A 55650-nucleotide genomic window follows, 5' to 3' on the forward strand; every position below is an offset into this window, starting at 1 on the left:
CCGACGAGCTACGGGCACGACTGCCCGGTCCGGGCGAAGATTTCGCGTATTCCGCCGACGAGCGCGCCACGGGCGTACTCTCCGTCGCGGTGGCTGTTCCCAACAGGGCTGGCCGTGCGAGTGAATCCATCGCCCTGACGAGTCCCGTTGAGACGGCCACTGAAGCCGAGCTTAAGGCCAGCGTCCCGGAACTGCGACGTGCCGCTGCGCGCTTGTCGGAGCTCCTGATGGGCTCGGTTTATTAGCTATCGGGGATTCGTCCACCGAAAGCAATTTATGCGTGCAGTCGCGGCCAGAGGGACTACGACGGCGGTGGGCCACAGCGTGCGTGGCCCACCTCGTGTTGGGGATGTGCGGGTTGGGTGTTCCTATTTGAGTCCTGATCTGACGAATGCGTCCACGACGTAGCGCTGCAGGAAAATGTAGATCAGGAAGATTGGCAGGCACGCCAAGGCCGAGGCGGCCATGACGGCGCCCCAGTTGTTTCCTTCGGCGCCGAGGAAGCCACGGATTCCTACTTGGATCAGGGCATCGGATTTTTGCATAATCAGGGACGGCCAGAGGTATTCGTTCCATGCGCTGATGAACAGCATGATGCCCAGTGCTGCCAGCGCAGGCCGGAGGTTCGGGATCACCACTTCCCAGAGGGTCCGCCATGATGAGCGGCCGTCCATCTGGCTGGCGTCGAGCAGGTCCTTGGGGAAGGCTTCAAGGTGTTGCCGGAGCATCATCACGGCGAAGGCCGAACACAGCTGGGGGAGTACTACTCCGGTGATGGTGTTCAGCAGCCCCATTTGAGAGACCAGCAGGTAATTGGGAATCATTGTGACCTGGAACGGGACCAGCCATGATCCGACGAAGAGCAGGTACAAGGCCTTCTTGCCCACAAAGTTCCAGCGGGCGAAGCCGTAGGAGGCAAGGATTGCCACGAGCAGTTGGCACACCGCCAGAACAAGTGCCATGCCGAAGGTGTTTGCCATCATCCCAACAATAGGAAGCGTCTCCACCACGTACTCAAAGTTCTCCAGGCTGAACGGGACCGGGAAAGGATTGGTTGATAGCGAATCCGCCGCGGGGCGGAATGCGGTGACGAACATCCAGTAGACGGGGAAAATCGAAGCCGCCGCCAGCACCAGAAGCAGTGCATGGCTGGGGGCCGCAGACCAGGCCACCCACCGGGGGATGTTCCGCGCCTTGGAGCCATCTGCGCGAGCCGTCACAGACGCCGCGGTCAAGGGATCGGGTTGGGCCGGTGGGGCAATCGCAACGAAGGTCATAGGGATCCCTTCCTAGTTGTCGTAAAAGCTGAGGCGTTCGGAAAGCTCCACAAAGAGAAGGGCAATCAGCCCGAACCCCGCGAAGAAGAGCATTCCGGCGGCTGATGAGAGACCGGCGTCGAAATTCCTGAAACCGAACTGGTACAGCAGGTAGTAAATGTTCGTGGAGGAGTTACCCGGGCCGCCCTGGGTCACGAGGTCAATGATCGGATAGGTCCATTGCGCGGAAAGCAGGATGGTCATCAAGGCCAGGAAGACCAAGCTGGGTGAGAGCAGTGGAATGATGATCCGCCACGTGATCTGGCGGCTGTTGGCGCCGTCGATGGAAGCGGCCGCGGCGTAGTCGGGGCTGATACCAGCCAGCCCTGCAGAGACCACCAGAACGCCGAATCCCAGCATCTGCCAGCCAACAATGACGATCACGGACATCATGGACCCATCAGGATCGCGGAACACATTGCCCATCGGGACGCCGAGGGCTGCCGCGATGGCAGGGATGGTTCCGCCTTCGGGAGCAAAAAGCCATCGCCAGATGGCGCTGGTGGCCACCGGAGTGATGAGGAAAGGCACGAAGATCAAGGCCTGATAGGCGGTGCGTGCCTTGCCCTGCACTTTGCGGGAGAGCAGGGCAAACACCAGCGGCAATGCAACGGAGATCCCCAGGAACGCCAGGATGTACAGGCCCGTGTTCAGCAGGGCTTGGTGCAATTCAGGCAGGCTCAGCACCTTCGCGTACTTCTCGACGCCGACGAATTGTTTGGGACGTGTGGGAATCAGGTTCCAGTCATGGAAGGAAAGGTTAAGGGTCTGTCCCAAAGGCCAGTACGTCCACACAAGGAGAAGGACGACGGCCGGAAGGACATAGAGATAAGGGTTCCAAGCGCGGCCGGTGCGGTGCATGACCCGACCGGCCGACGCGCCGGCAGCGACGGGCGCTGCCGGCGGGGCGGTTTCTACAAACATGGTGCGTGTCTTCCTCTAGTGGGCAGGACTAGCGGGCCGTCCCGGCAAAATTGGCATCTGCCGGTGCGGGTTCGACGTCGGGCACATAGTCTGCGCGCATGGCCGCGGTTGCATCTTCCAAGCTCATCTTCTGATAGGCGGCCATCTGCTCGGCGGAAACGCTGTACACCGTGGAAAATTCGCCGATCGGAACCACGGAGTTCAGCACCCGGTCCTGGTAGAGGTGGACAAGGTTGAACGCCTGGGCGCCGTTCTGTCCGCGCATGGTGTCGCGGGGAACGTTGAGATCCTGGGTGTAACAGGTAGCTGATGCAACCGAGACGGGGACGCCGGCGAAGGTGGAGAAAGTGGAGTAGTGCAGGTGACCGGCCAGGATACCTCGGACGTCCGTGCCTTCGATGACCTTCTCGAAGCGGCTCTGCTCACGAAGTTCCACCATGGCCATGATTTCCAGAGGGCTGGGAACCGGCGGGTGGTGCAGGGCGATGAGCGTGCCGTGCGGTGCCGGGGTGGCCAGAACGTTGGCCAGCCACTCGAGTTGTTCGTCGGAGATCTCGCCATGGTGCAGTCCCGGGACGGTGGAGTCCAAGGCGATGATCCTCAGCCCGTTCACGTCGTGGACCATGTCCACGGATTCCTGGCCTGCATCGGAGCCAAGCAGCCCGGCCCGGAACGCTGCGCGTTCGTCGTGGTTGCCCATGACCCAGATGATTTTGGCTCCGAGCTCCTCGGCAACCGGTTCAACGATGTTGCGCAGGCGGATGTAAGCGTCGGGGCGGCCGGTGTCGGCGAGGTCGCCGGTGAAAACCATCGCTTCTGGTTTGACCTGTGCTTTGACGAAGTCACGGAAAAGTTGGCGGAGGTTCTCGTCGCTGTCAACGCTGCCGTGCAAAAGGTCGTTGTCGGCGACGAAGTGGGTGTCGCTGATATGCAGGATGAAATGCTCGGGGCCGGGTGCTGAGCTTCGTTAGTCATGGTGTTCTCCTAGGTATCAGTTGGTGGTGGGGACGGTCAGGACATCGGTAAGGCGTTGGAGATCGGCCTCAGTGAAACCGTGAGTGGTGAGCAGGCCCCTCGCGCTGCCGTAATTGTCTTCAACGAGGTCGATCGTGGTGCCCAGGACTGCCGCCGGACTGGCGGAGATGATCTCGTGAAGGCGCTCGCCGACGGCACCCAGGCCCGGGTGGCTTTGGACGGCGGCCACCATTTTCTCGCTCCATTCGCCCGCAAGGTTGGTCTCGGTGGCTTCGTAGTCGCGGATTACCAAGTTCCGGTCGACGCCTGCTGCGAGCATGGCCAGGGCGATCACCACACCGGTCCGGTCTTTACCTGCTGTGCAGTGCACCAGGACAGGGGCAGTTCCGGAGTCGGCGATCAGTCTCACAGCGTCTGCAAGGCGTTGGGCGTGCAGGCTGATCATCAGTGCGTAGATGTTCTGGAGCGTGATCGATTCGGCAGCCCCCGGGACTTTGCCGGCGTCGAAGATCGGATGGTGTCGAACTTCGATGGGAAGCCCGTCCAGGCGGCTGGGGGAGTGGTCCAACTCGGTCTGGTCCCGCAGGTCGATGACCATGCCGATGCCCAATTGTGCCAGCTGGTTGCGACCGGCGTCGGTCAGTGCATGCAGGCCGTCAGAGCGGAAGAGTTTGCCGTCGCGGATGGTTCGGCCTGCTGCCGTGGGGTAGCCGCCGGTGCTGCGGAAGTTGTAGGTGCCTTCAACGTTGAGCGGCTCGTTGGCTGTTGCGGGGATCAATTCCCCGGACATGGTGGTCACAGTATGTCTTTCTGTATGTGGTTAGCGGGGGAGCAGGTCCTGGGCGCGGCGCGCGGCTTCGGACATAGTGGATTTGGGGTCCTTGCCGTAGTAGACGACGTCCTCGATGGCGGTGGCCAGAATGTCGTCGACCTGGACATAGCTGTTGCCGGGGTAGGAAACCCAGGGCTGGAGACGATCGAGTTGGGCAAGGTTCGGGGCCAGCAGGGGGTTCTTCTGTGCCCAGTCGTACAAGACCCCGCCTTTCTCGGTGAGGGATGGGCGCAGCGGCAGGTAGCCGATCTTGCTGGAAATCTCTTCGTACGCGTGATCGCTGGTCATGAACTTGATCAGTTCCCAGGACGCGCGTTGCTTGGCGGGGTCCTGGCTCAGGATGAAGAGGGCAGAACCGGAGTTCGTGGGAACGGAGGGCTTGTCCCCGAAGCCGGGCATTCCGGCTGCCTTGAGTTGCCAGCCTGTCTTGGCGGCGCTGGACATGAACATGCCTTGCATCGCCGAGGTGGTGAGCTGGAGAGCTGTCTCTCCCTTGGCGAAGCCTTCGTACATGCTGCTTGAGTCACTGTTCCGGAGGACGCCGGCCTTGTTCAACTCGGCCAGCTTCTCCACCGTGTCTACTGCGGCGTCTGCGCCGAAGCCGATGGTCTTCCGGTCAGCTGAGAGCACCTCGGCGCCGTTGGATTTGAAGACACCTTGCATGCACCAGTTGCCGCCCTTGACGGAGCAGGAAATGTCCAGCGAGGGCTTGCCGGTCTTGGCGGTGACCGCTTTGGCCACTGCCAGCACCTTGTCCCAGGTGGAGAGATCGGTGTCGGCAGGGAGTCCCGCTGCCTCAAGCTGGGCTGCGTTGTAGAACAGGACGGGGGTGGAGAAAACGTAGGGGATGCCGTAGGTCTTGCCGTTCCAGTCGGCGAGTGTCTTTGCGTTCTCGTGGAAGGGGTTTTCACCGTTCAGGTGCGTGTCCACGGCTTCCTTTCCCACGAGGTCACTGATCGGCTGGGCACCCAGTTGGGTGGCGGCGAAGTCGAGGGTATCGAAGGTGAGCTGGGCGACGTCGGGTGCCTTCCCGGCAAGCAGCTGTGTCTGGACGCTGCTGACAGTGTTGGATCCGACAGCCCCGCCGCCTTGGGGAGCTTGAGCGGTGACGTGGATGTTGGGGTGTGCCTTTTCGAAGTCTGCGACGAGACCCTTGACAGTGTCCGTCCAGACGCCCGCTTGGGCGAGGTTGTAACTCTCGAAGGTGATTTCTACTTGCTGGTCGTTTGTGAGTTCGGGGATTTTGGCGGCGACGGAGCTGGCCTGGGTTGTACCGCCGCAGGCACTGACGGTCAGTGCGGCTGTGCCGGCCACGATGGCGAGGGCAAGGGAACGGAGGGTTAGCACGGGTTTCCTTCTGGTGTTGGGGAGGACGGGTCGGGATAGTGCTTAGGGATTCAGGGGACTGATGCCGGAATGGGCGCGGGCTGCCACTCCAGTCGGCGGCCGCTTGCTCGGTCGAAGAGATGCAGGCGGTCGGCCTCGGCGCTGAGGATCACGGCGCTGCCGTGCTCCCAGTGTTCGTCGCGTGGTGCCCGCACTGCCACGCGCTTGGAGCCGACGCGACAGTAAATGATCTGCTCGCTGCCGAGGTTTTCGGATAGTTCGACGACGCCGCGGAGCGCGGCTCCGGCGGTCGGCGCAGCAGCGGCAGAGGCGGGTGCATTGATGGTGAGGTGTTCGGGGCGAATGCCGAGGACAATGTCCTGTTGGGGTGTGTCGCCGGGCCAGAGGACCGCCTCAATGGATGGGCCCATCACGGTGACGAAACCGCCACTGGTGCCCAATCCGGCGTCGAGCAGGTTGGTGGCGGGGGACCCGAGAAAACCGGCGGCGAAAATGGAAGCCGGTTTGTCGTAGAGCTCTTCCGGGGTACCCAGCTGTTCCAATTCCCCGCCGTTGAGCAGGGCGATCTTGGTGGCCATGGTCATGGCTTCCACTTGGTCGTGGGTCACGTAGATGAACGTGGCACCCAGGCGCCGGTGGAGCCCTGCCAATTCCTGACGGGTGGCCGTCCGGAGTTTAGCGTCAAGGTTTGATAGGGGCTCGTCCATGAGGAAGGCCTTCGGTTCCCGGACCAAGGCGCGGGCCACCGCTACCCGCTGGCGTTGTCCACCAGAGAGCTCGCGGGGCTTGCGGTCCAGCAGATGGCCGATCTCCACCATCTCAGCAACGGATGCGACGCGCTCCTTGATGAGCTGCTTGTCGGTCCGCCGCACAGTCAAGGGAAAGGCGAGGTTCTTGGCCACGCTCAGGTGCGGGTACAGGGCGTAGCTTTGGAAAACCATCGCCAGGTCACGCTTCTTCGACGGGACGGTGGTGATGTCCCGCCCATCCAGCTCAAGCGTCCCCGACGTCGGGTCCAACAGTCCTGCGATCAGGCGCAGCAGGGTGGTCTTGCCGCAACCGCTAGGGCCGAGCAGGACCAGGAATTCACCGTCTTCGACAGTGAGCGAAATATTCTTTACAGCCGTCACGTCCTTGAAAGAACGTGAGAGCTGGTTGAGCACTAGTTGGCCCACAGGCACCTCCGGGAAACTGAATTTCCTCAATCGATTTGTTGAGGAAACGTTCTACCCTTGAAGAGTGGGGGCCGCAGATTAACGAGTGGTGCTCATTTCGTAAACAGCGCTGGAGGCAAACAGAAACTTCTGCCTCCTTACACGGCGGGCGGCTCCGGTTCCTCGCCGATAATGTGAAGGACCTCCTCGAAGACGGCTGACCGTGCCTGATCGACCGCCGGGGAGTCGCCCGTGACGCCGGCGTGAAGCGCGGAGAGGACCAGCATCTGAACGATGTTTCCGATGGGGAGCTGGTCCTGCCAGTAATGGAATTCCGCGCCAGCCACGAGCGCGTGCGTGGAGATTTCGGCCAGGGTCGAGCGTGCATAACTTGTCACCCCGATGACAGTGGCTCCCTTCTCCAAAGCGATGCGTGCTCCGCCCAGGGTGAAGCCATTCAGGCCGCTGTCGCTGATCGCGATGCAGACATCATCCGGACCCAGCAACTTCGCTGTGATGTGTTGGGAGACGACGTCGTCCGGCGCCTCGCAAATCACCCCACTTCCCAGGAAGCGCAGAGCCAGGGACTTGGCTGGGGCAAGTGAAGCGCCATTGGCCACCACGAGCAGCCGCTTGGCTGACCGGACAGCATCGACGGCGGCCCCGAAGGACTCGAAGTCCAGCGAAGCCAGTGCGCCACGGACATCGTGCGCGGCACGCGAGAAGATACCCGAAATGAGATGTTCGGGAGTTCCCGGCGTCCCCGTGGCTCCCCAACCTTCCTGGTCCGCATTGTCGCGGGCAGCAGCGCCCAGGTCCCGCAACAGGACCTGCCGCAGGTGCTGAAAACCGTCGAACCCCATGCGCTTGCAGGCCCGCACGATCGTGGCCGGCGACGTACCGGTTGCGGCCACGAGGTCGGCCACGGACATTGTCGCGACAGATTCGGGGGAGTCGAGGCAGAACTGGGCAACCCGCTGCTCGCTGGGTACCAACGAAGGAAAGATCGACATGATGTGGGCTCGGGAGCCGCCCAGCGGCGGCTCCGCCTTGTACGGGTTCATCCGGCTTTCATATCAGATTCATTTGAACAACGTGGTACACCGTGGTGAGTGGAGGTTGCAACGAGGTGCTGCGTCGCCGCATGATCTGCTGCGTATTTGGGCGTTTTCTTGTCAGCGGCCTTACTACCAAGGGCCTGCGAGACAATAATCAACTGGCCGCATTTCCCAGGCCCAGAAGTGTTCGTGGTCATCGCGTTGTGGCACGAAATGTTTGGCGGCTTCTGCGGGTTTTTGGTGGGGGGGGTAGGGCAAGGCTCCAAGGTACTTCTCCAGCTGGCGCAGCGTGCGGACAGTGCGGGCTGGCCTCGGCCGTGCCGTATGTACTGGAATTGCGGGTCTTAAGTACGCTTCCGGAATCGACGTTCTCGATACTCATGTGTCTGGCACCGGTGGCAGCTGCCGAAGTGGGCCCAACCCGAGCGCGGGTATCCCGGATGCTCAGGCTGGGCCGACAAGCGTTTCTGGCTAATTCTCGTGGCGGTGGAACATCACGAACCACTGTCCCTCTTGGCAGACCTCGTCTTTCTGGTTCTTGACCTGAACGTCGAAAGTAACGATGCCCCGGTCCGTTTTGGATTTCGAGGCCCGGACCTCAGCGACGGTTTGTTCGACACGAATGGTGTCACCAATGCGCACAGCGCCGACGAGCTTCCAGTTCATGGCAGGTTCTCGCGTGCCGTCAGATCCGGATAGATGGCGAGCTCTTGGGGACCAGCCCCAGGTTGCGTTTTGCGGCTACACTCCCTGGGTCCATCCGGATACCGGCCACGTCCACTGATCCGGAATCGGCAGGGATCAGACCGGCAACCATGTTGATGATGGTGGTCTTTCCGGCACCGTTCGGGCCAAGGAAGCCGTAAGTCTCACTGGGGCGGATGGCGAAAGAGACGTCCTCGACGGCGGTTAGGTCACCGAATTTCTTGACGAGCCGGTCTGCTGACAAGACTGTTCCGGTGCGAGGCGGTGCCACCTGATTCTTCAAGGGCGCACCGCGCTATTCCAAGCCGGCCCGTGTTGCGTCGTTGAGTGGAGTTTGAAGCGACATCGGTGCTGAAAGGTCGAATCGTCTCCCGGTTACCGAGGCTGGAACAATTCTGAAGAGGTGGTCCTGACCCACTCCCTGCCACGGGAAAAGGGCGCGCCTGATCTCATCAAGTCGAGGGCCTTCGGACCCTGCGTCCTCAACTGTGCCTTTCACAACCACACTCCACGCAATTCCGAATTCGGCACTGACGGAGTCGGCCTCGATGGCTACCACGGCGTCATCCTCCATGGCCCACTGTTTGGTTCCCGGTCCGGTCCTGAAAACCACAGTGTTGTTATCCACCGCGAAGTTCACGGGAAAGATGTCAGGGTGGCCGTCGACGATCACAGAAAGCCGCCCAACGTTGGCCTCGCCAAGGAGCCTCCAACAATCGTCCGATTCAAGTACTTCTGCCTCAGGCACTATGTTTTCGTCGGTCATGGGAAGATCCTACGGCCGGTTCCCGGCCCTCAACAGGGCCCAAAGGCCCGAGTAGTTCCGGAAAGCTTGCCGTCCGCTCCGGGGAGGCGACACCCAGCAAAAGCAAGAGCAATCCTACTTCCGCCAAGCCAGCACTAAAGTAGACCGCTTGCAATGCACTGAACGGGATCAGTGCCATTTGAACGAATATCCACACGAGGATGGAATATCCCGCCGTGGCGGCCGCCATGGATGCCAATCCACGTCGACGGAGGAGCAGGACGAAGGCCACCGTGTGCGTGCCCCCTACGATGACGGCCAGCAGAAGCCCCGGGACCAGGTAGCTGCTGAACGGCGACCCGCCCAGGTATTCCACCGGTAGCTGGACTTCGGGCGGCAAACCGCTCTTGTCCACCCCCGGCCATGACCCCCAGACCCATGACCAAGCCGCCGGCAATCGATGTCACCGCTACCAACGCTTGCACGGTCAGAAGCATCACTCGAATCATCATTCCTCCTAAATGATGGTGTGTCGAAAACGTTTGTCAGCAGCCACTGCCACGGAAGCAACTACACCGACACGCCGACGTCGTCGTTAGCGCTCCTCGAACCCCCTGCGGCTCCGCTGCGATCAACAGTGTCAGCCCCGCGGCGAGCACCGCCATGGCTGCCAAACCACGACGGCGACCGCTCGCCGTCGTGCGCTTCTTCGCGGCTTCAAGGCTACTGCTGTTGTGTGGCCGTCGTTCACGGCTGGTTGGCCGTCCCGTCAGAGGGCGGGGGCTGCAGTGAGTCGGGGTCGGCGGAACCTTGGTCAAGGCGGAACGGCGGATATTCGTCGCGGAGGAGGGCCCCGTAGATGAGCACGCGGTAGACCCATCGGTTGATGCCCATGATGAAGGCGAACAGGGGGCGCGGATAGCTGCCGGTGAACAACAGGATTATCAGGGCGATGAGGACCAGCAGACCCAGCAAGGACAGTCCTCCGCCGCGATCGTTGATCACGCCGGCGGGTCCGTCCTGGGTTCTCCAAGCCCACGTCGCCGTCCCCGTGAATGCTGCCACGATCAACAAGTGCGGTATGAGCAATAACCAGGACTTTACAAGAACCAGGCCCCGCGACAGGCGCGGCGGATAGTCCACCTCAACGTTCGCCGGATAGTCCGTGCGGGAGAGACTGAACGGCGGATATTGATCGGTCCCGCCCACGCCGTAAGCGTAGAAGGCCACGCGCCAGTTCCATCGGAGGACGCCCACATTGAAATGGAAGAGGGACAGCGGGTAGCGGCCCGTGAAGAGGATGGCGAACCAGGCAATGATGCTGGTGACAGCGAACGCGAACCAGAGAAACAACAGCACGAAGAAATGGGGGATGGCGAGGAACCATTTCACCAGCCACATCCAGGGCGACAGAGCGGGGTCCAGTTGGCCGGTGAAATGAAGCGGTGAACTCATGGCCCTTGCCGGTGCGGGGCCTTGCGCTGCCGCGGATGTCGAAGGGGGCTGCCCGGGCGATCCTCCGGCACGGCCCAGACCTACGGCCCCCAGCACCAGCAGAGGCACGCCGATAAGGATGGCCAGCACGCCGGCGAACAGCAGGCCCATTGCGGCGGGCTTGATGAGGTCTGAACGGAAACCGGCTTGCAGATCTGCGGAGACCCCGCCGCTGGCGTCAGCGTTCATCACCACAACCGTCCAATTGCCGGGGGCGATGTTCCACGTGAGCTCCTGCTCACCAGGGCCGGAGGCTGATGCTGCCCAGAACTGCTGGGTCCCGGGCGCTGCGGGGGGCGTTGATCCTGGAACATCCCTGTAGACAGGCCGGAAGGGTTGGAATTTCACTTCACGCAGCTCGGTGTGATGTACGCCGGCGAGGTACCCGTCCACCTCGTTTTGGGGTGCAATGCCGATGAAAACTTCACGGCCGGCCTCCGTCGCAGTGGCCCGGAGCCTGAGGGTTCCGACGTCGAAGGGAAGCCTTTCGGGGGTGCCCTCGCCCACAGCATCGAGTTGGGGGGAGACCAATGCGCGGGACGAAACCGTGTACCGCTCTGTTGGGGAGGTGAAGAAGGCTCCGTCGTCTTGGGAAGAGGCTAGCCATGCCGCTGCCGCACCCGCCGCTGCCATAGTGACGCCGAGCAAGGAAAGAACTATGCCCACAACAAGAAGGACGATATGACCTGGCTTTTTCATGGCTAGAGTTCTTTCCGGTTGAAGATCAGGGAAGCAACCCCGAGGGCTGCGGCAGCGGCAATCGTGGCTGCGATCCCGGGTACGCCTGCCGGCCCGAAGGTCGCGATGGTGACGAACCACGTGGTGAGGGTCCCCAAGGCAAACACGACCGTGATTAACATGGCGTGCATGGATGGCTTGATGATGATGGTGAACAGGACGATTTGTGAGAGGTTCTTTTTCCACTGCCCCCAGATCCGCCACGTCCGGAAGATTTTCTGGCCTTCCTTGGACGTCAGGACTGAGAAAGTGCTCACTGGTTCCCCTTTCCGACAAGCTCCAGGAAGACCTCTTCATGACCCGATTCAGCGTTTTCCATGCGGATGAGACCCGTATCCTGCCTGCTGATCGGGAGGGGAATTTCCCGCTGCGCGGTTGCTGTATCCGAGACCCGGACTTCTTCGCCTCGCGGTCGGGACTGGACTGATATCGCCCAGTTCTGTTGTCCGAGGACTCCGGCAAGGGCTTCCGCACCCTCGCACGCGGGGTGATCCGGAAAGTAGCTTATGCCGTCACGGATCGACGGCGTGCTCGTCGTCGCGTCTTCGCCGAGAAGCCGCAATGAACCCGAACTCGCCCGGGAAAGTCCGCTCATGACACGGAGCAATGTGGTTTCGCCAGCTCCGTTCAACCTTAGGAAACCGAAGACGGAACCCGCTGGCACCCTCAGGTTCATGGCGTTGAGCACATGATAGTTCCCGTATGTCTTGATCAGCGCCACCGCCTCGATTACAGCAGGCGCGCCGGCCGCCGGTCGCCCTGGAGCTGAGGGGACGGACATCTGCCCGGTGGTCATCTCATTGACCCTTTTCGGGGGAGTGGACCACCAGAACCGGGCAGTGCGCGTGCGCGACGCAGGCCGAACTGACCGAACCAAGGAGGAGTCCGCCAAATCCACCGTGACCGCGCCGGCCTACTACAAGTAGTGACGCATGTTTGCTGCCTTCAACAAGCCCTGCCCGGGGCGAACGTTGAACGAGGCGGGAACTGACGTTCCTGGGCTTGTCAGTACCGAAAGCCTCGGCCACTGCCTTGTCGAGTCGCTCCTCGGCATCATGGGCAAAGCCGTCTACACCCATGGCCAGGTATCCCTCATATCCCAGTGGCATCTCCCAGCACCCCCACGCCTCAAGTGGTGCGTCGAGCGCCATGGCAATGCGCTGTCCTTGCCGAAGTGCCTCCACCGATGCTTCGGACCCGTCCACGCCGACAATGATCTTGCTCGGATCAAGCCACCCGGCCATCACGCACTCCTCCGGGTTCCATAGGCTTTGGCATTTGCCAGGAGTTCTTCAGCCCACGCAGCTGCGCGGGAGGTCTCTCCGTCAAGCAGGGGGCCCTCGGTTCCTTTCACGTAGAAAGCCTTGGGTTTGGCAACAATGCTGGCTCCGGCGTCTTTCAAGGTTTTCGTGATCTTCTTGGCCGCATCACCGTGGATGAACAACTTGACCCTTGTATCAAAGCCGGCAGCAACCACTCCGGACAGCCCACGGCTGCCGAGGCGGGACAGGGCCTCCATTGTCTTCTGTGTGGGACGCCAACCATTGATGGGGCTTCCCACCACCAGCAGGTCACCGACGGAGATATCTTCGGATCGGAGTTGTCCGACGGGCAACACTTTCGCGTTGAGCGAGCTGAGGCCCTGTGCAATGGCCTCAGCGATCGACTTCGTGTTGCCGAAGCCGGAATCATAAACGACGAGTGCTTTCATGACTGTTCCTTCTTGTTCTCGTGGGCGTTTGTCCGGGAACGCGGCTTCCCGCGAAGAGGGCGGTCACCTATAAAAACGGTTGCCAAGTACGTTCCTCCGCCCATGATGAGGAAACCCAGCACACCCAGTGCCAGACTGCCCAACGGGAAACTCACCAGCAGCAATCCGAGCCCGGCAAGAGCAGCGAGGCCGCCTCGCTTTATGCCCTTCCAGCGGCGCCGATTCATCTCGTCGAAGCTCATCAGTGCTGCCAGCCTGGGGTCCTCCTCCAGGAGCGCCTGTGAAATCTTCTCCAGTTCGAGCCGTTCGAACTCCGAAAGAGCCATGGTGTGCCTCCTGCCTTCCCTCCCAGCATGTGTGGTGCCGGAATCAGGAAACAGGGCCGAAAGTCACTAAGCATTGCCGGGCAATAGGAGGCATTCCTGAACGTTTCGGGCGAGAACGCGCGCCTGGACGCTTGCCGGCATAGCTTTGCATCGCTTTTCACTGATCGCGCTATCAGCTACCGGTGCACCCGCGGCTCTTGACAGGGTTTCTTGCCACCCGCTGGGGGTTGGATGCGGTCGATCTCGCGCTTGAGCATAAGTGGGGCATCATGCTCTGCCTGAACGGCACCGACATCACCGATGTGCCCCTGGCATCGGCTTTGGGGAATCTGTTGACCGTTCTTCCGGAGGCTCGCTTTAAGGAAGCAGAAGCGGGACTTCCGGCCCTTACGAAGGATCTCTGTTTGCGGGCATGCTCATGGAAGGCATGGGGGATCGATGATGCCGTGATCAGCAAGTGCAGAAGGGGCGGGCCCATGAACGGGATCTTTGAGCTTTTTACGGACGGCCAGGCCAATGTCCGGTTCCGGCTGGTGGACTCCGAGGGGCGGGAACTCGCAGTCTCGTGCTCATACGTAGACAAGGACTCCGCGGTGCAGGGCATCTCCCATGTCCGTGAGTGTGCAGGGATGGGCTTGGTCCAGGACCATTGTTCGCCTATGACGCCAGCCGACACGAAACCTGCAGGCAGCCGGGTTCCTGCGAATGGGCGGATGAGCAGGGCTGCCGAATGAAGATCGAACACATTTCTGAGAATCCGGATCCGGTCGGACGTCAACGCCCCTCTGAGGCGGTTGAGCCAGCGACGGGCAATCAGGGCCGGCAACCGCAACGCGGAAGGGTCCGTTCAATCCCACAGAATCCGTTGGTTCAGCAGTTGTTCCGGCTGGGAAAACGCCGCGAGGACGCGGAAGCGAAGCTTGAGAAACGGTTCGCTAAAAGAAAGAAGACCTAAAGCCCAGAGCACGCTGACCCGTCATGAAATCCTCAACACAGCAGCTCCAGTGATTCTGTCATTCGCGAGGTCGTCCAATGCCTGGTCAGCTGCTGCGAAGGCATATGCCGTGGTGGTGGGAATCAATGGCATGTCCGCTGCGAGCGCAAGCAATTCCGTTCCGTCACCCCTCGTGTTGGCGGTGACGCTGCGGACTTGCTTCTCGTAGAAGAGCTCGTCGGCATAGCTCATCGAGGGGATGTCGGAGAGATGGATGCCGGCAACCGCCAGAGTTCCGCCCCTGTCCAACGCCCTCATCGCGATTGGAACCAGGTCACCGACCGGTGCGAAGAGAATGGCTGAGTCCAGCTTCACGGGGGGAGCGTCGAATGCACCGCCGACGTATTCTGCCCCCAGGTTCCGGGCCAAAACCTGCGCCTCCTCCGATCGTGTCATGACGAAGACCGACGCGCCTGAATGGATTGCGATTTGCGCGGTCAGGTGGGCTGAGCCTCCGAACCCGTAGATGCCCAAGCGGCCGCCGGGGGGAAGGGCAGCCCGCTTCAGGGCGCGGTAGCCAATTATTCCGGAGCAAAGGAGCGGCGCCGCCTCCTCATCGCTGAATTGGGGAGGAATAGCGTAGGCAAAGTCCTCTCTGACTGTCATCATTTCCGCAAAGCCGCCGTCACGGTCCCAGCCCGTGAAAACCGGTCTGCTGCACAGGTTTTCGGCGCCGCGCTGACAATAGCGGCAAGTACCGCATGTGCTGCCGAGCCATGCGACACCCACCCTGTCGCCGGCTTCAAACCTACCCGTGCCAGCGCCTGATTCCACGACGATTCCCACAGCTTCATGACCTGGAACAATCCAGGAATGGCGCGGAGGGAGGTCACCTTCAGCCAGATGCAGGTCCGTGCGGCAGACTCCACACACGTTGACTTTGACCAGCAATTCGCCCTTGTCAGGTATCGGCACGTGCTTGGTCCCTTGCTCTAGCGGATGAGTCGAAGTGCTTCCTGGCCTTCCCACCCACCACGCCTTCATCATGTTTGCCATGCAATGAGCGTGATGGAGATGTGATCCGGCAGCAAGAGTCAAAGGTCCTGCAGGAAAGGGGGTGGGAAGCCTGCTCATCTCAAACGAGGTTCGGTCCGAAGGCAACGGACACCGGGGTCTCCACTGTGACCTTCGGCCCTGTTCGATGCTGTCTGTTCACGGCATTCTGACAGGAAGGAAAGTCACAAGCGCCAGGAGGACAAAGATGAGCAAGGACGGATCACCAGGGAAGATTGTTGTAGGGGTGGATGGTTCGGAGCCGTCCATCGAGGCGCTCCGCGAAGCCCAACGTTTGGCAGTCGCCTTGGGGGCAACCGTTGAGGCAATTGCGTATTGGGATTTTCCGCCGGTCTATGAGGGTTATGTGGCCGTGGGGATTACGGGATTTGAGGAGGCTGCAGGGCAAGTCCTGAAGGAGTCAGTCGAAAAGGCCTTCGGGATTGACGTGCCGGACAACGTCATTTCCCATCTGGAACAAGGCCATCCTCGGCAAGGACTGATCAAAGCCAGCCGCGGAGCAGGGATGGTAGTGGTGGGCAGGCGTGGCCACGGCGGATTCGGCGGTCTATTGATGGGATCGGTCAGCTCGGCCTGCGTCGCACACGCCCATTGCCCCGTTCTTGTAGTGCACACCCCCGAAAAGGAAGCATGAAAATGAGTGTGCCCAGCCAAGAACCTGCACGCATCGATGGTGCCCGACACGTCAGCGAAGAACTCAGTGAGGTGCAATGCTGGGAGAGGCTGCGTGAGCACGACACAGGTCGGATTGGATTCGTCCACCATGGCAGGGTGATGATTTTGCCTGTCAACTACCTGGTTCACGATCATGCCATCTACTTCCGCACCTCCCTCGGAGGTTTGATTGGTGCGCCGGTGGCCCGCATGCAGACATCTTTCCAGATCGACGATGCCAGGGCTGATCGAAGCGAAGGGTGGTCGGTGCTGGTCAGCGGGTCCTCGTCCCATGTTGTTGACCGGGAGTCACTCACGCGCCTCTGGGGTCACATGACGGCAGAACCGTGGGCCGGTGGGGACAGAAGCCTCTTCATCTGCATCCAGCCCACCATCATTACAGGCAAGCACGTTTACCTCGCCTAGTCGGCAAGCAGAAAGTGCGGGCTTGCCGGGAGAACCGGTGAGCCCGCACTTTCATACCCAGCCAAGGGTACAGCCGTTGCTTTCAGTCGGAGTGCTTGACCGGGCTGATCCGCGTGATAATCGTTGGACAGGGCAATTTGGTGAGAACCGCGTGCGCTGTCGAGCCCAGCAGCAGGCGTTTGAAGCTGCCCCGTCCGCGGCTGCCGACCACCAGCAATTGTGCAGTGGCCCCGGCCGCGAGCAGTGCTTCGGCGGCCCGTGTGTGGGTATCGAGGACCTGGTGCACTACCAAATCCGGGTACTTATCTGCTAAGCCAGCAACAGTCTCGGCCAAGACCACCCGTTCTTCTTCCGTGATGACCTCGAAGTAGTTGGTGTGGGGTACATTGCGGGTTACCCATGGTTCTGGTGTGAGGAAGGCATGGAGGACAGTCAGCTCTTGGCCCTGGCGGTCGGCCTCTGCCGCGGCAAAAGCGACGGCCTGTGTGGACTCTTCGGAACCATCCACGCCGACTACAATCCCTTTGCGGTTTGTCATGTCGTGCTCACCGATGACTGCTACGGGACAACGCGCAACGGCTGCAATCTGTAAAGCGCGATCGGTCAGGGAACCGCCAGCCCAACCATGGCCGGAACCAATGACTACCATGGCGGCCTTTTTGGACCTTTTGCCCAATGCGTAGCCGGCCCCACCCGAGACGAGGTCGGTGGTGACATTGACGGTGGGCTCTATTTTGGCAGCCCGGTCCTTCGCAGCCGCAAGAAAGTTGACGCCGGACTCCCGGATCCACTCGTTGTACCCCACAGAATCGTACGCCCAGCGGTCATCCACAGCATGGACAAGCTGTACCGGCAGCTTGAAGCTGGCCGCTCGATGCATGGCCCACCGCATGGCGGCCTCGCTGCTGGGGGAATCGTTGACACCGACGACAATTGCTTCATTCATGGCTGGGCCCGTTCTTCGTTGATGGGTTCCCCGGACGTCAGCCGGGGCTTGTTGCCAGTTTGTACCGGGTTCACGGGTCGGGTTAGGGCCGGAAGTCCTTATTCCGGTCTGTCGATCGAGATGGTCTCTTGGTACTCCGGGACGCGTGCCTTCCAACCCAATTCGTGCTTGATGCGGAGGCGAAGCGCGTCAGATGCTTCCGGCTCGCCATGGGTGATGTACGTCATCCGTGGCGCCTGTGGGGCTGACCGCATCCAGCGGATAATGGCGTCCGAATCGGCGTGTGCACTAAAGCCTTCCAGCTGGACCACCTCCGCCTTGATCCTGACGTCCTGCCCATAGATCCTCAGTTCTCGTGCACCAGCCGCCAGCGCTGCGCCCCTGGTGCCGGCGGCCTGGTAACCACTGAGGACAATCGCGTTGTTGGGGTCGTTGCCGTAAGCCGTAAGGTGATGCAGTATCCGGCCACCCGTCAGCATCCCGCTGGCGGAGATAATGATCATGGGTCCACCCCTGAGGTTGAGGAGCTTTGAATCGTCTGCCGTTCGGGTCATGGTCGCCACGTGATACATGTCCTTGAATTCTTCCGGACGCAGGCGGTGCTCGTCCGGGTGCTGCTGGTACATGTAGGAGGCATCAATTGCCATGGGGCTGTTGAGATACATGGGAATATCCGGAATGAGGCCTTTTCGGCGCAGGCGCGCCAGCTGCAACATGAGTGTTTCCGCCCGGCCGACGGCGAATGCCGCGATCAGAATGACTCCGCCCCTCTTGGCCACGCGGGAAACCACCCCGCCCAGTTCCACTTCAGGACCAACGGCTGGATGCGTCCTGTTGCCGTAGGTGGACTCCGTCACCAACACGTCGACAACTTCCATCTCCCGGGGAGGGTACATGAGAGGGTCATCGTCGCGGCCCAAGTCGCCGGTAAAGTGAACCGAATTTCCACCAACCCGGATCTGTAGCTGAGCTGCTCCCAGGATATGACCGGCCGGGACGAACGTGGCCTCGACGCCGCTGCCGAGGTCCAGGGCCTCGTCGAACTCAACGGGGCGGAAACTATTGAGCGACTTCACTGCATCTGCCGCCGTATACAGGGGCAAGGCAGGAGTGTGGATGGACGATCCACGGTGGTCGGCGTACCTGGCCTCTTCTTCCTGCAGGTGTCCGCTGTCTGGCAGCAGGAGTTTGCACAGTTCGGTGGTCCCGTGGGTGGCATAGACGGGACCCCTGAAACCATCCCCCACGAGCCTGGGAACATAGCCTGTATGGTCCAAATGGGCATGCGTCAGCAGGACTGCGTCAATGGATGCAGGGGAGACAGGAAAGGGCTGCCTGTTCCGCAGGCGCAGCCGTTTGTAGCCTTGGAACAGCCCGCAGTCGACCAGGATTCGTGTTCCGTGGAAGTCCACCAGGTAGCGGGAGCCGGTAACGGTGTCCGTGGCGCCAAGAAAGCGGAGCGTAGCGGGGTCTTTACTGGCCATGGCGATGCTCCATCCTTAGGAGAGGGTACGGCTTCATCGGGTGAACCAAGGCCTGGCCGTTGAGGGCTGTTCACTGCCATGAAGCCATTGGCGCCGCGCGGTGACGCGGCGCCAAGCAGTGCTTTGGCGTTTATGGCGTAGACGCCACATGGTGATGCCTGTATTCCTCAGTGCTTGGCCGGATCGCCAGGGCTGTCACCACCAAGGCCACCGCCCCTGGGATCCAAGCACTCCATGCTGCGCCCGTTGCGGAGGTGAAGCCACCCACCCAAGGAGCCAGGAGGAGGGCTACTGCCACGATTGCCTGGGCCCACTCAGCGACCGGCATTCCGGGCATCGCCAGGTTCACTACTCCTCCAATGACCAGCAAGAGTCCCAACGTAACCATGATCGCCGTCGACGACCCGGCTTGTGTGGTCCACAGAACAGACAGAGCTGCATATGCGCCGGCGCCGATCACGGTGTAGTCCTGCCAACGCGTCCATTTCTTCATGGGGATCGATACTCCTTCATTTGTTCGATGCCGGGGCCGCCCACCTTCTGCGAGCGGTTTCGGGTCTCCCGTTCTTCCAGCGTCGGTACAAAGGCACGTTCCCAACAGGGCCTAAAGTCACACGCACCGGCAGGGTCCTTGGGCCCTTGTGGCAGTGCCGGCCGTCAGCAAGAATTTGGCAGAGTCGCCAACACAAGCTCTCGACATCGCGGCCATCAGCCGCCGGACAGGAGAATCATGGATCGCCCAGAAACAGCCGGCCAAGGCACCGGCGTTTCCCGCGGAGAACCAATCCGCGTTTTCATCCTCGATGACCATGAGTTGGTTCGCAGAGGCCTCCAGGAACTTTTGGAAGGTGAAGGTTTCGTGGTAGTGGGCATGTCCGGTTCGGCGGAAGAAGCGACGCGCCGGATTCCCGCATTGCGTCCCGATGTCGCTGTTCTGGATGCACGGTTGCCCGACGGCACCGGAATCGAGGTCTGCCGGGACGTTCGCTCCGTTGACCCGGGTTTGAATTGCCTGATCCTCACCAGTTACGACGACGAACAGGCACTTCGCGGGGCTGTCCTTGCCGGTGCCGCCGGGTACGTCCTGAAGGAAATCGGAGGAATGGACCTGCTGGGTGCCCTGCGCAAGGCAGCCAAAGGCGAGTCGTTGTTCGATGAGGCCGTCAAGACAAGGATCATCCAGGGCCTCACGGAGCCGAAGAAGCAGGATCCCCGAGTCTCATCCCTCACACCGCAGGAGCGCAAGGTCCTGGAGTTCGTTGGACAAGGCATGACCAACCGCCAGATTGGCGAGGAAATGCTCCTGGCAGAGAAGACGGTGAAAAACTACGTCTCGTCCCTGCTGGCCAAACTAGGGTTTGAACGCCGAACCCAGGCGGCGGTCTTTATGGCCCATTCGCCCGGAGAGGACGCTGGAAACCTGCGCTGAGGGATCAGCCCAACGGGATCGACCATACCAGCGACGTACCCTTGCCTGGTGCGCTGGTGATAGTGCAGGTGCCCTTCATTTCTGCTGCCCGGTGTGCCATGTTGGTTAGCCCGTTCCCCGGGGCGGGATCCTTGAATCCGCATCCATCGTCCACCACTTCAAGGGTCAGCCGGCCTTCGTGCAGAGCCACGGAAACATTGATGGACTGGGCTGCTGAGTGGCGCGCCGCATTGCTGAGGCTCTCTGAGACAACAGCCAGCAGGTGTTTGATCATGGTTTCGTCCGTCAGAGAATCAACGGGGCCGGCCACCGTCAGATGGGGCGCGAAGGGCAAGGATTTGGCACCCGCTTGAATCGATTGGAGGATGCGGCCGCTCAACGGTTCCCGTTCGTGGGTGCTGGCTTGAAGGGAGTAGATGGTGTTTCGGAGATCGCGGATGCTGGTGTCCAGTTCTTCGGTGACGGAGTCGATCCTGTTCAGGGCAGATTCGCCCGTCGTAAAACGGCGGAGGCTCTGGATACTCAACCCTGCCGCGAAAAGCCGTTGAATCACCAGGTCGTGGAGATCCCGGGCGATCCTGTCCCGGTCCGAGAACACCATCACTTGTTCACGGAGCCTGTGGATACGTTCCAGTGCCAAAGCTAGTGCCACGTGTGAGCCGAAGACCGCCCCCATCTCCACATCCGTCTTGGAAAAATTTCCTTTGTCTGGATCACGGGCCAGGACCAAGAGGCCATGATGGGCTCCTTGGGCGCTGAGGTCGATGATCAGGAGCTTCGCTGGCCCTGCAGTTCCCGCAATACCGAGGAGTTCCCTGGAATCATCCAGGCAAACGGGCTTCCCATTTCGTTCGACTCCTCGAATTTCAGGGGCCTCCATGGGCAATGACATGCCAGCGAACTCAGCGCCGGGTTCCCCTGCCGTACCCGCCACTACATACGGCCCTCCCGGTGAAGAGGGGACAAGAATCAAGGCGAGACGGGATGCGGACTCCTGCAAAGCCCTTCCAGCGATCAGGTCCAGTGCCGAGTCCTCAGCCTGCTCCGTCTGGCCGCCGCCGAGCATTCTTCCAGTGACGTCCATGCAGGCCTCGAGCCAGGATGCCCGACGTCTGGCGTCTTCATACAGCCGGGCGTTCTCAATTGCCACGCCAGCCGCCGCAGCCAAAGCCACGGCAAGGTCCTCATCCTCCGGGGTGAAGTCCCCACCACCATCCTTTTCGGTTAGGTAGAGGTTCCCGAACACCACGTCCCTGACCCGCACGGGAACTCCGAGGAACGACTTCATGGGCGGGTGGTGTGGGGGAAATCCATAGGCTTTAGGGTGTTGGCCCAGATCGTGAAGGCGAAGTGGCGCAGGCTCGGTGATGAGCAGGCCGAGTACACCGTGCCCCGTCGGGAGGGGGCCGATGCGTTTGGCGAGCTCGCCGTCTATCCCCACGGTGATGAAATGACTGAGCGCGTTGTCCTCGCCAATGACGCCCAACGCACCGTAGCGTGCCCCAAGCAGCTGGCAGGCAGAGGTCACCACGCGGTCCAGCACCGCTTCCAGACTCAGGTCTTCCGCTACGGCGACAACTGCTTCGAGTAGACCCCGCGTTCGTTCCTGTGCCTGCAAAAGCTCCCCGGCGCGCCCAACGAAGTCCTTCAACAGGTCATCAATCGGGATCCGCACTTCAGGTTTCGGCTGGCGGGGCTCAGGAGGTTCGGATTCGTTCACCAATGCCTTTCGAAGAATGCATGAAATCCTGCGTTGGGGCCGGAAGGCTCCTTGCTGCCAGACTACTCCGGCGCTTGTTAACCGGCTACCGCGCCGGGCGCGTGCGGGCCTTTGTGCCTGTTGTCCCGGCGTGACCAGGCCTACGGTCTAAGCATGACGAATAAACCTACGGTTCCGGAAGCTGAGATCCTGGACAACAAGCAGTCTTGGGAGCTGCTGCGCAGTGTCTCAGTGGGACGCCTCGCAGTCTGGGCGCAGGACCATCCCGACATCTTTCCCGTCAATTACAAAGCAGACCACGGCACGCTGGTCTTCCGCACTGGCGAAGGGAGTAAGCTCCACGCTGCCCTCAGCGCCACACCGGTAGCGCTGGAAGCCGACGGAGTAGACCCAACGTCGGGAATCGCGTGGAGTGTTGTGGTCAAAGGCGGGGCAGAGAGCATCAAGCTGACCCAGGAGGTGCTGGACACCGTCGGTCTGCTGCTTTTCCCGTGGCAGGCCGGGCGGAAGGACCATTTTGTCCGGATCGTTCCCACCTCGTTGACCGGGCGCCGCTTCAAAGTGACACCGCCGCTGACGTGGTGGAGTCCGCTCGACGACGCCACCAGGGCGGGTTTGGAATGAAAACACAGCCAAGTGCCGCCGTCGAACGGCTCGCCCCGGACGAATGCTGGGACCTGTTGGCACAGACCAACGTTGGCCGTCTGGCCGTCCTGGTGGACGGACATCCCGATATCTTTCCAGTGAACTATGTGCTGGATGGTGACAGCATTGTGTTTCGAACCGGTGCGGGCACCAAGTTTTGGAGCACACTGAGAACCCCTTGCGCCCTGGAAAGTGATGGCTACTTCAGCGGAAAGGCATGGAGCGTGGTTGTCCGAGGGCAGACACACCTGATACTCGACCGTCAGGAAAGAGCCGACGTCGACGCCTTGGGACTGGATCCCTGGCAACCAGGCGCCAAGGACTGCTATCTGAGGCTAACTCCGAATGCTGTCACGGGGCGGCGGTTCAAAACCACCCGGCCAGACCTCTGGGGGACCCCCTTGAACGACGCCCGCCTGGGCGACTTCCACTAGTACCCACGCCCGGTGTGTCAGCCTGGCATAACAAGGACGGAACAACACCATGAAGGCGCTCGTCTACGGTGGCCCCGGCGAAAAGTCCTGGACGGATGTTCCGGATCCCGTCATTCTTCAGGCCACCGACGCAATCGTGCGCATCGACACCACCACCATTTGCGGTACAGATCTGCACATCCTCAAAGGAGACGTCCCTGCGGTCCAGCCAGGACGCATCCTCGGGCACGAAGGGGTGGGAACCGTCACCGATGTTGGGAGTTCGGTCAGCTCACTCCGCCGGGGCGACCGAGTGATCATCTCGTGTATCAAGTCATGTGGGCATTGCGGCAATTGCAGGAAGGGCCTGTTCTCCCACTGCCTCGGTGACGAAGGACAAGCGGGAACCGGCTGGATTTTCGGCCACCTCATCGACGGTACGCAGGCCGAATTCGTCCGGGTTCCCTATGCAGAAAACTCCTTGCACAAACTGCCCCACGGCGTCACCGACGACGAAGCCGTGATGCTCTCCGACATCCTGCCCACGGCCTTCGAAATCGGAGTCCAGGCCGGGCACGTGGCCCCGGGTGACGTCGTGGCCATTGTGGGGGCAGGGCCCATCGGCCTCGCAGCCATGGCAACAGCCGGGCTCCACGGTGCAGCCACGGTAGTGGCCATAGATCCCGACGAGGGCCGGCTCGCCAAGTCCCGTGACTTCGGAGCCACGCACACGGTCAACCCCACCAAGCCCGAATGGATTGCGGAAGTTCTCACCCTCACCGACGGGGCTGGGGTGGACGTGTCCATGGAAGCAGTGGGAATACCGGAGACCTTTGACATGGCCTTACGCCTGGTCCGCCCCGGCGGGCACGTGGCCAACATCGGTGTCCACGGCAAGCCAGTCCGACTGCCCCTCCAGGATCTGTGGATTCAAAACATCAACATCAGCATGGGACTGGTCAACACCAACACCACCCCGATGCTGCTTCGCCTGGTGGCACAACACAAGCTCCCCGCTGATAAGTTCGCTACCCATCATTTCGGCCTGGAACAAATCATTGATGCCTATGACACGTTCTCGCGCGCGGCGGAAACAGGTGCCCTGAAAGTTGTTCTCAACCGCACCCCTCACGACTGATCAGCGGACATGACACGGCACCTGCTGCACTCGGCCTTGCGCTTTCCGTTAGTGACAGCAACCTTTGTGGTGCTCGTCGCCGTCGCGGTCCTGACAGTCATCGGACTGATACCGGCGGCCCAAGGGCTGGCGAGCATCTTCGCCCTCAGTGTTGCCCTCTACCGGGCAGGCACCATGATCAAAGGGCTCCTGCACGGACGCTGGGGCATTGATCTCCTGGCCGTGATGGCCATTTGCTCGACAGTTGCGGTGGGGGAATACCTGGCATCCCTCATAGTGGTTCTGATGCTGACAGGCGGCGAGGCGCTGGAACAATTTGCCCAAGGCCGCGCCACCAGGGAGCTCCGTGCGCTCCTGGACCGGTCCCCGCGCAACGCGCACCGCGAACGGCCCGGAATGCCCGTGGAGGATATCCTGGTGGATGCCGTGGTTCCGGGAGACGTGCTGCTGGTCAGGCCGTCAGAGTTGGTTCCGGTGGACGGTACCTTGCTGTCCGACGTCGGAATCTTTGATGAGTCAGCGCTGACAGGCGAAAGCCTGCCTGCAGAGCGAACCAAGGGCGACTTGCTGCTCAGCGGCACTGTCAACGGGGCCGATGCCGTGCGTATGAAGGCCACGGCCACCGCAGCGGATTCGCAGTACAGCCAAATAGTTGCCTTGGTTCAGGAAGCCGCGGCAAGCCGTGCGCCGACGGTACGGCTTGCCGACAAATATGCTGTGCCGTTCACTCTGGTCGCCTTGGTGCTGGCCGGCGCTGCGTGGTTCTTCAGCCAGGATCCACGACGGTTCGCTGAGGTTCTGGTGGTAGCCACCCCGTGCCCTTTGCTGATTGCTGCACCCGTCGCGTTCCTCGCGGGGACCAGCAGGGCCGCACATGCCGGCATCATCATCAAAAACGCGGGGACGCTTGAGCAACTCAGTAGAGTCAAGACCGCCGTCTTCGACAAGACAGGGACCCTCACACAAGGCAACCCCTCCTTGGCTGGAATCCGGGTGGCCCCAGCCTCACATCTGTCCGAAGACGCCCTGCTGCAGTTGGCCGCCTCCGCCGAGCAGTATTCCACGCACGTCCTGGCTGCTTCAGTCATGGCAGAAGCCCGAGCGCGCAGCCTGGTACTTATACCGGCAACGGGCGCGAGTGAACATGCAACCAACGGTGTCACGGCCGACTGCGGAAGCCACCACGTAGTGGTCGGAAAACCCGCTTACGTCGGCTCCCTGGTGAGCGGCTTCGACAAGACGACACTGCCCGGAGGCCATCTTGGGATCTACGTCGGCGTGGATGGGCGGTTTGCCGGCACTCTGATCATGAGCGATCCATTGCGCCCAAACGCGAAGAACACCCTGACGGAACTTCGGAGGCTCGGGATCGCGGAGACGATGCTCCTGACCGGAGACGCTGCGACGACAGCCCGACACATCGCTACGGAAGCGGGCATCAGCAACGTCATGGCCGAATGCCTGCCGGCTGACAAAGTCAATGCTGTCGCGGCCCTTCCGCTCAGGCCCGTGATGATGGTGGGCGACGGCGTCAACGACGCTCCCGTACTGGCAGCGGCCGACGTCGGTATCGCCATGGGTGCCAAAGGTGCCACTGCGGCCAGCGAGTCCGCGGACGTGGTGATTATGGTTGACGACTTGTCCAAGGCCGCCGTCGCTGTAGGCATCGGGCAGCGTACGCTTCGAATCGCCCGGACCAGCATTTGGACCGGGATACTGCTGAGCCTCGGTCTGATGGTGATGGCAACGTTTGGCATGATTCCGGCCGTCGCCGGGGCGCTGCTCCAGGAGCTGGTGGATCTTGCCACCATTCTCAATGCCCTCCGGGCTTTGGGTCCCGGACGGACTGTTGTGCCCGCACGCTCTGGGGAGGTCCGTGAGGTCAGTACCGCTCCGGCTCGTCACCAAGTTCAAAGTGGCGGCCATGGACCCGGGTGGGAGTGATCTCCACGTAGGTGTATTTACGCGTCGGAATCCAAGGCTTCAGGGGAAGCTTGTCCGCTTCGTCGATCTCCGACTGCGACTCGATCACCCTGGCAGTCCCCTTAAGGACAACACTCCAGGCTTCGGCGTCGACGATCTCCTCAACTTCGAAGGCAACCTTCTCATTGACGGTCAGTTCGGCGAGCTTTGTTCCGGGATTCGTCCTCAGCAGCAGCCGCTGGTTGTGGGCGATGAAATTAAGTGGGTAGATGTCCGGTTCACCCAGGACGCTGACAGCCAAGCGACCATGCTGGTTACGTTCCAGGACCTTCCATGAGTCGGCTTCGGTGAGGACGGTTCCGGGGCGTTCGTCGGTTTCCATGGTCTGTGTCTCCTGCGTGGGGTGGTGGCTGCTGGCGGATCGCCACGTCGCCGTTGGTTCGATGCTCCCGAGCCTATGGCTGGCTTCCTGCCCCCAACAGAGTCCAAGGTCCCGTGGGCGAAAGCAGCCATCATGACCTTCGACTCTGGCATTGAGGGTCTGCGGGGTGGAACCTGTGAAGCATCGGATGATCGGCCCGAAAGGTTACATCATGGTCCAAGGCGTATATGTTTTGTCCGTCGCGCCCGAAGCCGGGAAGTCACTCGTGGTCTTGGGGCTGGCTGACGCGTTGCACCGCAGAACAGGCCGCCTGGGATTCTACCGCCCAATCGTGAACGGAACAGATCCGGCCGACGACCCGCTGCTTCGGATGCTTCACCGGCTGTACAAGATGGAGTCATTCCGCTGCAAGGGCGGAATGACTTTGGCGGATGCCCGGTCGGCACTATCGGCAGGCCGCGAGGACGAGGTTGTTTCCCGGGCGCTCGAGGAGTACGGACGCATCGCCGAAGAATGTGACGTGGTTGTGGTGGACGGTTCGGACCTGAGGAGCCCGGAACCCGGGAGGGAATTCGACCTGAACGCTCAATTGGCCAACAATCTAGGCCTGCCGGTGCTCGCTGTCATCGGGGCCCAGGGCTTGAGTCCTCGGGAGACCGCACAGGCTGTGGCGGACGCGTCACGGCAACTGGAAGCAGCCAGAAGCACGGTGTTGTCGGTGGTGGTCAACCGCGCCGAGCCGACAGCCATCGACACAGTCCGGGGCGCTGTTCGGACAACTACTGGAAGGCCCCCAAGCTATGTGATTCCCGAGGTCGCTGAAATATCGGCGCCCACTGCGGCTGATGTGGCGATGTCGTTGTCCCTTGAACGGATCTCGGGCAGCGCAGAGCTGGACCGGAACGTGGGCAGCACGAAAGTGGCTGCGATGAACGTAGAGAACTTCCTTCGGCTGCTCGAGCCCGGAAACCTGGTGATTGTTCCCGGGGATCGCACAGACATCGTCATGGCTTGCACGGCCTCGGCCTTGTCACCGGACCTGCCCACACCGTCCGGAGTCATCCTGACCGATGGCCTGGTCCCTGCCAGCTACGTGCTGCCATTTGTGGCACATGCGCCATTCCCCGTCTTCGCTGAAACTGCGGATACCTACACTACAGCTCAACGGGTCTCGCACGTCCGCAGCGAGATCCACACCGGAGAAAGCCGCCGGGTGGCCGCCGCTCTGGGCATCTGGGCTCGCTCCATTGACGAAAAGGAGCTGCTGGAACGTCTGGCGCTCCCGCGTCCGGCGACCATGACGCCGCTGCGCTTCCTCAATGACCTCGTGGAACGCGCCCGCCAGCAGAAGAAACGTATCGTTCTGGCTGAGGGCACAGATAGCCGGGTGTTGCGTGCGGCGGAGATTCTGCGCCGCCGGGATGTGTGCCACGTGACGCTTCTTGGGAACCCCTCGGCGGTCCGGGAGCTTGCCGAAGCCGAAGGTATCGAGGTGGGTGGCATCACCATCGTCGACCCCGCCCATTCGCCATTACGTGAGCGATTCGCGATGGAATATCAGCGCTTGCGTGCCCACAAAGGCGTGATCTTGGAACGGGCCAGGGAAGTCATGCTCGATGGCGCCTACTTTGGCACCATGATGGTCCACCTGGGGGAGGCCGACGGGATGGTCTCCGGAGCGGCGCACACCACGGCCAACACGATTCGGCCGGCGTTGGAATTCATGAAGAGCCAGCATGGCAACGGACTGGTGTCCTCGGTGTTCTTTATGCTGTTTCCTGACCGCGTGCTGGTGTACGGGGATTGCGCCGTGGTGCCGGATCCAACGGACCGGCAACTGGCGGACATTGCGCTCGCATCGGCGACGACGGCGGCGCAGTTCGGCGTAGAGCCCAGGGTGGCTATGTTGTCGTACTCTACTGGCGTATCCGGCGCCGGAACGGCCGTGGACAAGGTCAAGCGTGCCACGGACATGGTGGCGGCGGCCCGGCCGGACCTTGCGGTGGACGGGCCTATACAGTACGACGCCGCGGTGGATGCAGTTATCGCGAGTTCAAAGTTGCCGTCATCTGCTGTCGCGGGAAGGGCGACAGTCTTCGTCTTCCCTGACCTGAACACAGGCAACAACACCTATAAGGCCGTGGAGCAGTCTTCCGGTGCTGTCGCCGTCGGGCCCATCCTTCAGGGGCTCCGCAAACCCATCAACGACCTGTCCAGGGGATCGACGATCGAAGACATCATTAACACTGTCGCCATCACCGCTGTCCAAGCGCAGGGGTACAGCTAGCCCTGGTCGTCCTGAGTTACCACAAGGACGGGGCAAAGCGCGTGGGCCGAGCAAGCCCGGCTGACGGATCCCAGGGGCTGATTGAGGAAACCACCGGAGCCCCGCCTCCCCACCACAAGTAGTTGTGCCCCATGGCCTTCTTCGACAAGAACCTTTGCCGGTTCGCCGAACTTGACCGTCACTGTTAGATCCTTGGGGCGGTCTGCACCGAAGGCTCGTGCCAAGGCCTCATCGACCAGCCGCTTGGCGGTATCTTCCAACTCCGAGGTGAACCGGGTCAATTCGGGCTCAAAGCGGGATGCCATGAAGTAGTCGGACATTCCAATACAGGTGATCACCTCCAGGGGGCCTCCCAACGCAGCTGCCGTGCGACCGGCCATCTGCAGGGTGTTGGAGGAATATTCGGATCCATCGACACCGACAACGATCCGATCAGAGCGCGGGTGTGTATTCATGGGACCAGCCTGCTCTTCCGTCTGGCGGCGCCACTAGGGTCGAAGGGCACGGATCCGGCAAGCTGCCTTAATGGGGGAGGGCCCCTCCGTGGCGCAGCCGTTTGTAGAGCCAGTCCGCGCCCAGCACGCCGGGAACCGCCAGGAGGGCAGTGGCAAAGCCAGGGAAGGGAGGAGGAGCCTGACCCAGGATGCCGGCTACCGGAGGTACGTAGAGGAACAGTGCCAACGCCGCCAGTTCCATCCCTACGGCCCACAGCAGTAACTTGTTGGTAAACCATCCCTGCTTCCACGCGGGAGCGGTAGCACTGCGGCAAGCGAAGGCAGTTGCCAGCTGGCCAAGGACCACCGCCGTAAACGCGGCCCCTGATGCGCCCATCAGCACACCCGGGTCCAGCGGATCCCCACGGCCCCAACCACTGCCAAAGAGAACCACAGAGAAAGCACCCATGGCGAACAACGCCTCCGTGGGACCCATGACAGCAAACACCCTCAGCATGAGTTGCCGATCCAGAAGATGCCGCTTTTCGGGAGGCCGGCTCAACACGCGTTTACCTGGTGGCTCCGCCCCGAGGGCCAAGGCGGGAAGCAGATCGGTCCCGATGTTGGTGGCGAAATGGTCATCCAGGAGCACAAGGTCTGCGGCCTCACGGGCTACATCGGTGCCGCTGAGTCCCATGGCCACGCCGATATCGGCTTGACGTTGAGCGGGACCGTCGTTGACGCCGTCGCCGGCCTGTTCGATCAAAGACTCCACCGGGGAACTGCCCGCGTCTAGGGTCGAAGGGCACAGTCGGAGAGGGACCTTCTGCCCTATGAGCGTGCCGGCGGAGGGGTTAGGCTCAGCCCATGGAGAACACATCGACGGATCAGGACACCAAAGAACTCAGCGTCCACGACTGCTGGAAGTACCTTCAATCGGTGTCCATCGGCAGGATCGCCCTCATCAACGGTGAAGAGCCTGAGATCTTTCCAGTGAACTTTGTGCCGAAATTCGGAACTGTTCTTTTCAGGACCGGGCCTGGGACCAAGCTCGACGCCCTTCGGGAAGGTGCGGTGATTGCGCTGGAAGCCGATGGGTTCAACCGTTACGGGACCGTCGCCTGGAGTGTCGTCCTCAAAGGAAGGCCGGAATTCATTACGCAGCCCGAAGACATTCAGGAAGCCGTGGATGCCGGCTTGTCGCCTTGGCAGCCCGGCGCCAAGGACATCCTGGTCAGGGTCACGCCCACAGCGATCACCGGTCGCCGGTTCGTCATCAGCCCGCCGTCGAAGTGGTGGCCGCCGCTGGACCCCACCGCCTCTGACGTTCACGACGGCGAAACCCAGGAGGTCCCGCACGGCACCGCTGGCTAGGGTCGGGTCAGGATGGTGGGGCATTGCACGTGCAGGAGCACGTGCTGGGCAACAGAGCCCAGCAGCACGCTCAAACCTCCCCGTCCTTTGCAGCCCATGACCAGCAGCTGTGCGTCTCTTGCAGCAGCTATCAGTGCCTCACCGGGGCCACGGGTGGTATCCAGGACTTTCTTCATGACGACGGACGGGAACTCGTAGTTGACCCGCTGGACAGCCGCGCTCAGGACATGCCCGCCGTCAGCAGGCCCAACCTCGGGACCTGTTGCATGGACAATGATCAATTCATCATTCAACCGTTGAGCCTCCCTGGCGCCTTGATCCAGGGCATCGACGGACTCAGCGGATCCGTCAACGCCCACCACTACGCCGGAACGCTTTTGAGGTGCAAACTCCGGGACAACGGCGACGTCGCTCTTGCTGGTAACGGCAACTTGGAAACTGACTGAACCGTATCCCTGCCCCTCCGTGCCGGGTCCGCGGTCTGTGCCCACCGCCACCATCGAGTAGGCCGGTGACAGGGAAGCAATCGTTGCGGCAGGTTCGCCGGACAACCGCTGTGTCGTAATGCCCACGCGGGGAAAGGCCGCAGCCAGCCGTTGCGCTTCGCTAGTGAGCAGGTCCTCAGCGCGGCTTAGCTCCAGTTGACGGTCGTTCGCCCTCGGATAAGCCCACTCCCCGGGGACCACATGGACCAGGGTCAGGCCGAGATCAAGGGAATTCGCGCGTGCCGCAGCCCAGTCAGCCACGGGAGAGCCCACCCTTGAGCCGTCAAGGGCAACCAGGATCTGTTTCTTCACGAACCGACGTTCCCTTCGGATTACCAACGGTGGTGGTCTCCACTATCAGCGGGACGGCCCGTCGTTGCAAGGGCCGGAAGGCCCTCCCACTGAACGGCTCAGTGCATTAGGGTCCAGAGGAGAGGCATTCACTGCAGCCTTCCCCGCGGAAGTGAGAGGAGAACATGCGTGTTCTTGTGCTGAATCCCGGCTCCTCATCGCTGAAATACCACTTGCGCGACACAGCAGCCACCAACCCGGCTGCTGCCGTTCTTGCGTCCGGACAGGTGGACTGGCCTGCTGGGGAGCGTTCAACTCCCGAGCACCTGCAGGCAGCCTTTGAAGAGCTGAATGAAAGCCTGGAGAGCCTCGGATCCACGCACCCGGAGGCTATTGGACACCGAGTCGTCCACGGCGGTCCGCGGTTCAGCACCCCGGTACTTGTCACGGTGGATGTGGTGTCCGCCATTGAAGAACTAAGTCCCTTGGCGCCGCTCCACAACCCGGCCAGTGTCGCCTGCATTGACGTCGCCGGCAAACGATGGCCGGATCTCCCACAGGTGGCCGTCTTCGACACGGCGTTCCATCGCACCATTCCCGACTTCGCCGCCCACTATGCCATTCCCGAGCACGCCTACCGGGCCCATCCCGTGCGGCGCTATGGCTTTCACGGTATCTCGGTGGAGATGGCCTGCTGTGACACAGCAGAACTTCTCGGTACGGCGTCTCTGAATGCGATAGTGGCTCATGTTGGCAACGGCGCGTCCGTCACCGCCGTCAAGAACGGGCTCAGCGTGGACACCTCCATGGGAATGACCCCATTGGAAGGGCTGATCATGGGGACGCGATCGGGAGACCTGGACCCGTCCGTGGTCCTCCTACTGCAGCAAGAAGGCGCAACTGCGGACGAAGTCGACCACATTCTGAATTACCAATCGGGGTTGCTGGCCATTGCAGGATCCGCAGATATGCGGACGGTTGAAAAGGCTGCGGGCAGCGGCGAACCCCAGGCCCGACTTGCCATAGACATGGCCGCCTACCGTCTCGCCAAATACATAGCGGCCTACTCGATGGTGGTTGACCGACCTGACGCTCTGGTGTTCACCGGCGGTGTGGGCGAGAACTCAGCGCTGTTCAGGTCCAAGGTGGTCGACTGGTTGAGGCCACTGGGGCTCGGCCTTGATGAAGGCCTGAATACGGCCAGCCAGGAAGGCATGCGCAAGATCAGCACCATGGAATCCGCAATTCCTGTGCTCGTAGTGCCCAGCGACGAGGAACGCGCTATTGCAGAATCGACGGCGGCCTTGCTCGCCGCGCCCCCTAAGGAAGGTTGATCGCGACATGAGCATCGACGAGAACGCCACATCCAGCGACACTGAGCCGAAAGTCGAAAACTTTGACCTCCTGCACCGGTATTGGTCCGCGGCCAACTATCTGACCGTTGCCCAGATCTACCTGCAGGAGAACCCGCTGCTCCGGGAACCGCTGCAAGCAGCGCACATCAAACCCAGGCTTCTAGGTCACTGGGGCACAAGCCCCGGACTGTCCCTGATCTATGCACACCTCAACCGCCTTATCCGTCGCACGAGTGTGGAAGTTCTGTTCGTGGCCGGTCCCGGCCACGGAGGTCCCGCCGTCGTCGCCAATACCTATCTGGAAGGCAGCTACTCGGAGGTTTATCCGGCCGTTGGCAAAGACCTGAAAGGGCTTCGGAGGCTTGTCCGGCAGTTTTCGACGCCGGGAGGCATCGCCAGCCACGTCGGCCCCGCCACGCCTGGCTCCATTCACGAGGGCGGGGAACTGGGCTATTCCCTGATGCATGCTACCGGTGCGGCTATGGACAATCCGGACCTGATCGTTGCCTGCGTCGTCGGTGATGGGGAGGCCGAAACTGGTCCGCTCGAAGGCTCTTGGAAGGCGCCCTCGTTCATCAACCCGCTCAGGGATGGGGCAGTACTTCCCATCCTCCACCTCAATGGGCATAAGATCTCCGGCCCCACCGTCCTGGGCAGGCGCTCGAACACGGCCGTTGCGTCGCTTTTGGAAGCGCACGGCTGGGATCCCGTGATTGTCTCCGGCGACGATCCCGCCCTTGTCCACCCCGCCCTCGCCTCAGCTCTGGATTCAGCCTACTTATCGATCCGGACCATTCAGTCCCATGCCCGCACAGAGGGAGTCACCGGGCCCGCACGATGGCCGGCCATCATCCTGCGCACCCCCAAAGGATGGACAGGACCGGTGACAGTAGACGGAAAGCCCGTAGAGGGAACCCACCGTTCCCACCAAGTCCCGCTGGCCGGAGTCAGAGAGAATCCGGCGCACCTGGCGCAGCTTGAAGCGTGGATGCGTTCCTACCGGCCAGAAGAGCTCTTCGACGCCGACGGACGCCTTCTCGCCGAGCTCGAACAGCTCGCCCCGACAGGCGATCTGCGCATGGGCGCACTGCCGGGCAGCCGCGGAATGGGAAGCCGCGACCTCGCCATACCCTCGCTCGATCGATACGCCATCGAGACTGTTCCCCGCGGGGGCGTGATGCACCAGAGCACCAAGCCATTGGGCGAGATGCTGCGTGATATCTACATCGATACAACCGACGACCCGAGGTTCCGTCTCTTCTGCCCCGACGAAACCAGCAGCAACAGGCTCAGCGCAGTCTTCGAAGCCACCGACAGATGCCTCCTCGAACCAGCGGCCACCACAGAAGGCGCGCTCGCAGACGATCATGTTTCCGCCAGCGGACGCGTGATGGAAGTCCTGTCCGAACACCTGTGCCAAGGATGGCTGGAAGGATACGTGCTGACAGGCCGGCACGGCCTATTCGCCAGCTATGAGGCGTTTGCGATGGTCAGCGCTTCCATGACCGTTCAGCACGCCAAATGGTTGCAGCATTCACGGGAGCTGGAGTGGCGGCGGCCCGTGCCCAGCTTGAACATCCTGCTGACCTCCACTTGTTGGCGGAACGATCACAACGGTTTCAGCCATCAAGGCCCTGGTCTTATTGACACGGTTCTGTCCCTGTCCAGCAGCGTCATCCGTGTCTACTTCCCACCCGATGCGAACACCCTGCTGGTCACTGCCGAACACATGCTCGAAAGCAAGGACTATGTGAATCTGGTAGTGATCGATAAGCAGGAACATCCGCAGTACCTGACGCTCGAAGAGGCGCGGGCGCATGCAGCCGCCGGTGCATCCATCTGGGATTGGGCTGGACATGAAATACTCGGGACCTCGGCCGGCAAGGTCCCGGACATCGTCCTTGCATGTGCCGGAGATGTTCCCACGCAGGAGACGTTGGCGGCTGCATGGCTCCTCAGGCGGCATGTTCCTGAGATGTCCGTCCGGGTAGTCAATGTCATGGATGCCATGGTCTTGCCGCCGCCAGAGGCGCATCCGCATGGGCTGTCTGGTGAGAAGTTTGAAGAACTCTTCACCGCTGATGTGGATGTCGTGATGGCCTGGCATGGGTACGCGAGGGCACTGCACCAGCTCCTGCATGGTCGCCCGCATCCCGAGCGGTTCCATGTCCGGGGATACAACGAGCAAGGCACCACCACCACACCATTCGACATGGTGGTACTGAACAAGGTCAGCCGATACCACCTGGTGATGGAAGCCCTGCGCCGGACTCGCGGTCAATTCCCGGGGGCAGAGCAACTGCTGGAGCATTGCCGGAAGCAGTTGGACGCCCATTCCCTCTACATCCGCGAGCACTTTGAGGACCTACCCGAAATCAGGGATTGGGTGTGGACGCAGCAGCAGTAGGCTTCCAACACCGTTTCAGAGTTCTTAGTCTGTGCTCATGAGTGAGCGAGAGAGCACGTGGCACGGTCAGCATCAAGCCGGCCTCAGTAGGGGAGAGCGTGCCGCCGACTACCTCCGCAATGGCATGGGTAGCTGGATTTTTGTGAATCTCTTCCTGTCCATGTTGGCAGGGCTCCAGGGCGCTATCTTGCTCATCGCCGCGAAAAGGCAGGACGCTATAGCGGCAGCCACGGCCCAGCACGACTACGACACTGACGTGCAAGCGAAGACGGAGATCGACCGGCTTATGGCCATTAACAGCCAACAGCTGGAACTACTGGAATAACTGCGGGCATTGCTGCTCGCCGCGAGGGACCCTCACACCGAAACCGAGGAGACGATCCAGTTGCCGCGCGAGGAGTAGGCGTTGCAAAGGTTTGCCGTGTGGGTTTCCACGGCCGTAACGTGTCGCTCAGATGGCCTGGACGGTAGCCATCATGCCTTGGTCTTCGTGGTCGAGGATGTGGCAGTGGAAGACGGTGCGGCCGGGGAAGTCATCGAAGGCCACCCGGATTGTCACCCGGCCGCGGGCAGGGACATTGACCACATCCTGCCATCTGGGTTCGGTTACTTCGCGGTCCCCATCATGGATGACCTGCATGGGCCACACGTGCAGGTGGAGGGGGTGGTCCATGGAACTGGAGTTGACCAGGGCCCATTCCTCAACGGTGCCCACTGAGGTTGTCTCGTCGACTCTTTTGGGGGTCGAACGTGCGTCCGTTGATGGTGAAGGACATCATGCTTCCCTGTCCGCTGCCCATACCCATTTCCGCATCTGTCCCCGCACCCAAGGTCAGTGTTCGGGCGGCAGCGAGAGGTTCCTTCCGCAGATCGCGTAGGGGCCGGCCGTTGGTCACTGGCCGGAGATCAGTGCTCATGCTTAGGGAGACGGTCAGAGAACATAGTTCGAGCGGGCCTCCACCGGATTGGGTACCACCTCCAATGGCGCCGCCCATCATGGGGCTCATGCTGCCGCGATCCACGGGGGCGGCGGCGAGCGTGGAATTCGCTTCGCGGGTTTCTACGAGGAGTTCTACCCGATTCCCCGGAGCGAGAACCACCTCAGTGACGCCCTCAGGCTCTGGCAAACGGCCAATGTCACGGCTGAGGAGGCGGAGCTGCTGTCCTGAAAGTGACAATCGCAGGTATCGAGAGGGACAGGCGTTGATGATCCGCCAGCGTTCCCGTTCTCCGGCAGCGGCGCGCAATTGTGGACGGACTCGGCCGTTGACCAAAACGATCTGCCCTTCGCGTCCCATCACCTGCTGCATCCGGTCCGCCCGTGCGAGGTTGCCGTCGGCGTCTAGAGACAAATCGGAGATCACCATCAACCTCTCACGGGTGATCGAAATCGGTTCGGTGTCCTCCACCACAATTGCTCCGTAGAGGCCACCGGCCACCTGGTCGGCGGCATGGCCGTGGTGATGGGGGTGGTACCAGTAAGTGCCCGGTGGGTGGTCCGCAGGCAGTGTGAACTCGTAATCGAATGTTTCGCCCGGGGCAACGCTGACAAAGGGGTTATCGCTGTTGCCCTGCGGGGAGACATGCAGCCCGTGCACATGCAGGTTCGTGGGTGCCAGCAGCCCGTTATGCAGGGAGATCCTGATAGTGTCGCCAGGGCCGACCCGTAGCGTCGGTCCGGGCAAGGAGTCGTTATATGCCTGCACCGAAGCCTCCCTCCTGCCGATCTGCACCTGGGCCGGTGCAGCGACTAGCTGAACTTCCAGCACACGGTCACGGCTGGTCAGCACGTGGGGTTCGGTCAGGTCCAGCTCCTGGGTGTACAGGGGCTGAGCGCCGGGGCCGGTGGTCAGCCACAGCCCGGCAGCTCCGGCGGCCGTAACGCCGGCCCCTGCTGCACCCAGCACCAGCAGGTGGCGACGCGTCAAAGGTTTCACTGGTTGCTTCCTTCTAGTACTTCCAGTATCCGTCGCAATACCGCATTTTGACTTCCCGCGAGCTTGTCCATGCGTTCCACGTTGCTTGGCTGCCATTAAGTTTGACGACGTTGTACGCGGCGCGGCGCGGCGGAGTGCGCTTGCCGCGACTGAGTTGTGCACCCCGCTTTGGCAGTAGCTCACAATTGTGCCTTTCGCGGGAACCTGGTCGAGGTGCCACACGGGGCGGCCACCGCTGAGCTGCTATAACCGGGGACGAGCCGGGCCTTGTGCTCGGTCTTGCTGCGGACGTCCAAGACCAAGTCAGGGTCCACGCCGTTGAGGTCTTCGGTTGGGACCTGCACGGGGATGAAGGTGGGCAGCCCGTCATGGCTGGTCACGTAATTGGCGACGTTGTCGATGCCGACATGGACCAAGTGGTTCCACATATCCTGCGCTGATTCCCGGCTGAACAACGGCGCTGCTGTCGCGCCAAGGCAGCGGCGGACGTTCTCCCGTGAGCGAGGACCGTCGCGGTTCTGCCCTAAGGTTCCCCCGCTTCATCCTTGGGCGGGCCTGCTGCGCGGCAGCATTGCGGGGTCATTGTGATCACTACGACCGCATGTGGACCTACATAACGCGGTGTCCTGGCTGACACGTCATGACACCGCGGACACCCCGCGAGAAGGCACGTCGCTTGCGTGCTGTGATAGATCCGGGTCGTCAGTGTGGTGCTGGTGTGTCTCTCGAGACTCGATGGGGCACAAGCGTTGTGCCTGAGCTGTAGTGCCCGCTTCTGGAGTGCCTTCAAGTAGCTCCAGTAGCCCCCTCCATCCACAAGTCTTCAACTCCACTCCTTAGGGGAGGCAACGGCGGGCCTTAGCAAGCGATCACGTTGACGGCGAGGCCACCCCGGGACGTTTCTTTGTACTTGCTCTTCATATCGGCACCTGTTTCTCGCATTGTCTTGATGGCGGTGTCAAGCGAGACGTGGTGGACGCCGTCTCCGCGCAGGCTGATCCGTGCAGCGTTGATGGCTTTGTTGCTGGCCATGGCGTTGCGTTCGATGCAGGGGATTTGGACAAGGCCACCAACGGGGTCGCAGGTCAGCCCGAGGTTGTGCTCGATACCAATCTCCGCGGCGTTCTCCACCTGCCGGGGTGTGCCGCCCAGAATTTCGCACAGTGCGCCCGCTGCCATGGAACAGGCTGAGCCGACTTCCCCTTGGCAGCCCACTTCGGCGCCGGAGATGGAGGCGTTCTGCTTGAAAAGGACACCTATGGCAGCTGCGGTAAGAAGGAATCGGATCACTGATTCTTCGTTGGCTCCGGGGGTGAACATCATGTAGTAATGCAGCACCGCTGGAATGATTCCGGCAGCGCCGTTGGTGGGGGCGGTGACGACGCGCCCACCCGTGGCGTTCTCTTCGTTCACTGCCAGGGCAAACAGGTTAACCCAGTCCACTGCACGCAAGGGATCGCTGGTGTCGTCTTTCGCTTGCAGGTCCGTCAGCAGTCGGGGCGCACGACGGCGGACCATCAGGTTCCCGGGCAGGTGTTCTTCCGTTCGGCTACACCCACGTGACACGCACTCTTTCATGGTTTCCCAGATGTGCATCAACTGCGCGCGGGTTTCCTCCTCGCTGCGCCAAGCGCTTTCGTTGGCGAGCATGATGTCGCTGATGGCCAGGCCTTCACGCTCGCAGTGTGCCAACAATTCCTCGGCGTTGGAAAACGGGTAGGGGAGTTGCACCGCCTCCGGGAGCGACTGTCCAACTCCATCCTCGTCAACGACGAATCCTCCACCCACGGAATAGTAGACGCGTTCGCTCAGCACTGTTCCCTGGTTGTCGAAAGCCTGGAACCGCATTCCGTTGGGATGCGCCGGCAATGACTTGCGCAGGTGGAGCACCACGTCCTTGGTTCTGTTGAACGTGATTATTCGGCGCCCTCCAAGCAGTATTTTCTTGGCGTCTATGGCTTCGTCAACGACGCGATCAGCCGTCAGCGTGTCTACGGTTTCCGGCGACTCGCCCATGAATCCCAGGATGACCGCCTTGTCCGAGCCGTGCCCGCGTCCGGTAGCCCCCAAGGAACCGAAAAGTCCGGCGTGAACGCGATCAACGGCGTCGAACCTTCTTTCCCTCTCCAGTTCTTCGACGAACGAGCGGGCGGCGCGCATTGGCCCCACAGTGTGGGACGACGAGGGGCCGATTCCGATCGAAAAAAGGTCAAGGGCACTCAAAGCCATGGAATACCTCCGAAGCAGGTTTGGTATGGGGTCTCCTACCAGCTTGGGTGCGAACTCGATCAGCGTCTATCGGAAAATTTTGAACGGAACGTCAAGCAGAACTTAACAATTGGCCTGATCGCCAACGCGCGTCAAGCTTTCGGGCGGGCGTCGGTCGCTTTCCGCAGTTCATCGACGACGGCGGCTACTGCCGGCGATTCCCGGCTGGCCGCCCGGTGCAAGACAATGATGTTGCGGCCGCAGCTTGGATCTACTCGACGCACCACCAGGTCTTCCGTTTCCCGGCCGAGGTTCAGTTCACTCATCAAGGCGACTCCGAGGCCACCACGGACCAACCCCAGGGTGGCCATCAGGTTCCGACAGTGCGCTAGGACGTTCGGCTCGAATCCAGCGTCCCGGCAGGTTTGTAGAACGAACCGCTCAAAAACGCTGCCTTCCTGGTCAAGGATCCAGCGTTCATCGGCGTAGTCGGTCAACGTCGCTGCGTCCGGTGCCTCCCGGTCCTGAGGCAGGCAGAGGATGATTTCATCGCGGGCCAGTAGAGTCTTCACGAGCCCCTCATCTTGGATGTCGTGCAGGTCATCCACCACTGCGACATCGATGTTCCCTTCCCTCAACTGGGCCACACTCTCGAACGGTTCGAGGTCGGACACGGTGACGTCGAGTCTCGGGTAGTTGGCCTGAAGGGACATGACGGCGGCGGGGAGCACCGTGCTGCAAAAGCTGGGGAAGGCGCTGATGGCGAGGTGTCCGCGGACATCTGTTTGGAGTTTCTTTAAGTTCGCCTCGGCTGCCTCAACTTCCGCAGCTATCCGGCCAAAATGCTTCACCAGCATGACTCCAGCCTCCGTCAGCCGCACTTTCCGGCCGGCGCGGACCAGGAGCGCCAGCCCGGCCTCCCGTTCCAGCACGGCCAACTGCTGACTGACCGCCGATGTTGTCATATGGAGCTTGGCGGCCACGGCCGTCATGGTTCCTTCAACCTCAAGGGTCTTGAGTATTTGCAGGCGTCGGATATCGAGCACGGGACCTCCCAGGGTTTAGGACCACTTAACCTCAGAACCGATACGCTAGCTACTTTCCGACGACGGGTGTACGAATCCCAGCGTCGCGGCCCCTTGTTCATCGATGAGCCGGCCCAGGTGCTTGCTCATCCTGAACACCACGCTGCGGTCAACGATGCGGGCGCTCGGCACTGCAGCCTCCATGGCAGCCTCGAAGCGCATGACATCGGACATTTCCTTCAGCCACACGGCCACCACCATGTTGTACTGGCTCGCGACGGCCAGCGCCGTTCGGGCTTCAGGAATCTTAGCCATGAGCCCTTTCATCTGCTGAACGTGCTTGGCGGCGGTCCGCATGAAGTACCAGGCATAGACAGGCCAACCCGTGACCGTCCGTGCGACGTCCGTGCGTATCCGCAGCATGCCATCAGCCCGCATGCGGGCCAGCCCATCCGCGACGCGCTGTTCGCTTAGTCCATGTTCTGCGGCAATCCGGCTGACGGGGCGTCGCGCATCTTCGGCCAGGCAATGGCGGAGCGCTGCTTCGACGTCAGGGTGCACGGTCCGCGGCGCCCTTGCCCGTGGTGGGCGAGGGCGGGGGACCCTGGCTGCCTCCTGCGTTGTGAGGGCGCGGAGCCTCCAATCGGAGGCCTCCATGACTACTTCGGTAACGAGATGCGTCTGGGTACTCCTGACGCCTTCCAAGCCGCCGATGCGGTTGGTGACTGTGTCCCAGATGGAGAGCGGGGAGTCGGCGAGGACCGTGGCCAATAGATCCCGTCCGCCGGAGGTGTGGTCGAGGGTCATCACTTCCGGGATCTGTGCCAGTTGGCGGGCCACTTCGCCCGTTTGCTGGGGTTTGCACGTGATGTCCACCAGTGCCGATGCTCCGTCGGGGAAGATACCGGTGACCCATGCGAGCCCGCGTTCCCTCAGGGAGTCCCAGCGCCTGGCGAGGGTTACGGCGTCGACTCCGATCATGGGGGCCAGTTCACTCCACGGCGCGCGACCTTCGATCTGAAGAGCATGAATGAGACGCTCCTCAAGGGGATCAAGCATGTTTTCCGTCATAGACAACAGAATATCCATGGAAAGCTGCAATTTCATCAATTGGAAACACGGCACTTCCATGATGTTGTGATCCCGTTCACTTCTCATCACATCGGAGCGCACATGCGTACAACGGCGCAGAAATCCACCACGGCGGCAGGAGCCGTCGGTTTCCTGGTGGTCATGGAGCTTGGCAGTGGCATACTTCAGGGCTGGCTGAATCCTCTGTTCTCTTCCATTGGTGAACACCATGGAGTCTCGGCAGCATCCCTGAATTGGATCAGCGCCGCCTACTTGTTGGCGACAGTGTTGGTGGTCCCTTTGCTGTCCAAGCTGGGTGACATCCACGGGCACAAACGGATACTCATGATTTCCACGGCTATCGTTGCCGCCGCTTCCGTCTTGGTTGCCTTCGCCCCAAACTACGAACTGTTCCTTCTGGGACGTGCTATCCAGGCCCCGCTGGCCGTTTTCCTCCCCTTGGAATTCGCCATCGTCCATCAACGCGACTCTGAACGCTCTGGGCGAAGCATCGGCAGGCTCGTGGCGGCGTTGACCCTCGGCGCAACGATCGGCGGTTTCCTGGCCGGATTTGTCCTCGACGCGACTGAGAGCCTGTCCATCACTCTGTTGATGCCAGCGATCTTCATGGCCCTGTGCGTCCCCGGCATCGCGTTCTTCGTCAAGGAAAGCCCGCTGCGGAGCAAAGGCCGGGTGGATTATCTCGGTGCTGCACTGCTTGGCGGTGGCTTGGCTGCTCTCCTGGGAGGCGCTTCAAATCTCTCAACATGGCCACCGCTGACCACGGCCCTCGCGATGGCGGTCGGCATTGCCCTCTTGGTCGGCTGGGTGGTTTCAGCCCGCAGGACAGAACACCCCCTGGTGGACCTCACCATGCTCCTTCGTGGCGGCATTGGTCTCCCGATTGTCGTCGCCTTCCTTTACGGCGCGCAACTGTTCGGCGCGCAAGCACCCATCTCCGTCTACCTGCGCTCCGATCCGGCCACGCTGGGATTCGGCTTCGGCGCTGCAGCCTCTGCCGCTGGAACAATGCTCAGCATCATGGCGCTTGCAGCCTTCCTGGGTGCCTCATTCAGCGACCGGGCATCCCGGCTGATCGGCGGCCCACGGAGTGTGGCTCTTGGAGGGGGCCTCAGCGCAATTGCGTACGTCCTGATGATTCTGGCGCCGGGTACTCTGGTGACCTTCGCGGTGTGGCTCGTCATGGCCGGGCTCGGTGCGGGACTGGTCAGCGGTACGCTGCCCACTTTGGTGGTCCAGCGCGCAGCAGTCGATTCAGTGGGTATCGCCTCGGGGCTATACAACACAGCCCGCACCGCCGCCGGAGGAGTCGCCGGTGCACTTTTCGCGCTGCTGATGGCAGCACTCACCACACCAACCGCGGCCGGAACGCGGGCAGCCACCGAGCTGTCCTTCCACGCCGTCTGGTGGATCTGCGCCGGAGTCTGCGTCCTCTTCGCCGTGGCCGTGCTCTTCATCCGCCAAGCCCGGACCACATCGGTTGACTCAACCACGTCATCGTCGAATGTCGATGACGTCCTCGAACCTGCCAACTAACTCACCTCGACACGAAGGATCAACAATGACCGTTTCCATCGACACCACCTCCCGGGACACCTTGCGCGACACCGTACGCGAGTCCGCTGCCGCCGTCGGGCCTTCCATCCTTGAACTTAGCCACAAGGTCCATGCACTGGCAGAGATCTCCTGGGAAGAACACGACTCAGCAGCGGCCGTGGCCGCTGTCCTCCGCGACGGCGGCTTCGAGGTGACCGAACGCGCCTATGATGTTCCGACGGCGGTCGAGGCCGTCTACGGCACCGGCGAACTGACCGTGGTCATCTGCGCCGAATACGATGCCCTCCCCGAAGTCGGCCATGCGTGCGGGCACAACATGATCGCCGCAGCAGGCGTCGGCGCTGCGCTGGCCCTTAAGCCCGTGGCCGACGCCGCTGGACTGCGGATCAAACTCCTCGGCACGCCCGCGGAGGAACACGGCGGCGGAAAAGTCTCGCTGCTCCAGGCAGGAGCGTGGGAGGACGCAGCGTTCTCTCTCATGGTGCATGGCATGACGGGCGCTGAGCGGAGCGCCTCGGCTTTCAGTATGGCCGCCGTCGAGCGCTTCGAAGTGCAGTTCAAAGGCAGCGAAGCCCACGCAGCCGGCGCCCCGGACAAGGCCATCAACGCTGGCGCGGCGGCGAGTCTGGCCCTGATGAACATGGCCGTCCTGCGGCAGCACCTGCCGGAGAACGCAAACACCAACGCCTTTATCTCGCACGGCGGCGGCGCCACGAACGTCATCGCCGGCGACGCCACCGTTCAGGTGGAAGTCCGCGCAGGAGACGTTGATGTGTGGCGGGACCTCAAGCGGCGGGTCCTCGCGTGCTTCGAAGGTGCGGCCATCGCCACAGGCTGCACATGGACGCACCGGCAGACCGAACACCCCTACGCTCCCATCAATACCCACGCGGGGCTGGGCAAAGCATGGGACGCCAACATGAAAGCCGTCGGAAGGCCCGTGGACACCACGCCCATCTTCGGCGGCGGCTCCTCCGACATGGGCAACGTCTCCCAGGTAGTCCCGTCCGTGCACGGCATGGTGGTGGTCCGCAACAGCACAGCGGTCCCGCACCACCCGGACTTCACCGCCGCCGCCATCTCACCGGAGGCGGACGAAGCTATCCTCGACGGCGCCACGGTCCTGGCACTCACGGTTCTGGAGGCGGCTCTGGACACCTCACTGCGAGCCGAACTGCTGGAACTCCAGGCTGCGCGCGTGAGCGGTGCCACGACGGTGACGCTGGAAGCCTGATTTCCGGGATGCTTCGCCGGTGGCGCCTCTCAGACGAAACGCTGAGGGGCGCCACTCCTCGCGGTCGGGCCGTGCTCAGTGCCACAGAGGGGTCCGCTTCTTTAGACGCAAGACGTAGGGAGATGCCGTGCCCTGCTACCAGACCCCGGGCTAATCGGATGCCGTCATCACCCTCGGCGCGGAGCTGGAGGGCGACCAGCGCGCCCTGGCGAAGCATGCCGAGCTCATGGCCTCGAGAGTCCTGGACGTCCGCGGGGTTGGCAAACACGACTAGGCGCCAGCTCAACCGGTACGGAGACCGGCAACTCAACCGCGCACTAGACGTCGTCGCCCGGACCCGAAGCCTCACAGACCCCGCCGCCCGTGCCCACATCCAGCGTCGCACCGCAGAAGGCAGGAGCCTAAGGGAAGTCTGCCACTGCCCCAACCGCCCCATCGCCCGCCAGATTTCCGTCAACTCCGGACACTCATGGCTTGGCTTATCACCATAGAGGGGTTGTCTAGAGACGATATGCACACATGCGATGAGCACCTATGTCAGGTCAGCAACTAGCCGTAAGGACAATGTCAAACAGCGAGTGCAGCCCCTGAGCTGTTGGCGCCTCCGAGCACCGAAGCCGAATTGATCTGGGCGAATAGGGGTTGATCGAGTCCAGGCTCAAACTCGATACGGTGTCCACGACAAGCCGTCAGTGCTCGAAACGGCTTGCGAAGTGTGGTGATCAATCTGCGGAACCATGCGTACGGCACGCTAAGTACCTCGTCCTGCTTCTGCAAGGAATCTAAAGGCGCTCCACGGCCTCGAAACCAATCGGCAGTCCTGCCGGTGTCTGGCTGCGAACGACGGCTGACGCTGCTGTCCCGCTCGGAACACGGCCCGTCCGTCACAAGAAAGGCATGCCAATTCCTGGCGGGTTGCTCTCTGCTTTTCCGGAAGAAGCCCTGCAAATTCTGTTGCGGTCCACTCCGTGCCATCCAATATGCTTTTTGCCATATACAAGGTGCCTCCTCGTGTATTGCTAACTGAAGTTCGAACGGCCGTCAAAGAAGCTCCGCCGCCGGCCACCTCGCGAACGCCGGTTTCCCGCGAGCCCGTGTCAGTCACCAGCCTGGCGGGATAAGTTTTTGGCACCTCATTGCGTGCCATCTTTGTTCTGGAGGCGATTCCGCCGTCTGAAGGTCATGGGCCGCAGGTAGCCCCTGCGGCCCATGACGGGCCTTCAGGTCTGTTATTTCGAGCTGGGTCGTCCGGGGATATGGCTAAGAATGGACTTGGAGAAGCCGCCATCGACGCAGATATCTTGACCGGTGACATAGCCGGATAGTGGGCTTACGAGAAATTCGATCACGTTGGCGATGTCCACCGGATCTCCTATTCTTGCGAGCGGGATAATTTCCTCCCGTGCCTTCTTGATTTTGGGATCTTCATACATTTTTTCGGTCATCCGAGTGTGGGTCATGCCGGGGGAGACTACGTTGACGCGGATGCCGTCGGGTGCCCATTCCAATGCGAGTGTCTGGGCCAACATTGTCAGCGCGGCCTTGCTTGGGCTGTAGGCGCCGGATCCCGCGTGTGGTTGTTGACCGGACATGGAGGATGTGAAGCAGGCGGCGCCGTGGCTGTCCTTCAGGTGTTGGTGGCTTGCTTTGGCGAGAAGCCACGAGCCGCGCAGGTTGACGGAGAACATTGCGTCCCAGTCTTCAAGGGAGACGTCGCATATGGGTCCGGGGTTGGCGATTCCGGCGTTGGCTACCAACGCGTCCAGGCCACCGAATTCTGCAACTGCAGCTTTGACCAGCTGGCTTGGCACGTTGGGGTCGCCGAGATCACCTGCCAGTGCGATGGCGGTGCCTCCCATAGCTTGGATTGAACGAACGACCTGCTCTTGGCTGCTGTTTGTTTCGTGTCCGCAGACTGCAATCATTGGCTGCTCCCCGCGCGCAAGGGCTGCCTCCGCGAGTCTCAGGGATGCTGCTGCGCCGATTCCGCTGCTTCCGCCACTGACCAAAGCCCTCATTAGACAAACTCCTCTTTCAGGTTGTTTCGCATTGAAAATTAGATCTCAACAATGCTGGTTTCTTCCATGCTTGAATAAACTCTTGGTGGAGCCCGGTTTTCGGCATGAGGAGTTAACTCTCCAGTTCCCATCCGTGGTTCTTGAGGTCCTGCATTGCTTTCGCAAATTCGTGGACCGGATTGTCTTCACGGATGATCTCCAGAACGACATTCCCGACGCCGCACGTGTCCTTGACGGCGTCGCCCAGCCCAGGCCAGTTGATGACTCCCGTGCCGATGGGGTCGTGACCCCAAGTGTCCACGCCGGTGTCGGAAATGTGCACCAGTCCGATGGCCTGGTGATGTTCCCGCAGACTAGACACGGGATCTTCTCCGATGAAAGCGGCGTTGGCGACGTCGTAGACGATCTTGACAGAATCGTCGTTGATCGTGCTGACGACACCTGCCAAGTCCTGAATTGTGGGAGTGAAGCAGTACGGGGTGTTTTCGAAGAGCAATCGTGTGCCAGCCTGCTTGGCCACCGGGATGAGACTTTCCAGGCTTTCATACATCCATCCGTGGACGCTTGCGAGCGAGGGCGAGATCATAGGACGGCGGGTGCCGGGGGAGATCACAACCTCGGTTACGTCCCAAGCGGCCGCCAAGTCAATTACCGATTTGATGTGATCAATACTTTTGCGGCGCATGCTGGCCCCGGGGCTGGCCAGGTTGATGTCATATCCGCCAGCGTTCAAGGACCGTATTTTCGCGCCGTAGTGGCTGAGCCTGTCTTGGATGGCCGTGCGTTCGGAGGTTGTTAACTCATCCGGCCAGCAATGCGGAGAACTGACTGGAACCTCGAACGTTCTGTAGCCGTTGTCGACAAGCTCGGCTATGGCATCGATCGCCGTCGCTGACCAAAGATATGAAAACGTATTGATAATCATGCTGTTCACGTAGGAGAAGTCCTCTCAATTCCGCGCCATGGAGAAAGAAGCTTTCCTTCATAACGCTCTATAAATTTTGAGCTGCGGCCGAGCTGCCGCAGCTCCGAGCCGACCGTCTATTTGGAGTGCCGGGAGACGTCGACCATCGACGTCGTGCCCGAAACCAACTTTTCGCCTTCGAGTACCTCAGGGTCTGCGAGTGCCACAGTGGAACGGTCACCGCGGTTGCCGGTCTCCGGCAGCGTGAAGTACACGACGAGGCACAATGCGACGACGACGATCATGTAGACAGCGACGAGCATCGGCTGCCCGGCTCCGACAAATGCGGCAGCGATCAGAGGTGCGGTTCCACCAAAGACGGCAATCACGATCTGATGCGCGAAACCGATGCCTGATACCCGGACGGAAGCCGGGAACAATTCGGCCTGGATGGTCGGATAGACCGACTGCCAGATGCCGAGAACTACCCACCCGGAGGCCGAGACCAGGACGTATACCCAGAAGCCCGGCTGGTTGAGGAGCAGGAGCAAGGGGTAGAAGAGAACGATCATGCCGATGGCGCCGATGATGGGGAAGATTTTGCGCCGGCCGAGTCGATCAGAGAGTGCGCCGCATGTCGGCACGATAACCACCAGCAAGGCCAGCCCGATAACGCTTCCGGCGAGTGTGGACGAGAGGTCCCGGCCGCTGGTGAGTTTAGCGTACGTGGGAAGGAAGGTGGCCCAGGTGTAATAGGCCACGGCTGGTGCGGAGAGTGCAGCTGCCTGAAGCAGGGCCTTCGGGTGCTCGCGAAGCAGGTCCATCAGGCGCGCCGCAGCGGACTTCTGGTCGACAAGGGCTTCTGCTTCGAATTCGGGGGTTTCTTCAGCCCGGGCCCTCAGGATCAGGCCGACGATGCCGAGGAAGCCGCCCACAACGAAGGGGATGCGCCATCCCCATGCGGCGAGATCGGCGGTGGAGAACGATGACGTCACCATTGCTGCTGCACCGGTGGCTGCCAGGGTCGCGAGGCCACTTGCCATGTTGGTGAAGGAACCGAACAGGCCTCGCCTGTTCGCTGGAGCGTGTTCGACCATGAACGCGATAGCACTTTGGCCCTCGCTGCCGGCCGAAATGCCCTGGATGACGCGGGCAATCAGGAAGAGGACGGGTGCCGCATAGCCGATGCTCGCAAATGATGGTGTGAGGCCGATGATGAGTGAGCCGAGCGCCATCCCGGAGACGGATAGAGTCAGGATGAGCCGCCGTCCAAAACGATCAGCCAGCGGCGAGATGATAATGCCGCTAAGAGGCCGTACAACAAACCCGACGGCATATGTCAGGAGTGCGGCGATCAGGGAGGCGAACGGGGAGTCGCTGGGGAATATCTGCGACGAGAATACCGCTGCGAGCAGCCCATAGATGTACCAGTCGTACCACTCAACGAAGTGGCCGATGGTGCCTGCCACCAGGTTCAGGGTGCGGCGCGGATGTTTGGACGTTTCGGGACGCCCCGAAGTGTCGGGACTGCCGACTGCTTCTTTTGAGGTCTTCATTGAACTCTCCATGTTTTCACGTTTAGCGCTGTGGTTATAGTGCTGGATCTGGGCACCCGGTGTGCGGGACGGTGCCGCCTGTGAATGCGTCCGACCGGATGACGAAATGCCAGGGGAGGCGGCCGGTGCGGGGCGGGCGGCGCTGCTTGCTCCTAAGCGAAGAAAGCTTTCACAATCCTCCAGACTTCCGAATGAGATCGGTTGCTGAGATCGGTTGCATTCAACGATACGGATGGAATGTGATCTTTGTCAATGTGTAATAGAGACGCTTCGTCCTATGCCAACGCCACTCATGGCCCGTAGCGAGGCTGCATCAATCGAGGGAAAGCGGTGCCTCGTTGTCGAAGTCCTGAAACTGCACGCCGGACCAGCTGCATTCCAGGCGGCCGTAGGTGGCCCAGTAGTCATCCCAGTGTGCGAGTTTCCAGTTGTCACGCTCCAAAGCACGCCGGATGAGTCGCGAACGCAGGACGTCTTGGGGCACCCGGACTCGTATCACGGTGATCTCGGGAGAGGGCCAGTGGAAGTCATTTACCGTACGGGTTAGGTAGTCCGGATCGTCAAAATAGGCCCCGAAGGGGGCATCGAGAACTACGGAGCGGCCGAGGCGCAGGTTTACTCCTGCCACATCCATGAGGGTCTCGTACTCAAGGGGCAGCAGATTGGCACGATAGTAATTGTTTGACTCGCGGTCGGTCGGGTCATGCCCCGTGGCGGTCAGTGCGAATTCGACGAAGCGGCCGCTCACCCGGTCCTTGTCCAGGTAAGCCGCTTGATGCTTCTCAGCCGTTTGTTGAGCGATGGTTGTTTTCCCTGAGCCGGCTGGTCCAATGACGATGAAGACCTGGGGAGACATTATCCGCGGGCCTCTGCTACTGCTGCGAGGAAGGCTCGGGCTGCTTCGGTGACGCGGGTGAAGTCCCCGTCAGGCTGCCATGCCTTGGTAACGTAACTGCCCACGCCGACGCCCGCCACGCCTGCGGCGAACCACTCGCCAACATTTTCCAGTGTGACGCCACCTGCGGGCATGATCGGCAGGTGCGCCAGAGGTGCCAGCACTGCTTTCGCATAGGCCACCCCGCCGGCCTCGGTGGGGAAGAGCTTGAGGATGTCAGCGCCTGCCTCGGCGGACTCAACGAATTCCGTGGGAGTGAAGGCTCCGCTGATGGTTGGCACCTGATAGCGGTTCGCGGTCCGGATCATCGCAGGGTTCAACTGGGGGCTGACGAGGAACTCGGCGCCAGCGCGGATGCACTCGTACGCGGAGTGCTCGTCAAGAACCGTTCCCGCACCAACCGCCACACCGCTTGGTCCATGCTTTGCGGCCAGGCGCCGGATCACCTCAACGGCCCCGGGAATCGACAGAGTGATCTCCAATGCCCGGAAGCCCCCCTCGATGGCAGCCTCAGCGACCTTCTCGGCAACCTCCGCGCTCTCTAGTCGCACGATTAGGACGGCCCCGGACTCGTCGATGGTCTGCAGGGTACGAAGTTTCTTATTCATGATGGCCTCTCTCTGGCCGGGTGGCTCCTTTGCTCCAGCCAACCCCGGCTCAATCGATGTTTCGTTGACAAACTCTCCCACCATCCATAGTGTTATTGCAACCGATCTCAGCAACCGATCTCATACAAGGGGGTATTGCGGTTGACTAAAGTACGAACAATTATTCTTGGTGCTTCCCACTGGCATGTTCCACTCTGCGCACAGGCTATGGCCGAAGAGCACGACATGATCGCAGTAGGCGACGATGATGTTTCCCGGGTGCAGGTGCAGAAACTGGCCGCCCACTGGGGAGCGCCGGTTGAAGCTGACTGGCGAAAGCTGGTGGATTTGCCCGATGTGGGACTCGCCTATGTGTTTGGTCCCCACGAGGGGATGGCAGAGAAGTGCATGGCCCTGATCGAGCGGAGAATTCCCTTCGTGGTCGAAAAGCCGTTGGGCACTTCCCTTAGCGAGCTTTCTGCCGTGCGACAAGCTGCCGAAGCAGCTGGTGTGCCGGCCACTGTGCCCTTGGTTCAGCGTGGCGGCCCGACGGACCAATGGCTCGCCAAGGCAGGCCGGCCAAGTTATCAACGGTCCTCGTTCATTGCTGGTCCGCCATCCCGGTACCTCCACAATGCCAATCCCTGGATGCTCGATCCTTCCAGGGCTGGGGGAGGCTGCCTGGCCAACCTGGCCCCACATTTTGTTGACCTGTTTCTAAGGGGCACCGGCGAATCAGAGCTGCAGGTGCAGTCCCGGCTCTCAACAGTTCTTCACGGCCAAGATATTGAGGATCACGCGAGCCTAATCCTCACTACGCCCGAGGGCCGCGAAACCATCGTGGAAGTCGGCTACGCATTCCCGGGCTCGCCGCTGAAGCGGTACTGCAGCTTCACCTCGGTCGGCGAAGCGGGATTCGCCGCCGTTGATTCCGACGGCACAGCTACTTTCACGTCAACGGACGGCACCACGGAAGTCGACAAGATCAATGTCGATAGCGACCCACTCTACGATCCGTTTGTCCGAAGTGTCGCCCGGACGCTGGAAGATGGATTCCAGGGCCTGACAACGCTGGCCCAGCTCGAAGATGTCATGCGCCCCATTTGGCAGGCGTATGACGACCAGCACGGAGGAAACGAACATGCCTGACTTGAGTATCGACGTCGTTGCAAAAGCTGCCGGTGTCCACCGGTCAACGGTCTCCAGGGCGTTCTCGCGCCCTGAGGCGGTGAAGAGTGAAACGCGCGAGCATATCCTCCGGGTCGCCGAGGGACTTGGCTACACCATGAGTCCGCTGGCACAGGCGCTCCGTCGAAAGACCAGCACCATCATCCCTCTGATCGTCCCTGACATTACGAATCCGTTCTTTGCAGAACTTGCCAAGACGATGACACAAGCAGCTGACGAGCGCGGCTACCAGCTCATGCTCTGCGTCACCAACGGCGACCCAGCCAAATCCGATGGATACTTTACGGCCATGCAGGCGATGTATGCCCCGTTCGGGATTGTGGCACCCTCCACAAAGGTCGATACCGAGGCGCTGAAGCGTTTCGCCTTCGGGCACAAGGTGGTGGTGATTGACCGCGTGGAAGGCGACGACTCCGTTCCAACGGTTACCGTCGACAGCCGCAAAGGAATCATGCTGGCGTTGGATCATCTGCATTCCCTGGGGCATACCTCAATCGGATACGTATCCGGTATCGCCGGGACACACACGGCCCAGGACCGGATGGACGCCTATCTGGAGCTCACCGCCCAAAGCGGAAGCACACCTGTAGTGCTCGACAGCGGGTCAGACCTTGACGCGGGCACGCGCGGCGCAGAGCATTTCCTGGAAATGGACAATCCACCCACAGCGATCATTGCGGCCAACGACATGGTGGCTTTCGCCGTGATTTCGGCGCTCGGTCGAAGTGGCCTTCGGGTACCGGAAGACGTGTCGGTCATCGGGTTTGATGGGCTCGCTCTAGGTGCCCGCTTCAACCCACCACTGACAACTGTGCGGCAGCCGATCGCTGACATGGGACACATCGCCATCGAACTGGCTGAAAAGCAAAATGTTGACGGTTCCGTGGACCATATCGTCCTCGAACCCGAACTCCTGGTCCGAGGCTCCACCTCGGAGCCCCGCAAATGAGCGGGGCGCAGGAGCAGAGGCTTCGGCGTCTGCCGGGGCTCCAGCACACGGACCACGTCGGTTTGACGGTTCCCAACCTTGAAGAAGGCATTCGCTTCTTCGTCGACGTTCTTGGAGCTGAAGAGTTATACCGCTCCGAACGCGGGCCGGACGAAGAGTTCATGCCCACGAACTTTGAAGTCCCGCCAGATGCCAAGCTCACGCTCGCCATGTTGCGGCTGCCACCGAATCTCAATATCGAGCTTTTCGAGTGGAGCAGTGCTGAGCGGCGGGAGACGCCACCGAGGCATTGCGACGCCGGAGGGCACCACCTGTGCTTCGTTGTGGATGACGTCGATGAAGCCATTGCCGTGCTGCAGGAAACGCCTGGAGTACGCGTGCTCGGTGAGCGCAAGGAAGTTGCCGGCGATAGCCCGCGCGTAGCCGGCAACCGCTGGACCTATTTCATAACCCCCTGGGGCCTGCTGATGGAAATCGTGGATCGATCCCGCGTCCCGGCCCCTCCCCGACTGGTCGGTCCCACGGACTGGGCAGCAGCTCCACACACTTCAGAAAGGACATAGAACAATGCGGCTAGCGGGTCACACACTAGGCACCCCGAACCACACGGTTCCCCAAGCACTGAGTCTCTTCCGGGCCGCAGGGCTCGATGCGGCAGAAATCATCTACCAGGACGACTACAAGTCCGGTTTGCCCCTGGGGGAGCGGCACTCCGCGATGGAGGCACTCAAAGCGTCCGAAGGCGAAGGCATACCAATCGTGGGACTAACGCCGTACACCACAGCCATCAACTCACTGGACGATGCCGAATGGCGCAAAGCGGTCGACGAATTCCGCGGGGCCATAGATACCGCACAACTGCTCGGGGCTGACAGGGTCCGCGTTTATGCCGGCTCCTGGCACCCCGGAGATACCGACCACGCTGCGCGGTGGGGGCAGTTGCGCAAAGCCTTGGAGACCCTCGCACCCGAAGCCCATCAAGCTGGCGTCCGCCTTTGCGTGGAGAACCACTTCGGCACGATGACCCAGACCGCAGCGGACACCGCGGCACTCGTCCGGGAAATTGCCCAGCCGTCCGTCCGCGTGCTCTACGACCAGGCCAACCTGACTTTCACGCACGACGAAAGCTACGAAGAAGCCTTCGCCGTCCAAGGTGACCTGATCGGCCACGTCCACGTCAAAGACCTTGTCTTCACCGACCCGACGGCGACCTTCCGAGCCTCGGAGACGGCCAGGGTCAACGCCTCAGAGCGTGCAGTCCGGTCACGTGTGGTCGGAAGCGGCGTTGTACCGTGGTCCCCGATTCTCGCCGCACTGCTGAAGCACGGCTACGACGATGTACTGAGCATCGAACTCGAATACCGATGGCACCCGCAAGATCTCCCCACCCCAGAGGATGGATTCCGGGAATCCGCCGCAGTCCTGCGCGCAATGCTCACTGATTTGGCCCAAGTAAGGAACGCCTGATGAACACCAATCGCCTCCGTGTCGGAGTTATCGGCGCCGGCAACATCGCCACGATTGCGCAACTGCCCACCCTCGTCCAACGGGACGACGTCGAGTTGGCCGCCTTGGTTTCCCGGCGCGAAGATCCCAGCAGCTTGGTCCGGCGCTGGGGCTTCCACGCCGCCTACAAGACAGTGGAGGAGATGCTGGCCGCGCAGGAACTGGATGCAGTGTTCGTGCTGACCCCGCGCTCCGAGCACGCCCACGCCGTCGAGCTTTGCCTCAACCGCGACGTGGACGTGTTCTGCGAGAAACCGCTAGCCCCAGCGACAGATGAGGCAGAGCATCTGGCAGACCTCGCCGACGAGCGGGGACGGATACTCATGGTTGACTTCAACCGGCGCTATGCACCCGTCTACACGGCCGGCCGGGAGGCTTTTGGCGACAAAGGCGCCACCTTCTGCGTTGCCCAGAAGAACCGCCCTGGATCCGAATACCGTGCAACGTTCGAGAACGCCATCCACATGGTCGATCTCCTGCGCTGGTACTGCGGAGGCGAACCTGAGCACGTGGCCGCCCACGCTGCTGGTGAAGATCCTTGGGAAGAAGACGGAATCGCAGCGACAATCCGCTTCAGCACCGGCAACACCGGCGTCCTGATGGCAGCCCGAACAGCGGGAGCATGGAACGAGAAGCTGGACGCGTACGGTGACGGGAAGACCGTCGAAGTCAGGGCGCCCGAGACAGTTTCCACCACCATCAACGGCGTCACCACTTCACGGGAACTGAGTGCAGAAGCGTACGGCTGGGCTACGGCGACAGACACGCTGGGATTCTCGGCCGCCGTTCACCATTTCCTGGATCGGGTCGGCGACCGGGCCCAGCCACTTACTTCAGGTCGCGAAGCTGTTCGCACCCAGCGCCTGCTGGACCAGATCCTCGCCGCGGCTGGCCTGCCCACAGAGGAGCAAACCGGGCGCGAGTGGGCGAGCCACGCAGTTAACGCACGCTGAACTACCAGCCCCATCTGCCGAAATTGCACGGGTGTCTGATACGGGTTCCTTGAAACTGGTGTCTTGAGCCAGCCTGTCGGATATAGGGAGGTGCCACCATGGCTCCACGTCGCCTGCCTCAGCGTGAATTGCGAGTCAAGGGAGCCGGGAGACGGCCCTTGCGCGGGCGTCTCACCGCGCTTGCGGGCATCCTGCTGGTTGCCTTCAGCGCAAGAGAGGCGGTTTCGGCGGTGTCGCCGCTTCTTGGCCACATAGGCGCAGACCTCCCCCTTGACGCCGTGACCACAGGGACCCTAGGGATGCTGCCGACCGCCAGCTTCGCGGTGATGGGCTTCCTTGCGCTGCCGCTGCTGCGGCGTATCCAGCTTGAGCACCTCCTACTGGTTGCGATTCTGCTGACAACGTTGGGTCAGCTCGGCCGCGCAGGGGGATGGGACGTGTTGGCATTTTTGGTGTTCACGTGTATCGCCATGCTCGGGATTGGTCTGGTCAACGTCGTGGCGCCGCCTCTCTTGATGAAGTTTTTTCCCGACAGAATCGGGGGTCTCGCGGCGCTCCACGTCACGCTCCTGGGTGTCAGCACGGCGGTGGCCGCCCAATTCGCAATTCCTCTAGGCACTCTTTATGGCTGGCGGTTCTCCATTGGTATCTGGGCTGTACTCAGTGCGCTTGCTGCGATCCCGTGGCTGATTCTTCTATCGACCAGACGGATCGATGCCCGCACACCAGCCAACGATCAGCAGTCGCCTCCTGCGAACAGGGTCAATCCTTGGAGATCATCAATCGGATGGGGCACTGCATTGGTTTTTGCTGGTTGTTCCAGCAATACTTTTACGGCGCTTACGTGGCTCCCGGCTGTCCTCGTTGACAGAGGACTAAGCGAGGAAACTGCTGGATCCATGCTGGCGCTGTATT

At 61.5% G+C, this 55650-nt stretch carries 57 protein-coding genes and 3 pseudogenes (2 of these 60 running past the window's edge); 23 read left to right on the plus strand and 37 right to left on the minus strand.

Features of this window, described 5'->3' with window-relative positions; translation table 11 throughout:
* Nucleotides 1–245, plus strand: the final stretch of a protein-coding gene (locus ARUE_RS09625) for an IclR family transcriptional regulator (RefSeq protein ID WP_014921616.1). It extends 556 nt beyond the left edge of the window; 245 of the gene's 801 nt are visible here — the last part of the coding sequence; the start codon falls outside the window, past its left edge; the stop codon is at nt 243–245.
* A gap of 123 nt (nt 246–368) precedes the next feature.
* Here ARUE_RS09625 and ARUE_RS09630 read toward each other — a convergent pair whose 3' ends face one another.
* From ARUE_RS09630 to ARUE_RS09710, 17 genes are all read right to left on the minus strand, one after another.
* On the minus strand, nt 369–1277 hold the full coding sequence (locus ARUE_RS09630; RefSeq protein ID WP_014921617.1) for a carbohydrate ABC transporter permease: 909 nt from the start codon (nt 1275–1277) through the stop codon (nt 369–371).
* 12 nt (nt 1278–1289) lie between these two features.
* Entirely contained in the window at nt 1290–2240 is a 951-nt protein-coding gene (locus tag ARUE_RS09635; RefSeq protein ID WP_014921618.1) for a carbohydrate ABC transporter permease, read from the minus strand.
* Nucleotides 2241–2268: 28 nt separating this feature from the next.
* Entirely contained in the window at nt 2269–3177 is a 909-nt protein-coding gene (locus tag ARUE_RS09640; RefSeq protein ID WP_051024961.1) for a phosphodiesterase, read from the minus strand.
* A gap of 54 nt (nt 3178–3231) precedes the next feature.
* Complete coding sequence (locus tag ARUE_RS09645) at nt 3232–4005, minus strand: tyrosine-protein phosphatase (protein ID WP_071162414.1); 774 nt, start codon at nt 4003–4005, stop codon at nt 3232–3234.
* A 30-nt stretch (nt 4006–4035) separates the two neighbouring features.
* The gene (locus ARUE_RS09650) at nt 4036–5394 is read right to left on the minus strand and encodes an ABC transporter substrate-binding protein (protein WP_014921621.1); all 1359 of its coding nucleotides are present in this window, start codon (nt 5392–5394) and stop codon (nt 4036–4038) included.
* A gap of 50 nt (nt 5395–5444) precedes the next feature.
* The gene (locus ARUE_RS09655) at nt 5445–6524 is read right to left on the minus strand and encodes an ABC transporter ATP-binding protein (protein ID WP_202949987.1); all 1080 of its coding nucleotides are present in this window, start codon (nt 6522–6524) and stop codon (nt 5445–5447) included.
* Nucleotides 6525–6706: 182 nt separating this feature from the next.
* Nucleotides 6707–7612, minus strand: a complete 906-nt coding sequence (locus ARUE_RS09660; RefSeq protein ID WP_014921623.1) for a MurR/RpiR family transcriptional regulator — start codon at nt 7610–7612, stop codon at nt 6707–6709.
* Between the two features lie 465 nt (nt 7613–8077).
* Nucleotides 8078–8272, minus strand: coding sequence for a hotdog family protein (locus tag ARUE_RS09665; RefSeq protein ID WP_014921624.1), 195 nt, complete (start codon nt 8270–8272; stop codon nt 8078–8080).
* Between the two features lie 19 nt (nt 8273–8291).
* Nucleotides 8292–8555: an ATP-binding cassette domain-containing protein gene (locus tag ARUE_RS09670; protein ID WP_014921625.1), complete on the minus strand. Its 264-nt coding sequence runs from the start codon at nt 8553–8555 to the stop codon at nt 8292–8294.
* 51 nt (nt 8556–8606) lie between these two features.
* Nucleotides 8607–9077: a pyridoxamine 5'-phosphate oxidase family protein gene (locus ARUE_RS09675; RefSeq protein WP_043470129.1), complete on the minus strand. Its 471-nt coding sequence runs from the start codon at nt 9075–9077 to the stop codon at nt 8607–8609.
* The gene (locus tag ARUE_RS09680) at nt 9052–9471 is read right to left on the minus strand and encodes a hypothetical protein (protein WP_014921627.1); all 420 of its coding nucleotides are present in this window, start codon (nt 9469–9471) and stop codon (nt 9052–9054) included. The genes ARUE_RS09675 and ARUE_RS09680 overlap by 26 nt, the downstream gene beginning before the upstream one ends.
* A gap of 332 nt (nt 9472–9803) precedes the next feature.
* On the minus strand, nt 9804–11249 hold the full coding sequence (locus ARUE_RS09685) for a DUF4389 domain-containing protein (protein WP_014921628.1): 1446 nt from the start codon (nt 11247–11249) through the stop codon (nt 9804–9806).
* 2 nt (nt 11250–11251) lie between these two features.
* Nucleotides 11252–11545: a hypothetical protein gene (locus tag ARUE_RS09690; RefSeq protein WP_014921629.1), complete on the minus strand. Its 294-nt coding sequence runs from the start codon at nt 11543–11545 to the stop codon at nt 11252–11254.
* On the minus strand, nt 11542–12084 hold the full coding sequence (locus ARUE_RS23390; protein WP_051024965.1) for an ATP-binding cassette domain-containing protein: 543 nt from the start codon (nt 12082–12084) through the stop codon (nt 11542–11544). Before ARUE_RS23390 ends, ARUE_RS09690 begins: the two co-directional genes overlap by 4 nt.
* A gap of 1 nt (nt 12085) precedes the next feature.
* Complete coding sequence (locus ARUE_RS09700; RefSeq protein ID WP_014921631.1) at nt 12086–12532, minus strand: universal stress protein; 447 nt, start codon at nt 12530–12532, stop codon at nt 12086–12088.
* Nucleotides 12532–12999, minus strand: coding sequence for a flavodoxin family protein (locus ARUE_RS09705; RefSeq protein WP_014921632.1), 468 nt, complete (start codon nt 12997–12999; stop codon nt 12532–12534). The genes ARUE_RS09700 and ARUE_RS09705 overlap by 1 nt, the downstream gene beginning before the upstream one ends.
* Nucleotides 12996–13325 (minus strand): DUF3040 domain-containing protein, encoded by a 330-nt coding sequence (locus tag ARUE_RS09710; protein WP_014921633.1) that lies wholly within the window; start codon nt 13323–13325, stop codon nt 12996–12998. The genes ARUE_RS09705 and ARUE_RS09710 overlap by 4 nt, the downstream gene beginning before the upstream one ends.
* A gap of 87 nt (nt 13326–13412) precedes the next feature.
* On the opposite strand from ARUE_RS09710, the pseudogene ARUE_RS24110 reads away from it, so the two are divergent.
* Both ARUE_RS24110 and ARUE_RS23395 read left to right on the plus strand, forming a co-directional pair.
* Nucleotides 13413–13520: pseudogene (locus ARUE_RS24110) on the plus strand (PEP/pyruvate-binding domain-containing protein); the annotation flags it as partial.
* 281 nt (nt 13521–13801) lie between these two features.
* Nucleotides 13802–14059: a YegP family protein gene (locus tag ARUE_RS23395; RefSeq protein WP_071162415.1), complete on the plus strand. Its 258-nt coding sequence runs from the start codon at nt 13802–13804 to the stop codon at nt 14057–14059.
* Nucleotides 14060–14301: 242 nt separating this feature from the next.
* Here the strand turns inward: ARUE_RS23395 and ARUE_RS09725 are convergent, their stop codons facing one another.
* Entirely contained in the window at nt 14302–15393 is a 1092-nt protein-coding gene (locus tag ARUE_RS09725; protein WP_502691467.1) for a zinc-dependent alcohol dehydrogenase family protein, read from the minus strand.
* Nucleotides 15394–15520: 127 nt separating this feature from the next.
* On the opposite strand from ARUE_RS09725, the gene ARUE_RS09730 reads away from it, so the two are divergent.
* Together ARUE_RS09730 and ARUE_RS09735 are read left to right on the plus strand one after the other, a co-directional pair.
* Nucleotides 15521–15967 (plus strand): universal stress protein, encoded by a 447-nt coding sequence (locus tag ARUE_RS09730; RefSeq protein WP_014921636.1) that lies wholly within the window; start codon nt 15521–15523, stop codon nt 15965–15967.
* Between the two features lie 2 nt (nt 15968–15969).
* Nucleotides 15970–16413, plus strand: coding sequence for a pyridoxamine 5'-phosphate oxidase family protein (locus tag ARUE_RS09735; protein WP_162486144.1), 444 nt, complete (start codon nt 15970–15972; stop codon nt 16411–16413).
* Nucleotides 16414–16495: 82 nt separating this feature from the next.
* Here ARUE_RS09735 and ARUE_RS09740 read toward each other — a convergent pair whose 3' ends face one another.
* The 3 genes from ARUE_RS09740 to ARUE_RS09750 all read right to left on the minus strand — a co-directional run bounded on the left by ARUE_RS09740 (nt 16496) and on the right by ARUE_RS09750 (nt 19336).
* A complete protein-coding gene (locus ARUE_RS09740; RefSeq protein WP_014921638.1) occupies nt 16496–17359 on the minus strand; it encodes a universal stress protein in 864 nt (287 codons plus the stop codon).
* Nucleotides 17360–17457: 98 nt separating this feature from the next.
* Nucleotides 17458–18843 carry an MBL fold metallo-hydrolase RNA specificity domain-containing protein gene (locus ARUE_RS09745; protein WP_014921639.1) on the minus strand — a complete coding sequence of 462 codons (1386 nt, stop codon included), beginning with the start codon at nt 18841–18843 and terminating at the stop codon, nt 17458–17460.
* Between the two features lie 130 nt (nt 18844–18973).
* Nucleotides 18974–19336 (minus strand): SPW repeat protein, encoded by a 363-nt coding sequence (locus ARUE_RS09750; protein ID WP_014921640.1) that lies wholly within the window; start codon nt 19334–19336, stop codon nt 18974–18976.
* Nucleotides 19337–19573: 237 nt separating this feature from the next.
* On the opposite strand from ARUE_RS09750, the gene ARUE_RS09755 reads away from it, so the two are divergent.
* Nucleotides 19574–20272, plus strand: coding sequence for a response regulator (locus tag ARUE_RS09755; RefSeq protein ID WP_014921641.1), 699 nt, complete (start codon nt 19574–19576; stop codon nt 20270–20272).
* A 4-nt stretch (nt 20273–20276) separates the two neighbouring features.
* Here the strand turns inward: ARUE_RS09755 and ARUE_RS09760 are convergent, their stop codons facing one another.
* Nucleotides 20277–21992, minus strand: a complete 1716-nt coding sequence (locus ARUE_RS09760) for a sensor histidine kinase (protein ID WP_014921642.1) — start codon at nt 21990–21992, stop codon at nt 20277–20279.
* A 153-nt stretch (nt 21993–22145) separates the two neighbouring features.
* Between ARUE_RS09760 and ARUE_RS09765 the strand changes: the two genes are divergently transcribed.
* The 4 genes from ARUE_RS09765 to ARUE_RS09780 are packed head-to-tail and all read left to right on the plus strand — an operon-like array spanning nt 22146 to nt 26132.
* Nucleotides 22146–22616 carry a pyridoxamine 5'-phosphate oxidase family protein gene (locus ARUE_RS09765; RefSeq protein WP_014921643.1) on the plus strand — a complete coding sequence of 157 codons (471 nt, stop codon included), beginning with the start codon at nt 22146–22148 and terminating at the stop codon, nt 22614–22616.
* Nucleotides 22613–23071: a pyridoxamine 5'-phosphate oxidase family protein gene (locus ARUE_RS09770; RefSeq protein WP_014921644.1), complete on the plus strand. Its 459-nt coding sequence runs from the start codon at nt 22613–22615 to the stop codon at nt 23069–23071. Before ARUE_RS09765 ends, ARUE_RS09770 begins: the two co-directional genes overlap by 4 nt.
* Nucleotides 23072–23120: 49 nt before the next feature.
* A complete protein-coding gene (locus ARUE_RS09775; RefSeq protein ID WP_014921645.1) occupies nt 23121–24188 on the plus strand; it encodes a zinc-dependent alcohol dehydrogenase family protein in 1068 nt (355 codons plus the stop codon).
* Between the two features lie 9 nt (nt 24189–24197).
* Nucleotides 24198–26132, plus strand: a complete 1935-nt coding sequence (locus ARUE_RS09780) for a heavy metal translocating P-type ATPase (protein ID WP_014921646.1) — start codon at nt 24198–24200, stop codon at nt 26130–26132.
* On the opposite strand, the gene ARUE_RS09785 is transcribed toward ARUE_RS09780, so the two are convergent.
* Entirely contained in the window at nt 26071–26493 is a 423-nt protein-coding gene (locus ARUE_RS09785; RefSeq protein ID WP_043470135.1) for a pyridoxamine 5'-phosphate oxidase family protein, read from the minus strand. The genes ARUE_RS09780 and ARUE_RS09785 overlap by 62 nt on opposite strands.
* Nucleotides 26494–26704: 211 nt before the next feature.
* On the opposite strand from ARUE_RS09785, the gene pta reads away from it, so the two are divergent.
* Nucleotides 26705–28780, plus strand: a complete 2076-nt coding sequence (pta, locus tag ARUE_RS09790) for a phosphate acetyltransferase (protein ID WP_043471257.1) — start codon at nt 26705–26707, stop codon at nt 28778–28780.
* Here the strand turns inward: pta and ARUE_RS09795 are convergent.
* Both ARUE_RS09795 and ARUE_RS09800 read right to left on the minus strand, forming a co-directional pair.
* Complete coding sequence (locus ARUE_RS09795; RefSeq protein WP_043470138.1) at nt 28777–29235, minus strand: universal stress protein; 459 nt, start codon at nt 29233–29235, stop codon at nt 28777–28779. The two genes, pta and ARUE_RS09795, sit on opposite strands and share 4 nt — an antisense overlap.
* A gap of 67 nt (nt 29236–29302) precedes the next feature.
* Nucleotides 29303–29980 (minus strand): annotated as a pseudogene (locus ARUE_RS09800) (cation transporting ATPase C-terminal domain-containing protein); the annotation flags it as partial.
* Nucleotides 29981–30081: 101 nt separating this feature from the next.
* Between ARUE_RS09800 and ARUE_RS09805 the strand changes: the two are divergent.
* Entirely contained in the window at nt 30082–30588 is a 507-nt protein-coding gene (locus tag ARUE_RS09805; protein WP_014921651.1) for a pyridoxamine 5'-phosphate oxidase family protein, read from the plus strand.
* On the opposite strand, the gene ARUE_RS09810 is transcribed toward ARUE_RS09805, so the two are convergent.
* On the minus strand, nt 30585–31385 hold the full coding sequence (locus ARUE_RS09810; protein WP_014921652.1) for a universal stress protein: 801 nt from the start codon (nt 31383–31385) through the stop codon (nt 30585–30587). The two genes, ARUE_RS09805 and ARUE_RS09810, sit on opposite strands and share 4 nt — an antisense overlap.
* A gap of 164 nt (nt 31386–31549) precedes the next feature.
* Here ARUE_RS09810 and ARUE_RS09815 point away from each other — a divergent pair, with 164 nt between their 5' ends.
* Genes ARUE_RS09815 through ARUE_RS09825 form a run of 3 tightly spaced genes read left to right on the plus strand, consistent with a single transcriptional unit; the run spans nt 31550 to nt 35451 of the window.
* Nucleotides 31550–32698 (plus strand): acetate/propionate family kinase, encoded by a 1149-nt coding sequence (locus ARUE_RS09815; RefSeq protein ID WP_014921653.1) that lies wholly within the window; start codon nt 31550–31552, stop codon nt 32696–32698.
* A 7-nt stretch (nt 32699–32705) separates the two neighbouring features.
* Complete coding sequence (locus ARUE_RS09820; protein WP_014921654.1) at nt 32706–35126, plus strand: phosphoketolase family protein; 2421 nt, start codon at nt 32706–32708, stop codon at nt 35124–35126.
* A 37-nt stretch (nt 35127–35163) separates the two neighbouring features.
* Nucleotides 35164–35451, plus strand: coding sequence for a DUF1003 domain-containing protein (locus ARUE_RS09825; RefSeq protein ID WP_043471260.1), 288 nt, complete (start codon nt 35164–35166; stop codon nt 35449–35451).
* Nucleotides 35452–35577: 126 nt separating this feature from the next.
* Here the strand turns inward: ARUE_RS09825 and ARUE_RS24955 are convergent, their stop codons facing one another.
* The 6 genes and pseudogenes from ARUE_RS24955 to ARUE_RS09850 form a co-directional block, all read right to left on the minus strand.
* Nucleotides 35578–35841 carry a multicopper oxidase domain-containing protein gene (locus ARUE_RS24955; RefSeq protein WP_353580109.1) on the minus strand — a complete coding sequence of 88 codons (264 nt, stop codon included), beginning with the start codon at nt 35839–35841 and terminating at the stop codon, nt 35578–35580.
* Nucleotides 35828–37063 carry a multicopper oxidase family protein gene (locus tag ARUE_RS09830; protein WP_353580110.1) on the minus strand — a complete coding sequence of 412 codons (1236 nt, stop codon included), beginning with the start codon at nt 37061–37063 and terminating at the stop codon, nt 35828–35830. Before ARUE_RS09830 ends, ARUE_RS24955 begins: the two co-directional genes overlap by 14 nt.
* 13 nt (nt 37064–37076) lie before the next feature.
* A pseudogene (locus tag ARUE_RS25080) lies at nt 37077–37509 on the minus strand (rhodanese-like domain-containing protein); the annotation flags it as partial.
* Between the two features lie 412 nt (nt 37510–37921).
* On the minus strand, nt 37922–39292 hold the full coding sequence (locus tag ARUE_RS09840) for an L-serine ammonia-lyase (RefSeq protein ID WP_014921656.1): 1371 nt from the start codon (nt 39290–39292) through the stop codon (nt 37922–37924).
* 131 nt (nt 39293–39423) lie between these two features.
* Nucleotides 39424–40317 (minus strand): LysR family transcriptional regulator, encoded by an 894-nt coding sequence (locus tag ARUE_RS09845; RefSeq protein ID WP_014921657.1) that lies wholly within the window; start codon nt 40315–40317, stop codon nt 39424–39426.
* 45 nt (nt 40318–40362) lie between these two features.
* On the minus strand, nt 40363–41367 hold the full coding sequence (locus ARUE_RS09850) for an Lrp/AsnC family transcriptional regulator (RefSeq protein WP_043471264.1): 1005 nt from the start codon (nt 41365–41367) through the stop codon (nt 40363–40365).
* 102 nt (nt 41368–41469) lie between these two features.
* On the opposite strand from ARUE_RS09850, the gene ARUE_RS09855 reads away from it, so the two are divergent.
* Nucleotides 41470–42924, plus strand: coding sequence for an MFS transporter (locus ARUE_RS09855; protein WP_014921659.1), 1455 nt, complete (start codon nt 41470–41472; stop codon nt 42922–42924).
* A 25-nt stretch (nt 42925–42949) separates the two neighbouring features.
* Nucleotides 42950–44179 (plus strand): M20 family metallopeptidase, encoded by a 1230-nt coding sequence (locus tag ARUE_RS09860; RefSeq protein WP_014921660.1) that lies wholly within the window; start codon nt 42950–42952, stop codon nt 44177–44179.
* 1229 nt (nt 44180–45408) lie between these two features.
* Here ARUE_RS09860 and ARUE_RS09865 read toward each other — a convergent pair.
* The 5 genes from ARUE_RS09865 to ARUE_RS09885 all read right to left on the minus strand — a co-directional run bounded on the left by ARUE_RS09865 (nt 45409) and on the right by ARUE_RS09885 (nt 50160).
* On the minus strand, nt 45409–46197 hold the full coding sequence (locus tag ARUE_RS09865; RefSeq protein WP_014921661.1) for an SDR family NAD(P)-dependent oxidoreductase: 789 nt from the start codon (nt 46195–46197) through the stop codon (nt 45409–45411).
* A 112-nt stretch (nt 46198–46309) separates the two neighbouring features.
* Nucleotides 46310–47122, minus strand: coding sequence for a sugar phosphate isomerase/epimerase family protein (locus ARUE_RS09870; protein WP_043471266.1), 813 nt, complete (start codon nt 47120–47122; stop codon nt 46310–46312).
* A gap of 116 nt (nt 47123–47238) precedes the next feature.
* Nucleotides 47239–48657 carry an MFS transporter gene (locus ARUE_RS09875; protein WP_014921664.1) on the minus strand — a complete coding sequence of 473 codons (1419 nt, stop codon included), beginning with the start codon at nt 48655–48657 and terminating at the stop codon, nt 47239–47241.
* Between the two features lie 313 nt (nt 48658–48970).
* Nucleotides 48971–49513: a P-loop nucleotide/nucleoside kinase family protein gene (locus tag ARUE_RS09880; protein WP_014921665.1), complete on the minus strand. Its 543-nt coding sequence runs from the start codon at nt 49511–49513 to the stop codon at nt 48971–48973.
* Nucleotides 49513–50160, minus strand: a complete 648-nt coding sequence (locus ARUE_RS09885; RefSeq protein WP_018778619.1) for a bifunctional 4-hydroxy-2-oxoglutarate aldolase/2-dehydro-3-deoxy-phosphogluconate aldolase — start codon at nt 50158–50160, stop codon at nt 49513–49515. The genes ARUE_RS09880 and ARUE_RS09885 overlap by 1 nt, the downstream gene beginning before the upstream one ends.
* Nucleotides 50161–50367: 207 nt before the next feature.
* On the opposite strand from ARUE_RS09885, the gene ARUE_RS09890 reads away from it, so the two are divergent.
* The 6 genes from ARUE_RS09890 to ARUE_RS09915 form a co-directional block, all read left to right on the plus strand.
* Nucleotides 50368–51288: a Gfo/Idh/MocA family protein gene (locus ARUE_RS09890; protein WP_014921667.1), complete on the plus strand. Its 921-nt coding sequence runs from the start codon at nt 50368–50370 to the stop codon at nt 51286–51288.
* Complete coding sequence (locus ARUE_RS09895; RefSeq protein WP_014921668.1) at nt 51281–52276, plus strand: LacI family DNA-binding transcriptional regulator; 996 nt, start codon at nt 51281–51283, stop codon at nt 52274–52276. Before ARUE_RS09890 ends, ARUE_RS09895 begins: the two co-directional genes overlap by 8 nt.
* A complete protein-coding gene (locus tag ARUE_RS09900) occupies nt 52273–52839 on the plus strand; it encodes a VOC family protein (protein WP_014921669.1) in 567 nt (188 codons plus the stop codon). Before ARUE_RS09895 ends, ARUE_RS09900 begins: the two co-directional genes overlap by 4 nt.
* Before the next feature lie 4 nt (nt 52840–52843).
* Complete coding sequence (locus ARUE_RS09905; RefSeq protein WP_014921670.1) at nt 52844–53743, plus strand: sugar phosphate isomerase/epimerase family protein; 900 nt, start codon at nt 52844–52846, stop codon at nt 53741–53743.
* The gene (locus ARUE_RS09910) at nt 53743–54735 is read left to right on the plus strand and encodes a Gfo/Idh/MocA family protein (RefSeq protein WP_014921671.1); all 993 of its coding nucleotides are present in this window, start codon (nt 53743–53745) and stop codon (nt 54733–54735) included. Before ARUE_RS09905 ends, ARUE_RS09910 begins: the two co-directional genes overlap by 1 nt.
* A 158-nt stretch (nt 54736–54893) precedes the next feature.
* Nucleotides 54894–55650, plus strand: partial view of an MFS transporter gene (locus ARUE_RS09915; protein ID WP_014921672.1) — the 5' portion only. Its footprint extends 551 nt past the window's final position; the window shows 757 of its 1308 coding nt (coding positions 1–757); the start codon lies at nt 54894–54896; its stop codon lies beyond the right edge, outside the window.

Origin of the sequence: Arthrobacter sp. Rue61a (assembly GCF_000294695.2) — a bacterium.
GTDB classification, from domain to species: Bacteria; Actinomycetota; Actinomycetes; order Actinomycetales; family Micrococcaceae; genus Arthrobacter; species Arthrobacter aurescens_A.

Excerpts from the sequence above, each read along its gene's own strand:
- ARUE_RS09815 (WP_014921653.1), top strand. The coding sequence starts at position 31,550 with ATGCGTGTTCTTGTGCTGAATCCCGGCTCCTCATCGCTGAAATACCAC.
- ARUE_RS09750 (WP_014921640.1), bottom strand. The coding sequence starts at position 19,336 with ATGAAGAAATGGACGCGTTGGCAGGACTACACCGTGATCGGCGCCGGC.
- ARUE_RS09870 (WP_043471266.1), bottom strand. The coding sequence starts at position 47,122 with ATGATTATCAATACGTTTTCATATCTTTGGTCAGCGACGGCGATCGAT.
- ARUE_RS09770 (WP_014921644.1), top strand. The coding sequence starts at position 22,613 with ATGAAAACACAGCCAAGTGCCGCCGTCGAACGGCTCGCCCCGGACGAA.
- ARUE_RS09700 (WP_014921631.1), bottom strand. The coding sequence starts at position 12,532 with ATGGCCGGGTGGCTTGATCCGAGCAAGATCATTGTCGGCGTGGACGGG.
- ARUE_RS09785 (WP_043470135.1), bottom strand. The coding sequence starts at position 26,493 with ATGGAAACCGACGAACGCCCCGGAACCGTCCTCACCGAAGCCGACTCA.
- ARUE_RS09645 (WP_071162414.1), bottom strand. The coding sequence starts at position 4,005 with ATGTCCGGGGAATTGATCCCCGCAACAGCCAACGAGCCGCTCAACGTT.
- ARUE_RS09860 (WP_014921660.1), top strand. The coding sequence starts at position 42,950 with ATGACCGTTTCCATCGACACCACCTCCCGGGACACCTTGCGCGACACC.
- ARUE_RS09730 (WP_014921636.1), top strand. The coding sequence starts at position 15,521 with ATGAGCAAGGACGGATCACCAGGGAAGATTGTTGTAGGGGTGGATGGT.
- ARUE_RS09725 (WP_502691467.1), bottom strand. The coding sequence starts at position 15,393 with ATGAGCAGGCTTCCCACCCCCTTTCCTGCAGGACCTTTGACTCTTGCT.
- ARUE_RS09880 (WP_014921665.1), bottom strand. The coding sequence starts at position 49,513 with ATGTCTCCCCAGGTCTTCATCGTCATTGGACCAGCCGGCTCAGGGAAA.
- ARUE_RS23395 (WP_071162415.1), top strand. The coding sequence starts at position 13,802 with ATGAACGGGATCTTTGAGCTTTTTACGGACGGCCAGGCCAATGTCCGG.
- ARUE_RS09780 (WP_014921646.1), top strand. The coding sequence starts at position 24,198 with ATGACACGGCACCTGCTGCACTCGGCCTTGCGCTTTCCGTTAGTGACA.
- ARUE_RS09840 (WP_014921656.1), bottom strand. The coding sequence starts at position 39,292 with ATGGCTTTGAGTGCCCTTGACCTTTTTTCGATCGGAATCGGCCCCTCG.
- ARUE_RS09665 (WP_014921624.1), bottom strand. The coding sequence starts at position 8,272 with ATGAACTGGAAGCTCGTCGGCGCTGTGCGCATTGGTGACACCATTCGT.
- ARUE_RS09885 (WP_018778619.1), bottom strand. The coding sequence starts at position 50,160 with ATGAATAAGAAACTTCGTACCCTGCAGACCATCGACGAGTCCGGGGCC.
- ARUE_RS09895 (WP_014921668.1), top strand. The coding sequence starts at position 51,281 with ATGCCTGACTTGAGTATCGACGTCGTTGCAAAAGCTGCCGGTGTCCAC.
- ARUE_RS09825 (WP_043471260.1), top strand. The coding sequence starts at position 35,164 with ATGAGTGAGCGAGAGAGCACGTGGCACGGTCAGCATCAAGCCGGCCTC.
- ARUE_RS09765 (WP_014921643.1), top strand. The coding sequence starts at position 22,146 with ATGACGAATAAACCTACGGTTCCGGAAGCTGAGATCCTGGACAACAAG.
- ARUE_RS09710 (WP_014921633.1), bottom strand. The coding sequence starts at position 13,325 with ATGGCTCTTTCGGAGTTCGAACGGCTCGAACTGGAGAAGATTTCACAG.
- ARUE_RS09675 (WP_043470129.1), bottom strand. The coding sequence starts at position 9,077 with ATGACCGACGAAAACATAGTGCCTGAGGCAGAAGTACTTGAATCGGAC.
- pta (WP_043471257.1), top strand. The coding sequence starts at position 26,705 with ATGGTCCAAGGCGTATATGTTTTGTCCGTCGCGCCCGAAGCCGGGAAG.
- ARUE_RS09850 (WP_043471264.1), bottom strand. The coding sequence starts at position 41,367 with ATGACGGAAAACATGCTTGATCCCCTTGAGGAGCGTCTCATTCATGCT.
- ARUE_RS09745 (WP_014921639.1), bottom strand. The coding sequence starts at position 18,843 with ATGGCCAGTAAAGACCCCGCTACGCTCCGCTTTCTTGGCGCCACGGAC.
- ARUE_RS23390 (WP_051024965.1), bottom strand. The coding sequence starts at position 12,084 with ATGACCACCGGGCAGATGTCCGTCCCCTCAGCTCCAGGGCGACCGGCG.
- ARUE_RS09875 (WP_014921664.1), bottom strand. The coding sequence starts at position 48,657 with ATGAAGACCTCAAAAGAAGCAGTCGGCAGTCCCGACACTTCGGGGCGT.
- ARUE_RS09905 (WP_014921670.1), top strand. The coding sequence starts at position 52,844 with ATGCGGCTAGCGGGTCACACACTAGGCACCCCGAACCACACGGTTCCC.
- ARUE_RS09705 (WP_014921632.1), bottom strand. The coding sequence starts at position 12,999 with ATGAAAGCACTCGTCGTTTATGATTCCGGCTTCGGCAACACGAAGTCG.
- ARUE_RS09755 (WP_014921641.1), top strand. The coding sequence starts at position 19,574 with ATGGATCGCCCAGAAACAGCCGGCCAAGGCACCGGCGTTTCCCGCGGA.
- ARUE_RS09630 (WP_014921617.1), bottom strand. The coding sequence starts at position 1,277 with ATGACCTTCGTTGCGATTGCCCCACCGGCCCAACCCGATCCCTTGACC.
- ARUE_RS09890 (WP_014921667.1), top strand. The coding sequence starts at position 50,368 with ATGGCCGAAGAGCACGACATGATCGCAGTAGGCGACGATGATGTTTCC.
- ARUE_RS09805 (WP_014921651.1), top strand. The coding sequence starts at position 30,082 with ATGGAGAACACATCGACGGATCAGGACACCAAAGAACTCAGCGTCCAC.
- ARUE_RS09900 (WP_014921669.1), top strand. The coding sequence starts at position 52,273 with ATGAGCGGGGCGCAGGAGCAGAGGCTTCGGCGTCTGCCGGGGCTCCAG.
- ARUE_RS09795 (WP_043470138.1), bottom strand. The coding sequence starts at position 29,235 with ATGAATACACACCCGCGCTCTGATCGGATCGTTGTCGGTGTCGATGGA.
- ARUE_RS09775 (WP_014921645.1), top strand. The coding sequence starts at position 23,121 with ATGAAGGCGCTCGTCTACGGTGGCCCCGGCGAAAAGTCCTGGACGGAT.
- ARUE_RS09735 (WP_162486144.1), top strand. The coding sequence starts at position 15,970 with ATGAGTGTGCCCAGCCAAGAACCTGCACGCATCGATGGTGCCCGACAC.
- ARUE_RS09740 (WP_014921638.1), bottom strand. The coding sequence starts at position 17,359 with ATGAATGAAGCAATTGTCGTCGGTGTCAACGATTCCCCCAGCAGCGAG.
- ARUE_RS09820 (WP_014921654.1), top strand. The coding sequence starts at position 32,706 with ATGAGCATCGACGAGAACGCCACATCCAGCGACACTGAGCCGAAAGTC.
- ARUE_RS09910 (WP_014921671.1), top strand. The coding sequence starts at position 53,743 with ATGAACACCAATCGCCTCCGTGTCGGAGTTATCGGCGCCGGCAACATC.
- ARUE_RS09855 (WP_014921659.1), top strand. The coding sequence starts at position 41,470 with ATGCGTACAACGGCGCAGAAATCCACCACGGCGGCAGGAGCCGTCGGT.
- ARUE_RS09635 (WP_014921618.1), bottom strand. The coding sequence starts at position 2,240 with ATGTTTGTAGAAACCGCCCCGCCGGCAGCGCCCGTCGCTGCCGGCGCG.
- ARUE_RS09865 (WP_014921661.1), bottom strand. The coding sequence starts at position 46,197 with ATGAGGGCTTTGGTCAGTGGCGGAAGCAGCGGAATCGGCGCAGCAGCA.
- ARUE_RS09660 (WP_014921623.1), bottom strand. The coding sequence starts at position 7,612 with ATGAACCCGTACAAGGCGGAGCCGCCGCTGGGCGGCTCCCGAGCCCAC.
- ARUE_RS09685 (WP_014921628.1), bottom strand. The coding sequence starts at position 11,249 with ATGAAAAAGCCAGGTCATATCGTCCTTCTTGTTGTGGGCATAGTTCTT.